We start from the raw sequence: 53,132 nt of genomic DNA on the forward strand, positions 1-53,132 counted from the left end.
AAATTCTTAAGAGCCTGCATTCAGCAAAACAAACAGGTTGACTTTTTTGCCTACCCAACGCATCCGCACAATGTACGCGGCCGCGACCGCCTGCACCTGATGGACAAAATCAGCCAGTATTTCTTCGACTATCTGTAAGGCAAAAACGTATTATTTTTCAGGCAGGCCGGCTAACTCATTAGCTGGCCTGTTTGTTCTTATTTAAACTGCAACGGCTCCGGTTTTCGGGGTTGAAAGCTGTAAAAATCGGTTCCGCCAATTTCGCGCAGGCTAAAGCCCATGAAGCTCGAGTCGCCCGGATGGCCGGGATAAAAGGCCAGGCGTAGCTGAATGGTGCGGAAGATTAAACTCTCGTTTCGCAAACGAATACCACCGCCAACGCCCGTGTAATAATCGCCGCCAAAAACCGGTTTATGAGCCGAACCGACAATGCCAAGATCGGCAAAACCAAAGAAGGCAAAATTGAAATTCAGGATTGATTTGCGCTGAAAAATAACCGTCTCTGCACTTAACACCAGTCGCTGCTGTCCGCGAGGAATATCACTGTAAAAACCGCGAATACCATATCTGTTTTTCAGCGACAGCGTCTCCTGATCGAATCGGTTAAAACCATATACATAGCGGATTTTCAAAAACTGGCGGGCTGTTTGAGCACCTAAGCCAAATTGCCGGCTGATATAATTCCAGTTGAGTTCGAGCTGGCCTTGTTCGGCACGGTTCGAATTGAAAAAGCTACCGATCCCTGCCGACAGAAACATATAGGAGGGTTTATAGCGAATTAGGTTTCCCGACGAAAAATAAAGATGCGAATACCAACGATCTGCCTTTTCATTTTGGTCAAACCCTAAAACAAACTCGTGCAAAAAGCCCTTCGGAATATCTTCGGTGATGCCGTATCCCAGGATGTGATGGTCGCGAATATATTGTCGTTTCGAAAGACTTACACTGCCCAGAAAAAAATTGGAGTTCCCGAAATATTGATTGTTATCGGGCCCCGGATCGGGGCGTTCGTAAAATTGTAAATTCCGGTAGCGGCCAGCCAAAATTAACCGTAAATCTCCGGAAGGATCGTCACTGAGCTTAAAGGAATAACCCGACCACAAATCGAAAGATCGATAGTTTAGCGAATCAACCAGAATCGCTTCATTCTCGTAAAAGCGATCGGTTCGGTAAAGGCGCAGAAAAGTCATACCGCCCCCCCACAGGGTGCTTGAGCGCAAAAATTGCTTCTCGGCGTCAAAAAGAATTCCTTCACGCCGGTAGTTGTCAGCATAGCCTAAAGTCAGGTTTACAAAATGCCCGCGGATGTTATTTATCGAGTAAGAGCCCTCGAAGCCCAGATTTGGCTCTTCGTCCAAGCTGGAAACAGCCATGGCCGAAATTTGGTGCCCGACTCCCCAAATATTTTGATTGTACATCTCCAGCTCTCCCGAATCAACCGAGCGAAAACGAGCCCGCATCCCAAAGGCAAACACATCTTTGGTTACCACCGTGAGGTTTACCATCGAGGTATCCAGCGGATCTGCCTCTGCCATAAAACGCACATCCTTGATGAAGGGTAGCAAACGAATTATCCGCTCATTGTCGTAAACTTTCTCAACATCCAGTTTATCATCAACATCCAAAAGAATGCTTTTTTGGATGATTCGCTCGTTGGTTCGTGTATGCACTTTATTGGCTAGTTTTTCGACTCCCACATCCGAAACCCGGGCTGTATCGTCAAAAGTAGGACCAAAAATATCCAGCTGTTTAATTTTAATCGACTTAATGCGTTTTCCATTCAACTGCTCCAGGTTGTATGCCTTGGCCACTAACTTCGAGGAGTCCTTCTTCTCGCTGACAATCCGATCGTAAACAAAGCGGGTGAGGCCGTTCATACGACCTTCTTTTTTCAATGTATCAGGGAGAGCTTTAGCCGAATCGGCGACCATCACAAGCGAGTCTTGCGGCCACACTTCTGCTAAACCATTCAATTTAAAGAAGATTAAACAGACTATCAATATCGTCGAAAATACTTTCATGAATCAATCCCAATACAAAAACCGGTCACTGGCGCACTTTATTATAAATCCTCACAAAATTATTGTTAATATATCTAATTTCCCTTTTCGAAGAGTTAAATTTCCCTAAGAAAATTGTGGTGCATTATTTTAACTTTGCAGTCCATGCAGCATTTAAAGAGACTATATCGCGAAAATATCAATGGAATCATCGGTACGCTGATTTTCCACATCTTGCTTTTTGCATTTATCATACTAGCCAATGTAAAGGTAAAAAAGGATATGCAGGAAGAAGAAATCATCATCGACTTCAGCCAGGTGGAGGAAACACCCGAGCTTTTGGAAGAACAAGAGAAAGCGGAAGATCAAAACACGCCCGCTACCGAGCGGGATAATCCGTACGTCCAATCCAAAAGCAACCGAGCGGTGAATGATGCCAGCACCAAAGATCCGTTTTTCGATGAGGCCTATCAGCAGGAGATTGCTGAGGCACAAAAGCTGGTTGCCGATGTAAACAAGCAACTCACCAAAGAAATACCGGACATGAAACAGTTTGAAATGCCGGAGCAATCAACCGAAGGCATCGATCCGGAAAAGATATCGAATACAATCTACAGCGGAGAAAGCAACATTCATTATTTCCTGGAAGACCGCTATCATCTTCGCCTGCCAATTCCGGTTTACCTGGCGCGCGGGGGCGGCCAAATAACGGTAACAATTTGGGTTTCGCGCTCGGGAAAGGTTGTTAAAGCCGAGGTGCAGCCCTACGCGAACATTTCGGACCCCATGCTTCCCGACTATGCTTTGCAAGCTGCATTGCGAACGGTATTCAATTCAAAATCAGACGCCCCTAACCCGCAAAAAGGATCAATCACTTACACCTTCGTGGCCCAGTAAAGAAGGGGTTATTGTCAAAAAAAACACTATTTTAACATCAATTAACAGTTTTTATTCGGATTTTACTACTAGAGAGCATATCTTTGCGGTACGTTTTTTTTCATAAGTTTAGGTTTAGTTAGGTTAGTTAGTTTAGTGAGAAAAGGTAGGCCAGAGGGTCTACCTTTTATTTTTTCAGGCTGTTTGCACAGCTTTTTTTCTGCCAAAACTCCTTGACTGCCGCTTCGGAGCCTACTTTTTACAATTACGCCTTTAGCCATTCAGTTTGGTTAGCACGCAAGTTGACGGGAAAATTACTGTTTGAGACAACAACCGGACAGCCGAAAATACTCGACTTTTCATTCTACCAGTGATTTCCGGGAATCATCAGCTTTTTTGCTTCTTCATCTTTGCTTCGAAATGATAAACACCGGAACCGATTTCCAAAACAACGCGTCCCTCCTCCGAGCGAAGTATCTTTATTCCATCCTTTTCATCGATGGTTTTACCGCTCTCCAGCACATCCCTGGCCGTTTCGGCTGGCACATAAACGATTGCTGCGGTATTGGCAGGAATGGTAATATCCCATACAAATTTCTTGTTTTCGCGGATCCAGCGACTTTCAACAAGCCCATAGGGTGTTTCGTGGGACGCATCCACAAAATTGAGCCCGTCGATCATTTCCGGTTTCATCACGAGTTGCTTGAATCCGACCTGTTCGGTACTCGACTTGATCCCGGCCAGGTTTTCGTAATACCAAATTAGCAGGTCTCCCAACATCATCACATGGTTGTAAGAGTTCATCTTGGGAGCCGCCGTATTTCCATTCCAGAGTTCCCAGATTGTGGTGGCGCCATGCTCAACCATATAGCCCCAACTGGGATAAGTACTGTTTGTTGCCAGCTTCCAGGCCAGGTCGGCATGCCCCTCCTTGGTTAAGGTGCGCATAATCCACTGCGTACCGATCACGCCGGTACTTAGGTGTCCTCCGTTGGTATGCTCGATGGTGTTTGCAATTGTTTGAACAACTTGCCTCTTGTTGGGTACTGGCACCAAGTCCATTGCCACCACCAAAATATTTTCAGTCAATTTATTGTCGCCATACCCCTTCTGCTCTGCTTTATAAAATGTTCTTTGAAAAGCCTCCTTTGTCGCTTTTGCTTGTGTTTGATAGAGCTCAATATCAGCTTGGTTACCACTGAGGGCGGCAAAACTTTGCATCAGGTTCAAATAATGGTAATAATAGGCGGTCGAAATAAGCGCACTCGGATATTTTCGGTCGGCACTTTTTCCACGCCCTTCCTCAATTGTGGCCGGTGGTTCGCACCAATCGCCATAACTGTCTCGGGTCATGATGTCCCCTTTCAAATAGCGATCTTCCATATAATTCAACCACTTTTTCATGGCGTGGTAATGCTTCCTAATTGGTTCTGCATCGCCAGTTTGGCGATATAACATATCGGCAACGGTCAGTAAAGTTCCGCACCAGCTCATGTTGTCGCTGTAATAACGCCAGTATGCAGGAGCCACATCGCTGATTGATCCGTCCCACTTTTGCGAAAAAGCAATATCGTCGATCCATTTTTTATACAGTGCGGCATTGTCGAAAATGAAATTCTCGCCATAGCAACCGATTGTTCGGTCTCCCAGCCAAGGCTGCCGTTCATTCCGCTGCGGACAGTCAACAGGCATCCCCTTATAATTGCTCAGAATTCCCCAGTAAGCATTCCGGTAGATCTGGTTAATCAGCTCATTAGATGTATGGAAAGTGCCCCGGACAGCCATATTGTCGGCAACCACTTTACCCACGAAATCATCGACCGTTGGTTTACCTGGCCAACCGGTAATTTCAACATAGCGAAATCCATAGTATACGAACCGGGGCTCCCAGGTTTCGGGTTCTTCACCTTTCAGAATATATTTCGCAGTAGCCCGGGCATCGCGCAAATTGGTGGTAAACAGCTCGCCATCATCCTGCAAAATTTCGCCGAAACGCATCGTAACAGTGTCGCCGGCATGCCCTTTCACGTTCAACTGCAGCCAACCGGCAAAGTTTTGCCCCAAATCCAAAATATAGGTACCGGCACGCTGCTCCCGAATTGAAACCGGATTTAGCTCCTTCAATACTTTCATATTCGGATTTAGCTGAGCTTCATATTTGCCGTCGGGCTGCTCAACATATTCGGGCTGCAGCCAGTTGCTATCGTCGAAACCAACCCGATTCCAGTCCTGCATTTCTTTCCGGGCATCGTATCCTTCACCATCGTACTCGTTGTTCCATCGTATTGGCCCGTCGGCTGTTCCTTTCCAGCTATTATCCGAGCGAATGTATTCTGTTGTTCCGTCGGCATATTTCACAACAAGCTGAAAAAGCAGCTTCGGAAAGCCAAAATTTTTGACTTTATACCCTTTGTAATGCTGGCGCATGGTATGATAACGACCATTTCCGAGTACAACCCCCAGGGCGTTTGCGCCGTGGTTCAACTTATCAGTCAGATCGTAAATGTTGTATTTGATATTTTGATTGTAATCCGTGGGTGAAGGTGCCAAAACCGACTCTCCGACCTTCTGGCCATTTAACGACAGTTCGTACAAGCCAAGTCCAATGATGTAGGCTTTTGCTTCTTTGACCTCCTTTTTAAGGTCAAATTCCTTCCTGAAATAACGTGCCGACAGTCGGGAATGAAACGAATCATCGTCCCAGGGGAATGTTCTGTCAAAGCCGATCCAGCGAGCGCGCCAATCCTTGTAATAGAACAAGCCCATACTCCATTTCGCCGGCTTACTCCATTCACTATCGCCTTTGGTGGTCCAAACCTTCACTTTCCAAAAGCACTCGTCGGAACTGCCAAGCTTTTTCCCGCCATAAGGCAATAATTGCGATTGATCTGTTTCAATTTTTCCCGAGTTCCACAAATCAGCTTCATCTTCGGTCAACGTTTCAGGAGAAGAAGCCACTAGCACCTGACAGGCCGTTTGAAACACTTCTCGTTGGTCACTTTTAATTTTCCAGCCCAGCCGGGGCTGTTGTATTTCAATACCGGATGGATTTTCCAACAACTCGCAAGTCAGTCCGTCAACTTTTATTTGAGCAGATGACCAATATACAAAAAAGAGACACAGAAAAGAGACTAATATCTTCGGATAGTTCATGGTTAATAATCTTCGTTTTTTTGTTTTCGAAAATATTCAAATTAATTGCAGAGCACAACATCCCCCCACAAAACAAAGCGACAGGATTGGCTCAAAAGACTCCCAATACCGAACAAAACGGCTATCCGGAAGCCTGCAAGTGCTGGTTGGTATTTAAAACTTGACGAGGATTTTAAGAAATTTACCGGGTGCTTTGGCCCAGTCCTCCATCGCTCGCGAAGCTTGTTCCGGGGAAACAATACACGAGACGAGCACCTTTTCATCCAAATTAGTTTGTTTCAGGTATTTCATCACAGCTTCAAAATCGGTTGGGTTAGCATTGCGGGATCCCATAATTTCAACCTCCTTCTGCACCCAGAGTTTGGTTGGGAAAGACACCTCGTTGCCGGCGTAGCCAATACAGACAACCCTGCCGGAAAAGGCCACTTCCTCAACGGCAGCTCTGTAAGTTACCGGATTGCCAACGGCCTCAATAACCACTGTTGGACCGTCGCCGCAGGTCACTGTTTGCAGCTGATTGTGCAAGTCTTTGGTTGTTGAATTGATCAGATAGTCTGCACCGAGCTGCCTGGCAACCTCCAACTTCGAATCGTCAACATCAACCGCTATCACGGTTGCCCCCCGCAGCTTTGCGCGAACAATTGCGCCACTGCCGATCATACCGCAGCCCAAAATCATGACCGTGTCCAAATCGGTCACGTTACCGTTGTCCACCGCATGAAAGCCCACGGTCATTGGCTCAACCAAAGCCAACTGCACGTCCGACAAGGCCTCATCTTTTAATACTTTTTGCCATGGCACGGCCATATACTCGGCCATTGCGCCATCGCGTTGCACCCCCAAGGTCTGGTTATAGCGACAAGCATTGAAACGCTTCTGTTTGCACGAGGTACATTGACCACAGTTTGTATAAGGCACCACCGTTACCGCTTGTCCAACAGCAAAAGTTTCGGGAACATCAGCTGCAATATCTTCGATTACAGCCGAAATTTCATGTCCCGGAATCCGGGGGTACTGAACCATTGGATTTTTTCCCAGGTAAGTACTCAAGTCGGATCCACAGAATCCCACATATTTAATTTTCAGAAGAATTTCGCCGGTTCCCATCCGGGGCATGTCCCGCTCAACGAGCTTGATCTCACCTGCCTTAATTATTGCTAGTGCTTTCATTCCAATGGTCAGTTAGAGTTGATATACCCTGCGGGCATTTTTGTATAAAATCAGGTCTTGTTCGTTTGCTGTTAACCGAGCCAGTTTTTTCTTTACCACGCTCAGCCAATCAGCATACTGTGTTGCCACCAAACACACCGGCCAATCAGAACCGTAGAGCAACCGCTTGGGTCCAAAGGCCTCAAGCACAACATCCAGATAGGGTTCCAACTGAGCATCGGTCCATGTTTTATAACGCGCTTCGGTAACCATACCGCTTAATTTGCAGCTCACATTTTCACGTTCCGCCAATTTCCGAATTTCAGAGGCCCACGGTTCCAACTCGCCTTCCCGTATTCGTGGCTTTGCCAGATGATCGAGCACAAACTGTTGGTCCGGGTGCTGATCGACAAAGCGGATGGTATTGGGCAATTGATGGTCAAAAATCAGGATATCGTACACCAAGCTGTAACGATTAAGTAAGTTTACCCCCCTGTTGAATGCTTTACCCAGAACAAATTCGGGATCGGGCTCGCCTTGCACCACATGACGAACGGCCTTTAACCAATTATTTGAACGGTACTTTTCCAACCATTCGTCGATATTTTCAGCCGCTAAGGGCAGCCACCCAACAACGCCCTGTATGAGTTCATTTTCATGAGCCAATTTCAGTAACCAGTCCGTCTCGTCGACGCATTGCCGCGCCTGCACGGTAACCACTGCTTGCACCTCGGTTCCTTTTAAGGTTGCAGCCAAATCGTGCGGCAAAAAGCTTCGCCGGATGGTCGCCATCTTGTCATCAATCCAATCAAATTCAACCGGATTGAAATTCCAAAAGTGATGATGTGTATCAATAATCATATCCGAAAATTTATAAATAGGGATAATCCGGGTCTATCAAACCTTCGTTTTTCAGGGCTTTCCAGAAGCTTATGGGGAGATCCGCATCCAGAAGTGCCTTATTATGGGCCATCCGCGAAGGTTTGCCGGGGTTAAGTGCCACCGCCTGAATCTGCGGAGCGGAAAGAGCAAACTTAAAACAGGCATCACCCGGCGTAATCGCATATCTATCGCAGACCGCAAAAAAACGATCACGCCATTCGAAGAGCGGCTTATCGGCGGGCTTATCGGCACAAACCAGCCGATAATCAAAATATTCCCCTCCCGTTAAAAAACCGGCATTAAAAATTCCGGAATTGATTACGCCAACACCATCTTGCTGCAACTGCCGCAGAAAAGCAATAACTTCCCGGGGATAATGATAAAGGGTGAACGTGTTGGCAAGCATCACCCAGTCGAATTTCACACGGCTATACAACTCCCGGATCACCTGCCAGTCTTTCGCCCCTACTCCCACCGCCTTCACATCGCCTTGCTCCTTAAGTTCGAACAAAGCAGCATACGCATCAACAATATCTTTCAAGCGCTGCTGTCGATCACCGGCATCCAGGGCTGCGGCCAAATATTCGTCGGGATCGTGAACAGAAACAAGCTCCGGCTTGTAAGTATTCCCCAGCAATTCGCATCCTTGCTCCCAGCACTCCAGAATGCCGTCGTAGCTGATTTTTTGCACAGCATCGTATTCCAGCTTTGCCCAAACTCCCGGCTCAAAAGTAGGCGCACTTGCTGCCAGCGGGACCCGATACCAGCCCAGCTTGTTGCTAATGGTTATCTGGTCGGGTGCAACGCCCAACGCTTCCAGTCCCTGGCCAATTACCTCCAGCGCCAATCCTGCTCCATACTTCCCGGCACTGTCAATCATCACCTTACCATCAGCGACCATAAACCACTCTCGGATCAGCGAGAGCTTCTGCTCCCAACTCAACTCGCGGTATAGGTTGCCCAGATAGCTTGTTCCATATATTATCCGCGGGCAATTAACTTCTGTCTGACCTAATTTTTTCATTGTCTGGTCTGGTTTCTTGCAAATTTGCCTGAATTCCCGTCGATTATCAAGCCATGTAAAATGGCTCAATTCATGCAAAGCTTTGCGGAAAGCTTTGCATGAGCAAAAAGATGTTCTATAACATTTGACCACCTCATTCCAGCGCTTACAAGATGTGCAAAAAGCTTAAATTTGTGCATCAACAACGACTAGAATGGGAAAAAGACACGTGTCATTAAAAGATCTGGCCAAGGAGTTGAATGTTTCCATTTCAACGGTTTCCCGAGCCTTAAAAGACCACCCGGACATCAGCAATGCGCTTCGAACGAAAATAAAAAAACTGGCCGCGGAACGCAATTACAGCCCCAACCCACTGGCAATGGGGCTCCTGAAACAAGCCACCCGCATGATCGGCATTATTGTTCCCGATCTTGTCTCGCATTTCTACTCATCCATCATCTCCGGCATTGAATCGGTAGCTGCCGATAAGGGTTACTTTGTCGTTATCGCAAACTCCAACGAGCGCTACGAAAAAGAAAAAGAATCGATTGAAAACCTACTCAAAGCACGAGTTGAAGGACTGATTGTTTGTATGAGTTGCGAAACTTCGGACACCGCACATTTTCGGCAGCTCGTTCAAAAAGGCATTCCCCTTGTAATGTTCGACCGGGTATGCCTGCCGAATCTCATTCCGGCAGTGGTTGCGGACAACGCAGAGGCCTCGCAAAAAATCATTCAACATTTTTATGACAGGGGTTATCGGCGCATCGCCTATGTTTCGGGCCCGGAACAGATGAATATCTCGCAAGAGCGCCTCCTTGGCTACCGCGCCGGATTGAAAGCCTGCTCTTTAGAGCCGGATCCGGCACTTGTTGAATTTTGCGACTTAAGTTTCGAGTCGGCAAAAGCAGCCATGAAGCGATTACTACAGCTTGCGAATCCTCCCGATGCGGTCTATGGCATTAACGACACTGTTGCTTTCGGGCTGATGAATGCGATCAAAGAAGCCGGTCTACGCATACCGGAAGATACCGGTGTTGTAGGGTTTACCGACGAATTTCATTCAACCGTTGTTAGCCCTCCGCTAACCTCAATCACTCATCCTACCTTCGAGATGGGACAAAAGACTGCTGAACTCTTCTTTAAACATCTGAATTCAGACGTGCCGCCGGAAACCATCGTGCTGAAAACTCAGCTGATTGAGCGCCTGTCCTCGTCCAAATAAGTCCTGCCGATCAGCTGACAACACCGGGCGAGCCATCAGGCTATAAGCAGATATACAAGCGTTCGGTTTCGCAAAAAATCGACTGTCGTGCGGCTTAATTGGTAACGAAACGCTATTTTTGGCGGAGTTTGAGCCTGCGTAAAACCGGGACCATTAAATCAATTTGAATGAAACGAAAACTGAAAGACTACTTATTGGTTAGCCTGAAAGGAATTGGCATGGGAGCAGCCGACGTTGTCCCCGGCGTTTCCGGAGGCACCATCGCGTTTATTACCGGCATCTACCAGGAACTGATTGACTCCATCCAATCGATCAACCTGAAAAGCCTGAAACTGTTGTTCGCAGGACATATCAGGGACTTTTGGGAAACGACCAATGCGAACTTCCTGCTAAGCTTGATTGTCGGCATCGGCATTAGTGTACTATCCCTGGCCAAAGGGTTGAAATACCTGCTGGAAAACCACCCGATCCTGGTGTGGTCCTTTTTCTTCGGGTTAATTGTTGCATCAGCCATTTATGTTGCCCGCGAAATTAAAGGTTGGAATATCGGCACTGTCGTATCGCTGTTTGTTGGTACAGTGGTTGCTTACTTCATCACCGTCATTACACCTGCCGAGGCCAATACTTCTTACCCGTTTATTTTCCTCTCGGGAGCCATCGCAATATGCGCAATGATTTTACCCGGTATCTCAGGAAGCTTCATTCTGGTACTTCTGGGCATGTACAAATTCATTCTCGACTCCATATCGGCCTTTAATTTGCCGGTTGTCGGCATATTCCTGGTTGGTGCTGCCGTTGGCATTGTCAGTTTCTCGAACATCCTGTCGTGGTTGCTGAAGAAATACTACAAGCCGACCATTGCCATGCTGGCCGGTTTCATGATTGGCTCGCTGAACAAGGTATGGCCCTGGAAACAAGTGGTTGAAACCTTTGTTGACCGCCATGGACAGGTGAAACCGCTGATTGAGCAGAATGTTTCGCCCGGCTCCTACTTCGAGCTCACGGGGCACAACGCGCAACTGGGAATGGCTATCGGACTGGCGGTGGCCGGATTCGCCCTGATTTTTGTGATTGAAGGGGCATCCAAGACTTTGCAGAAAAGCAGAGCATAAATACTGACTAAACAGAAATTCACGATAATATGAAAACCTACGGATTAATTGGTTACCGATTGGGCTATTCGTTCTCGAAAGGATTTTTTACTGAAAAGTTCCAAAACGAAAAGCTCACAGAACACGAGTATGTAAACTTTGAGTTGGATTCCATCGACGAGTTTCCCGAAATTTTTAAGAAGAATGACCATATCGCAGGCTTAAACTGCACCATTCCTTACAAACAACAAATCATCCCTTACTTGGATGAGATTGACGAAGAAGCGGCCAAAGTCGGGGCTATCAATACGGTAAAAATCATCCGAACCGGCGAAAAGATAAAGCTGAAAGGCTTCAATACGGATATCTATGGTTTCGAAAACTCCCTGAAGCCCATGCTGAATGAAAAGCACAAAAAAGCCTTGATTTTAGGAACCGGCGGCGCCTCGAAGGCCATTAAGTACATCCTCGACAAGCTGGGACTGGAATATCTTTCAGCCTCGATTGAGGATCAACTGTACGATGGCGAAATCCGCTACGAACAAATCGACAAAGCCTTGCTGCAAGAACACCTGGTGGTGATTAATGCAACACCGCTGGGCACCTTCCCAAAAGTAGACAGCTGCGCCAACATCCCCTACCAGCACCTAACCGCAGACCATGTGTTGTTCGACCTGGTTTACAACCCCGAAGAAACACTGTTTATGAAAAAAGGAAAAGAAAAAGGAGCTGCGGTGAAAAACGGACTGGAAATGTTACACGGCCAAGCCATTAAAGCCTGGGAAATCTGGAATAGCTAAGCACAGGCCTGCAAAACAAATAACAAAAGCCGGACAATCTCTCAACTTGTCCGGCTTTCTTGATTTCTTCGTGTAAATGACAGTTACATTCTATAAGGGGAAAAAGTGAATGTCAATCTCTTCGGAATCTTCCTTTTGCTCAATTTCAAATTTTCCGGCAGGCACCAGGGTGAACTCCCGCTTCCGGGCATAAGGCTCCAGTTTTTTCTGCTCAGCCTCAAGCTGCACTTTCCCAAGCTCAGCATTGAAGTACAATTTCAGATGCGATGGTTTTTCATCATCAAACTGAATCAAATAGGCCGTGTGTTCAACAAACACCAAATCTTCGTAAGCATAGCTTACATCAGTTCCGGCTTCTTCCAACATCATCTTCACTTCCGACAGCGGTCTAACAGGAATGATCATATCTATCCGTTTTTGAGGGTTAAAACTTCGGTTTATCTCACTTATTTGCAAGTCGTGGAAGAACAACTACTGCATGTTAATCCACAACCTGCCGGTTCTTCCACCGTGCGAATATTGTGTTCGTGCAACAGGTCATCGCGAAATAAGCGAATATTGACATCCACTTCGTTTCCGTTGGGTTGAAAAACTTTGATGTCGTTATCCTTCAATATCTTAAATGCCATAGGCCGGACATTCGGACTGATAATCGCTTTCACCACATCCTCAGCGCCACCTTTGCGAAGATCGAGTCCAAAACGAAGCATCAGTTCCGATTTGCTGAAAAGCTCGTTTTCGCCTTTCTCAAGGTCGTGTACGCAATAAAAGTTCGCTTTGTAGAAGTCGTCAGCCAAAACATTCTCCAAAGCCGGGTTTTTTCCGATAATGGGCATGCAAATCTTCATAAGGTTCAAATTTTGGGTTACACATAAACTGCCTTTCAACAGCTGTTGTGCCAATGCGGGCGCAAAGTACATGCCCCAAAACGAAAGTTTACTGACAATGAAAAAGATAGCATTTTGCAGCATCGCGATTTCTTACATTTTTGTAGGATCTAAAACTCAAAATTCACAAAAATGTGTTTTCCAGCATATCGCTATTGCCGGGACCGCTAATGGCAGACTTTGCTGAAGATCAAACAAACCGTGCCTGCGCAAGAAATTCAGGCATGCGTACTTTATCGTCAACCTGCTCACACACAAATCAGAGCCTCGCGCTTACGGCCGTCCATCAGAATCGTGAGGTCTTCCTGAAAACGAATATGCTTCACGTATCGTAGTTCTTCGGCAATTTCGCCCTGGTCAAACAGCGCGGTGTTCACCCACGCGTCGCGGCTGTTGCCGGGGATTGAAAAATACCCCACATTCATCGAGGTTACATTATGAAAGAAGTGAGAGCCCAGCGAACCATCCAGCGGAAAGTCGGGCAGGCCAATCTCAACAATGACCCGAGCCTTGCAGATTTGAGCCCAGGTAACGGGAATTCCGGTGAACGGGTCGCGCGTGCCCCACCGGCCGGGGCCAATCAGGATATACTCTTTCCCACTCAGATCCATTTTGCGGTTAAAGCGGCTCACCTCATCGGCAATCTCTTTGGTTTTCATTTTATCGAAGGTCTCACCGTCAACATAAATCACATCCCGGATGCCCTGGACCTGCCCATTGCCCATCCCTTTGCGCGCGAACAGTAAGGCATTTGCCTCGTCCACCTCTCCCAGTTCAATTTCAGCTTCCTGATCATGCCTGATCAAGGGCTTTATTTGAAGAAGATAGAAGGTCGGCAACCCGTTTTCTTCAGCTTCCAGATCGATTGCATATTCCATTTCCACCGGCGAGCCCATGGCCTCGCGAAACAAGCGCAACAAAAAGCGAATAGTTTCGGCCATCGGGAGCATTCCATATTTCAAAAGATTGTCGAAATTAACAACCCGCGGCCCCCGAATTGACAAGTCGGGCACCAGATCGTCGTTCTCGGCGCTGTACACCGATGCGCAATGCTGCAACACACCGTCTTTTTCGGCTTCGCGAATCGACAATTTCAGAATCCCCGCATCCTCACCCACTTTCACCAAATCCGTCTCACTTCGGGTCATGTCCAAAGCGTAGAACTCGCGCTGCGAATCCCGAATCTGATCTTTGAGACTACTGGGATTGATTTGCGGATATCGCGGGCAAAAGCGAAAAGCCGGCTCGCCGCCAACCACGTACATCCCCAACCCGACGGCAGCCACCGCAAAACCATCTTCGGGCTCCATATACGAAACGGGGTAAAAATTATACGATTGAGCCACTCCGCTCACCGAAGGATAAAAACGGCCGTTATGCTCGTGCCCCACCAGCTCCTGAATAACAATGGCCATGCGTTCTTCTTCAATTTTATAATTGACAGCATCGAAATAAGAAATTGCCGAATCGGTAAACACGCTGGCATAAACCAGCTTAACGGCGGTCTCCAACTGCTGGTAACGAACCTGCACGTCCGGATCGTTGTTGGGGAGGATATAGGTGGCATAAACACCGGCAAAAGGCTGCAATAAGGAATCCTCGAACAAGCCAGATGAACGAACCGCCAAAGGCCGGCTCATTTTCGACACATAACGCAATAATTTCTTTTGCAGCGACTCACTCACTGCCGATGCAATAAAAGCAGCTTTTATCCGCTCGTAGTCGGTTGTACTGTATACTTCTTCGTACAAATTATTAATCTCGATAAACTTTTCAAATTCGATGGAGCCGATAATTGCCGTTGCCGGAATACGAATGTTGATATTGGGGATTATCTTTTTAAAGTCGATATTTTCAATAAAGTTGCACATAAAGGCAACACCCCTGCCTTTTCCGCCCAGCAAACCTTTGCCCATGCGTACTACGTAGCGTTCGTTTCCCAGCAGCTGCTGATCGAAATTTATAACCAGCCCCCGAAGTCGTTTAATTTGCATACGCTCAAAAACCTTCAAACAAAAGTTTCGAAGTTCTTCAGCGTTATCAAAATCCTCGAAGCGGTAAGGCAACAACTGTTCAGCAATGTTAATCTCGCCGCGGGCCATTAGCCAGGTCGAAAAAGAGTTCCTCCGGGCGTGATAAGCCAATGCCTCGGCAGGCACCACCCGTAAAATATCCTGAAACTCCTGCAAGTTGTGGGCTACCGAAATCGGGGTACCCGCATTATCTTTAAACACAAAACTACCGAAGCCCAGTCGTTTGAAGATAAAATTATGAATATCCATCGACAGACTCTCCGAGTTTTTGTCGATAAACTCGGCCCCAATTTCGCGGGCACGAACGGCATTGCGAATATCGTGACTTTGCAGCAACAAGGGGATTGGGAAACGTAAAATCTGCTTGGCATATTTCAGTAACTCAATGCCAGAATCTTCATCCTCCTGTCCATTCCGACAAAACTTCACATCCGAAATAACAGCCAGCAAGTAGTCACGATACTGGTTCATCACGGCAACAGCTTCCTCGTAGTTACTCACCAGAATTACCTTCGGCCGGGCCCGCATTTTCAGAATCATGTGCAATTCATCGGCTGTTTCATCCTGCACCAGGTTTTGGGTTTGCGTCATAATATTGGTGTACAACATGGGCAGGTAGCGCGAATAATACTGAATCGAATCCTCAACCATCAAAATCACCCGCACATTACCGGTGCGGGTGTCGGTTTCAATATTCTTCTTGTCCTCGATATATTTAACCATCGCCAGGAACACATTTGAATTTCCGTTCCAGACAAACACGCGGTCAATCGAGTCGAACCTGTCGGCCGTTTCCTGAAAGTAACGCAAATCGCCATTGTTATTAACCAGCAGCAAAACCGGAATACTCTTCTTAAGTCCATGAATACTGTCGGCTATTTTAACCGGTATTTTCTTATCAACCCCAACCATAATAATTACCAGGTCGAAGTCCCTTTCGCGAATCAGCGCCAGAGCCTGTTCCTGCGAGTTTACGCTTGTAAAACGAGGATAAGTATACAAGTTCAACTGAAGAAATTCGCCGAAAATTTTGTCGGTAAACTGTCCCTCGCGCACAATCGTGTAACTATCGTAAAGGGTGGCAACCAACAAAACTTCCTTCACCTTGGTTGGCATCAGCTCCTCAAAAATATCCCGGTCGCTCTTTTTGTATTTGTAAATTGACGAAAGCGTAATATTATCCAGTTGATCCATACGAAACGGCATTTTTTAAACAACCGAACAAGGGCCCAGAATCCCTTGCTCCGTTTTTTCCTTGAAATTAGGAAAATTCCGGCGGTAGCAAACAAAATCCTCTTTTTAGTTGAAACCGAAAGAAACCATACCAGCGACTACCTGAAAAAAACAAGATCAAAACAGTTCGCGAAATAAATAGAAAATGCCCGGTTCGCCCGGTTCATCACTATTCTGAAAACCGACATAATTCCGGGGGAATCACCAACAGGGATGAAAGCTTACTATTTTTCGACGGTGCTGTTGTCGTTGTTTTCAAAAGTTGTCGGGTTGTCGTTCCCCATTTAATCAAAACCAGTTATTGACATTGCGGCTTAGCGTCTCTGGGGGGTAAGACTTTCACAGAACAAGTATTTTTTTCGCCTCGTCTTTGCGACACCACAAACAACTGTTTGCCAAGCCCCTAATAACACCGCGATGAATTAGCCGAAAAAAATCATCAAATAAATCGCTGTTTTTCCCTTCAAGCTCTTGTTTGTTTCTACTAAAAAACGCTATATTTGCACCGCGTTTAAGAAATATGGCTCCGTAGCTTAATGGATAGAGCATCTGACTACGGATCAGAAGGTTGCAGGTTCGAGTCTTGCCGGGGTCACAAAAAAAAGGATTGTCAATTTTGGCAATCCTTTTCTGTTTTTATCCGGGGGGGGGCAAAAAAAGACAGCCCTCGCTGAATCATTGCAATGTGTAACCTGTAATAAAACAGACTACAAAGTGTTTCTCTCTCAAGTAAGTTTAAAAAGGGTACTTTGATTCAATACCAACAAAGTACTACAACAGCCCTTCATCTTTTAATATCTCTTGAATAAGCGCTGCCATCAAGGAAATTGTGATCAGCGTAAACAAACCGACTAATCCGGCCTTTTCATTCCGGCTCCTGGCTTGCAGATCCAACCGGCTCGGCTGGTTGCGGAGGGAGTAAGATTGACCTGGAACCGGTTGGTTATTACAGCTTCGGGCTGTGTCGGCTCAGGCTGGTAATTTTCAGTAATTTCCACTCCCGAAAGCGATTGATTGCTTAATAAACCCAAATAATCACGTATCTTTGTATCAAAGTCCTGAGCATCGTTAATGTCGGAGGCAATTGAAGCCTCGGTTAGATGTTTCAGGATTTTTTGCTTATCCGGTAAATTGATAAGATTATATCAAAGCAAGGCGTGATCTTTGTTTTTAGCCATGGACTTGATAATGGTCTCGCCACTTAAAGACATTTTACCCGACCCGATTGCTCCAACATTCGCAACTCAGATTATTTATCCAGATAATAACCTCGGAGTGAATGAATTTCAACCGTATCATTGGCCTCATTTACGCGATACACGATGCGATGTTCTTTGTTTATCCTCCGCGACCAATATCCGGTCAATTCATACTTCAACGGTTCAGGCTGTCCTCCACCTACGTATGGTGTTCTGCTTATTTCTTTCAGGAGTGTCTGTATTTTCCTTTGTGCCGCCTTATTCCCCGATTGCTTCCAGCACTTCAGGTCGGTAAGCGCCTCAATCTTGAAAATCACTTCCATAGATTATCTAAGTCTACTTTCTCACCAGTCTGTTTTTCGCTTTTTCTTATTTTTCTTACGAACTCTTTGCAATACGGGCTATCCTGCGCCGTTTCAAAAGTGACATAATCGAGTGTTTTTAAAAATTCGATCAGTCGTTTCCCTTTTGCTGATTTGTCATTAATGATCACAGTTGTCATAGCCTCATCTTTTTTTCAAAGGTAGAAAACCATCCCCGTTTGTGCAAGAGATACAAGTCGATAGACTGAGTTAGCTTTCTCTAAAACCAAATTTAAGCGATACTCCATTGATGCGGAGGAACAGAACATACCACACGCGAGCTCACATAGAGGGTTGTCAATCTTGGCAACCCTTTTCTGTTTTTATCCGGGGGCAAAAAGAAAAACACCGTTCATACACCACTTCGTAAAAAGCCGCAGAACAAACGACAGTAAAAGCGCTTCAAACAAACAGCTGCTGATCAAAATCTTACCAAAGCTAATTACTCGGTTTGCTCTCGCCCGACCAGAGGGCCATCAAAAAAAATTAAGCCTGTCGGTTTGTTTTTTATCCATTTTATAGACATATTTATCGAAGAATTTACGAATTTTCGTGCGCTTTATTCCAAAACTTTGTATTGCTTAAAAAAGGGCCTCTAATTTAAAGTCAAGAAAGATTGATATGATAAGCTATACTAACGAAGAACTCCTTCATGGGATTCTTAGAAACGATAACCTGATTCTTCAATATATTTATAAAAATTTCTTTTATAAAATCAACTTCTTTGTGAAGAAGAATAGCGGAGATGACGACGACTCCAACGATGTATTTCAGGAGGCCATTATCATCATATACCGTAAATTAAAGGCCAACGACCTGGTTTTGGATTGCTCTTTCGAAACCTACCTGTACTCGGTCTGCCGCTTTCTGTGGCTGCGGCATCTTGAAAAACGAAAAGCTGAAAAAGAAAAAATTCAGGACAATCATGATTTCAACGCCGACATCTACGATAATGCTTTTGAAGAAACGGCTGACATGAACGAAAAGTACCGGCTTTATCAAAAGCATTTCAAAAACCTGGGAACAGATTGCCAGAAAGTTTTACAGATGTTCTTCGACAAGGTTCCGCTGAAGCAAATTGCGCAGGTGATGGGCTTCCAGAGTGAAAAATATGCCAAGAAAAGAAAGTACAAGTGTAAAGAATACCTGGTAAAAAGCATCAAGCAAGACATCGAATACAAAAAGATCCTGGAGAACAACTTATAACAAACCCCTGCTCGCGTATTGACAAACGCAAGCCGGAGGAAACCGGTATCCACAGGTATTTCCCCTGCCGCGACCGACATAAAAATGCCGGATTGCCATCCGGAGCACGCCCCGGTCCATCAGATTAATTCGCCTCTTTGCATTCGCCAGATTTCCAAGCTGGAATTCACATCCGCCTAGCTAGTCCTGTGTTTTCCGGCGCTTCCGTCGCATCTGATCAACAACAATCAACATCACCAAAACCAGCGCCAGCGCGCCAAGCCAATACATTTCCTTCCCAACATATAGTGGTGAAGTATTGCCAACAGCAACATAGGCCAACCAAAAGTGCGGATGTGCCTTCAACGGATCGGCATTTTCAATATGTGCCAATTTGGCCAGGCGCAGCGCTTCAGCCTTATCTTTCCCCACGGACAGATACTTGTAAAAATCGCGCATGATATTGGCTCCCGACTCATCTTCCACCTCCCACAGCGTCATCACAATCGACGGACAGCCAGCATACAGAAAACCACGCGCCAGGCTCATCACCCCTTCGCCTTTCTGCAACTTACCACTTCCGGTATTACAAGCGCTCAGAACGGCCATACGGGCATTCAGCTGCATATTATAAATCTCACTGGTATTTAGCCAGCCATCCTCGTCGGTATTGGCTGTAGGCTTCGAAAACGCCAATCGCGAGTACATGGGCAAGGTGTCGTTCACAATGGTGTGCATAGCCAGGTGCAATACATCGTAATCGCGGGCATACTTTTTAAATACTGCCTCCTGCGCCAACGAATCCTCATAGAGATCGCCCTGCACATACTCATTGATATACTCCACCTCCTTGTCAACGGCCAGCAAGGGCAATAAGCCGGCCCGGTACTCGGCCACCACCGTATAATCGCGGTCATCTTTCTCGTAACTCGGAGCAAAGGCCAACAAACTCTTCTCAGCTCTTTGCTCCTTATCGAAATAGTCGAACAACAGGGTTGTTGAGTACGTGTAGCTAATCGAATGCTTCTTGATCAAATAAGCCAGATTTCGGAAATTCATCCGGCTTGTATCCGGCTCTTCATAAATCAAGGCATCAAAAGGAATATACGACAACTTGTCGTCGGGAATTACAACCAGCGTCTTACCCTCCAGCTCATCCTGCACGTCGCCCAGTAAATCGTTGTACAAGCAGTACGAAGACCAGGCGTAATCGGCGTACGACTTCTGATCGGTATACTGATAGCTTGAGCTGGTTAAAAACTGATAAACCCCTTCAATTCGATTGGAGAAGGTAGAGTCGATCGGTGTTTTCGAGAAGCTAAATTGCTCATTCGTGATCACAAAACGAAACAAACTCCCGGAATCTTCCTGCTCATCAGGTTCATCGATAAAATACTCCACAATAGCATCGTGATTCCCAATCCGATCACGAATCGCATCCAGGCCGATCACTTCATTGGCATACTTAAAGGCATAATACTTCGGAAACGAATCCTCGAGCAACTGAACCAGCTGGGCATACTTTTCCGAGTAATAAAAGATTTTGGTATTGTACAAGGCCACCTTTTCGGAGTCGGGTTCGGCCTGTTGCTTCTCCTCATACAGCATTTGTTTGTAGTTGGAGATATTTATCTTAAGCACATCCTCCTTATTTAGTAAACTGTCGGGGATCCCGCCAAACTGCTGCGCCCGCGAATCTTTCACCGCCGCCAAAAAACTGGCCGACTTGCTTTTTTCGGTTAGCTCAAAGCCCCGGGCAACATATTCGGGCTTGCCGGTTTGTTGATACAGTTTATAACACAGATTGATGGCTCCAACGAAGGTGGACTGCTGATTTTCGGACAGGAACAGCCGACTCTCCTCACTCACAAAACCGGTCCGGATTTGATGCACCAGCTCAACAGCCAACTCAACAGCCTCCAGCCCGGCCTGATAATGCCTTACCGCCTCCTGCTTCTGACTGCCCGTTTTTAACAGATCGCCCAGCGCAGTATGACACTGCGATTTCTTTTTCAGAATCTCCAGCAACTGAAGCTCCGAAATGGCCTGCTTTATCTCCGGATTTTCAAACGGGTCAGTAGCCGTGAAGGTGCCCGTAGCAGCAATCAATGCCTTTTGGTAATAAGTGAGAGCAAGCTTTAAATCCTCCGCTCTTTTTCGGTTAAAATCGGCCAAATGACTGGCTTCCGACGACCGCGAAGCATAATAGTCGGCATAATTCAACATCACATTGGCATATTGCGTGCTACGCTCGGTAAAATACCGGCGAATGGCCTCACGCGATAATTCGTTGTAGTGTGGAACTTCTTCGTATTTTTTCGCTGATAGCAGAAACTTCACATAATCAACCAATTCCAAACCTAAGTCGTATTGATTCCCTTCGTCCGTGTTCTTAAGTAAATCAAACGTCTCTTTATAATATTTATCCGCTGTTTCGATCTCCCCACGCTTCCAGTAGATCTGAGCAAGCAAACTGAGATTATAAGATCTGATATCCAAATCTGTCTTATTTAAACCTTCTTGACAAATCCGTATTGCTTCATCATATCTTTTTAAGTTGAGTAACGATTCTGCCAAACTACTTCTAGCCTGATCTGCAACTCTCGAATAATGTTTCAGATCTTTAGACAAAAGCCGAAAAGCATTTTGATTATACTCGTAAGCTTTCAGATAATCGCCCCTAATCTTATAAATCGTACTTAAATTACCATATACAAAACCCAGACGCGGATATTCCGACGAATAGTGATTTACATACAAACGCTCGGCTTCCAGATAATTTTCAATGGCCGCATCGTAATTCCCCAGGTTCTTATTCTGAATCCCAATATTAATAATTGAGCTCCCCAGACGATAAGAATCAGATCCGTATTGCCGAATCCGGCAAGCTTTCATCCGCTCAAAATAATCGCGGGCTTTCTCAAAGTCGCCCAATCGAGCAGCGGCAATCCCCTTTCGGTTGTACGCAATGGCCTGAATACTGTCGTTGGCAGTAGGCCGATTCTCGATGGCTCCAACACCTAAAGCCAGAAAGGATTGAAAAAAAACAAAAAAAACACAGCAATATATACTCCTAATAATCGGACAGTTACACACTTCAACAAATCTTTTTTTCATTTTTTTCTCTTTCACTGGGGTTACCTTTTTCCTGTTTTCCGGATAAAAAAGCGAACAAGGATAATTAAGGATTCACAAAGTATTAACCATTAAAATTTAAAAGTAATGAAAACTTTATTTGCCAACAACGAAAAAAACATTTTTGACACATTCGAAGTATTAACAAAAGACGAATTAAACGAAGTCAAGGGTGGAATTAGCCGGGACATGGATCTGTATGTAGAAGATCTCGAGTAAAACCTACGCCTAATCAACCTAGTGTCGTAAACACTGCAATTCACTCAACTTAAAGGACTAACGACTTCAATAAGCAAATCTATAGCTTAACACGAAATCGAAACTAATCCTCTAAAAAAGCGGAAAACCGATAATTACAATAATTATCACAACATTTACTAAAAGTCATTTTGACAGACATTTTATCGAATATACTGTACAAAAACAGCGAGACTTACAATTCATAATAGTCAATACTGTTCATCATTTATAATACAAGATATTCGAACGATTCTAAAAAGTTCTTTGTGTGCTAAAAAGAAAAATCAGAAAGATGATACGCAAATCAGACATAACCCAATACATTGACAGGTACCTCAACCAGGAGTTGACCGACGACGAGTTGACGGACTTCAATGCAGAAATGGCCATCAACCCGGACATTGAAGAGGAGATTGCTCTTCAGCAGGACATTGAAGCAGCCATAAGCGAAACTGACATTACCGCATTACGAGCCAATATGCAAGCTGTTATTGCAGAGGAGTCGGCTCAGCGCGATTTGGTCGACTATTCCGACTACAGTTTCGAGCTATCAGAAGATATGTCATCTTTCAACCAATTTAAGTCATCGGTCAGTATCAGCGACATCGTAGCCTTTGCAGAGAGTTTACCCAAACTTCACTTGGCGCAATACAAAATCGCTGAAAAAGAAAACATTCACCCGTACTACAAAGAACAAATTGAAGAGCAAAATGCTTCCGACGAAGAGTTTCTGCTAAGCCCGGAGGACGAGGCAATATTTGCCGAAGTTGAGCAAGCTATGGCCGAACGCGAGATCTCCGAATTACGCGATAACTTGCAGCACATTGCAGCCAACATGCCGGCGCACGAATACGACTCGAAAGAACTGGACGAGTACATTAACCAGGAAATGGATCCAAACTTCCTGCACGATTTCGAAAGCGAACTGGCAGTCAACGAAGGACTAATGAAAGACGTGGAGCTGTACAGACACGTTGACCAGGCTATTGGTGAAACCGACATTATGGATCTGAGAGCCAGCTTATCGCAAATCCACCAAACCGAATCGTCGACATCGCACAAAATTGAGGAAATTGACCGATATCTTAATTCAGAACTGGACGAGGACGAACGCTCTTCATTTGAGAATGAATTAACGCAAAACCCTGATTTGGCTGCGGAACTGGAGTTACACAAAGAGATTGCTCAGGCTTTGGTTGAAGATGATGTTATGAATCTTCGCGATCAGCTGGACGGAATCAGCGAAAAAGTTCTGCGGGAAAGACGAAAAGAACGGTCATTTGTTGCCCGAATACCACGCTCCCGAATTACTGCCGCCACCATCGCTGCATCGTTAATTCTGCTGATTGGTATCACCAGTCTGCTGAAGCGAAACAGCACCGGAAACGAAGAAAAATTGTACAGTCAATATTTCCGCCCCTACGAAGCAACAGGTATATTCCGCTCGAGTAACAGCGACTTGGACAGTAAAATAAACCTGGCTTTGCATAAGTACAACGCAGCTGAGTATACGGAAGCCATCAACCTATTCGAAGAAGTTTTACAAAGTGACCTGCACAACCCGGTTGGGAATTTTTACCAGGGAATGTCGTTCCAGGAACTTGGCAAGTACGATCGTGCAATCCACTCCTACAACGAAGTCATTAAAGCAAAAAATAACCTCTTTGTCGAACAGGCAGAATGGTACGCAGCACTGTGCTACATGCAAAACGACAATCGCCGAAAAGCCTATAAACAGTTTAAGCAAATAGCTGAAAACAATGGCTACTACAGCGAAAAAGCCTCAGCGATTCTGCGAAAACTGGCCGACTTAGAATAGCATTACAAAACAACTTAATACAGATATCACGATTAATGAGCAAATAAAGATTTCGCGTTCACACTAACAATCCTTATTCCTTTATCCTTAGTTCAATTATCCGTTAGGAACGCAAACAAAATCTTTCGGTATTCAACAACGAAAATCCTTAATTTCCGATCTGTTCAATCGGTACACCGAATACCTTCCTTTTGCAAATAAATGGTTTCAATTATAATGGTTAATTAAAAGCCCGGATTTAAAGTCCGGGCTTTTCTTGTTTTCTCTGAAAGTCTCTTCGGGTGATGCGGTTTCCAAACCGCATCGGGGATACCTTGAATGGTGATTTAGCTTGAAGCTGGAGTCACGGCTCACTTTGTCGCAAACTTGTATTAATGGGCGTTGTTCCAAACCCGACTACTTTTTCTATTTCTACTTTTGATCAAATAGGAACCTTGTCCTACCGGACGGGTTTTCATTTTTGTACTGACACAAAAACGAAACAAAAAGGTCATGGCTGATTTTTATCTGCAACCGCCATCTGCCGAAAAGCTAAGTTCAGCCGGGTGATCTCCGTCTCACGACGGAGCTTCCCGGCTTCTCTAAGCTTTTCGTTTGATTCCGGCTTTGATAAAAATAGGCCACTCGGTCCCAATTCCTCCTCGCTGATCAAAAGATCTCCTTGCTCGTTGACGCTGTTTTGGACAACAACTTGATAACTTTTGAAAACCACGACAACAGCATAGTCGAAAAATAGTAAACTTTCATCCCTGTTGCTGATTCCCCGGAATCATGAAGTTTTTCTTTGAAAGTCCCTTCGGCTGGGGCTATTTCCAAACCGCATCGGGGATGCCGCTGAATTTCGGTTCAGCTTACCCCGGAAGTAAAAACTCATTTTATAGCAAACTTACTGATGGGAGATCCCTCCTGGCCTTTTTTTCAATGCCGAAATTTTGTCCTATCGGAAAGGTTTTCATTTTTGGAGTGACACCAAAACGAAACAAAAAAAAAGGGAACTGCACCCGGGCTAATTCCTGCTCTCTGATTTTATGGAAAAAAACTAGTTCTTTTTCGATCCTTTATACATTTCGTATTTGCGGAAACTGCATTCGAGCGATCCGTTGTACAAAGGTATTTTCACCGCCGGCTTTAAGCCGAGCCATTTCAGACAGGCATTGGTACTGATGATCCAAACCTCGGTATCCTGAAAGCCGTGCTTCAGCTTTTCGCCGATCATCTGATACAAGGCCTCGTCGCCGGTTTGAATGCGCTCACCATAAGGCGGGTTAAAAATCAAAAAGTCGCAGCCGGCTTTCTTCTCAAGCGATTTAAAATCGGCAACCTTAAAGATGACCGAATCATCGACCAGAGCCTTTTCGGCATGCTGAAAGGCCGTATTAATATACCGCCGATCGATGTCGGAGCCATAGATCATAAAGTCGGTCTCGCGATGATTTTTCACAGCCTTTATCCGTTGAAAGAGCTCCGGATCGTAATCCTTCCAGTTTTCGAACGCATAGCTACGCCCCACTTCGCCGGGAAGAACATTCTTGGCCATCATGGCGGCCTCAATCGCAATGGTTCCGGAGCCGCACATCGGGTCAGTCAGCGTGCTTTGCTCGTCCCAGCCACTAAGTTTCAGCATACCGGCGGCCAGCACCTCGCTAATGGGAGCCTCGTGCCGGCCAAGGCGATAACCTCGTTTGTGGAGCGACTCGCCGCTACTATCCAGCGACACCGTACAGGCATTATTGGTAATATGCAAGTTAACCACCACCTGCGGATTACGCGCATCCACCGAGGGGCGCTTCTCGCCCACCTTGCGAAAACGATCGACAATGGCATCCTTCAATTTCAGGGATGCAAACATCGAGTTGTTGAACAGATCGCTGAACACAACACTCTGAACCGCAAACGTTTTGTCGGAATCGAAATATTGTTCCCACTTAATCTTCAGCGCCTGATGATACAAATCATCGACCCGCAGGATCTTAAAATTCCGGATATTGACCAGCACCTTCAGCGCGGTGCGCAGGCTGTAGTTGGCCTTATAAATCATCTCCGTGGTTCCGGAGAAATAAACAGCGCGACGAGCCACCTGTACATCGTCGGCATTCAGTTCGAGCAATTCCTGCGCCAGCACTTCTTCCAGTCCGGCGTAGGTGGTTGCCACCAAGGGATAAGTTTCAATCATGAATATATACGTTAAATTCCGGCTCCATCTTTAAAAGAAGATTCCCGGGCTTTAAATTGAAGGACTCTCGAATTAGGAGCAACATTGTTAGTCACCCAGACGTTACCACCAATCACCGAATCGCGGCCAATGCGGATACGGCCCAGGATGGTTGCCTGCGCATAAATAATCACATTGTCTTCCACAATCGGGTGACGGGGCACGCCTTTGATGGGATTACCATCCTCATCGAGCGGGAAGCTTTTGGCCCCAAGGGTAACCCCCTGATAAAGCTTCACATTACTTCCGATAATACAGGTTGAACCGATCACCACACCGGTTCCGTGATCGATGGTAAACGATTCGCCAATCTCGGCTTTGGGGTGAATATCGATTCCTGTTTCGGAGTGCGCCATTTCGGCAATAATGCGCGGTATTAAAGGCACGCCCAGCTGCAACAGACGGTGTGCAATACGATAGTTTGAAATTGCCCGCACTGCCGGATAACAATAGATCACCTCGCTGCGACTTTTGGCGGCCGGGTCGCCCACGAACGCCGCTTCAACATCGGTCACCAAAATGCGGCGGATCTCGGGCAAAAACGAAATAAAATCGGCTGCCAGGCTTTGCGCATAGCGCTCACGCTCTTTGAAATCGACCTCTTCCTTTCGGTCGCAGGTAAAGCACAGGCCAGCCAGGATTTGTTCCGACAACAAGGCAAACAGCTCGTCGACATAAACCCCCATGTAATGACGCAGGGAATCCTGCCGCAAGGTTGTATTACCGAAATAACCGGGGAACAAAATCTCCCGCACCATATTTACGATCCTGGCCAGCTTCTCGGACGATGGCACCGGTTCGCCTAAACGATGTTCGTGACATACAACCTCGTAGGTTTTCGGGTCTGCCAACTGATCAACCGTATGGTTGATTTTTGAAAGTAAATTATTTTCAGATTGCATTTTTCGAGTCATTAAATAAGGTTGTACTTAAATAGCGTTCGCCGGTATCGCAAACAATCACCACCAGATGTTTGCCTTTATTTTCCGGACGACGGGCAATTTGCAGGGCCGCATATACATTGGCTCCGGACGAAATTCCGCAAAGAATTCCCTCTTCCCGGGCCAGGCGACGGGCGGTTTCGAAAGCATCGTCATCGGCTACCGGCAAGATTTCGTTGTAGGCATTTGTATTTAAAACGGCTGGAATAAATCCGGCGCCAATGCCCTGTATTTTATGCGATCCGGGAGGATTTCCCGAAAGCACCGCCGAGCTGCAGGGCTCTACAACCACCGAATACAGATCTGGCTTCACTTCCTTCAGGGCTTCGGAAACCCCGGTGATGGTTCCACCGGTTCCGGCGCCGGCCACAAAAATATCGACCTTGCCCTCGGTATCGTTCCAGATTTCCTGGGCAGTGGTCAGCCGGTGTATCTCCACATTGGCCGGGTTTTCGAACTGCATGGGGATAAAGGAATTTTCGATCGCGGCAGCCAAATCATTGGCCTTGGCAATGGCTTCCTTCATTCCGCCTTTGGCCGAGGTCAGCACCAGTTCGGCACCATAAGCGTTGAGCAACATGCGCCGCTCGACCGACACACTTTCGGGCATCACAATTTTAAGCTGATAACCGCGAACAGCACACACCATAGCCAAACCGATTCCGGTATTACCGCTTGTGGGTTCAATGATCACCGTTTCGGGGTTGATCAACTGTTTTTGCTCGGCAGCACGAATCATGGCATACGCCAGGCGATCTTTCACCGATCCGCCGGGATTTTGCGATTCGAGCTTCACATACACCTTGGCGCAACAGTCGTGTGCCAGGCGGTTCAGCCGTACCAGCGGTGTGCCGCCAATAAGTTCCAATACATCTGATGCTATTTTCATGATTTCAGTTTTAGTGCTTAACGCGATCATTACAGGCGAACATGCGCCATTTCAGACCAAACAAAAGTCATCTTTTTCGCACTGATTCGCAAATAATTCAACGTTGCAAAAGGCTAAAAGTTGAAGTTCTGAATGGCTTGCACTGCATTTTGGATGCGCGAAGGTCCTTCACCGCCAATCTCGACAAAGGGTAAGTCGAGCTTCTGCAATTCGCGTTTATACTGTTGAAAGAGTTTTTCGCGTTGCTCGCCCCCATTCTCGCGCAGCGGGTCGGGTTCCCAGGGGATATCGGGCCGGCAGAGCAGATACAGGTGAACCGGCCGGTCGTGCAGAGCCTGATCGAGCCACTGCGGGCGACGCCGGTACACCCAGTCGAACCACACTTTGGTAACAAACAGCCAGGTATCCAGGAACGCAAAATCGCCGGCCGAGGCCAGCGCCTGATCATACTGAGCAATCTGCCCGCGGGCAATGGCTTCAACATCCTGGTAGGTGTAATGGCTTGGTTTGCCTTCGAGATAGCTGCGTGCAAATTCCGGGAAGCAGGATCCGCCAAATTGCCGGGCCAGCTCTCGGGTGAGCGTACTTTTCGCGGTCGACTCGGGGCCGGTGAGTACAATAATTTTTGTCATCGGGCAGCCTTTACCGGTTGAACCTGCACATCGTTTAACTCTTTACGCCATTGCCAATAGCCGGCCACGGCCATCACGGTGTACACCGAGAAAAGCACCACCGTTGGCCACAAGCCTTTAAAGGCATAAAGGCCGGTCGACAGGGCATCGACAAAAACCCAAATCAGCCAGTGCTCGATGTATTTGCGCGCCAGCATCCAGGTGGCCACCAGGCTTAGCGCAGTGGTGATGGCATCGCCAACGGGGATGGGCGAATCGGTGTAATGTTGCAGCACAAACTCAATCAACAAAAACGAACCAACAGTGGCCAACAGCAGCCACAGCCATAAATGGCGCGGTGTTCGGCTCACTTCGAGCCGGGCTTGCTGTTGGGTATCGCCTTTCAGCCAAACATACCAGCCGTAAAAGCTCACCACCACATAGTAGCCTTGCAGAGCCATGTCGGCGTAAAATTTACTCACGAAAAACACATAAATGTACAAGGCCGATGTGAGTAATCCCACCGGCCATGTTAAAATGTTTTGCTTTATGGAAAGGAATATATAAACGATTCCTAAAACAGCGGCTGTTGTTTGCACCCAGTTGGCAACCAGCCATGCACTAATCTGATCAATCATTTGTTCGTTGTTCTGCCAATATGTTGTCGTAGGTTGAAGCATTCTCCAGCACCTCGACAGCTTTTTGAATAATTTCGTCGTCCGCATTAACGACCTGGTAATAATACGAAGTTCCGAACAAATCGCGGGCGATCATGGCCTTTGCCTGGCGCTTTATTAACGGTTTGGCAAAAGAGACGCTCTCGTCGGTTCCTTCAATATCGGCTTTCTCGGCTTCGGCCATGATGCCGGCAACAAAATCGTCGTCAACAGCAAAAGCAGCCAGATACTTGTCGAATGCCGGATAGCGTTTCTGCAAGTCCTCGCGATGAACATCCAGGTAACTCAAGATGGATGAGTTCAGGATGTTGCGGCGCACCAGCTGGTTGAAAAAAATGTAATTGGCCGAGGTGTCGAGCGGCACAAAAATATCGGGCATAATACCGCCGCCGCCGTAAACGGTTCGCTTACTGTTTAAGGTAGCGTAGCTTTGGCTTTCGTCAAAATGAATACTGTCGGCCGAGAACAGCTCCCCACTCTCCATGCGGTGCAGGTAGTCACTGCGATATTCTTTCAGCCCCTTGTCGTATGGTTTTTGGATGCAGCGACCGCTGGGCGTGTAGTAATGTGCCGTTGTGAGACGTACGATAGAGCCATCGGTTAGCGGGAAAGGCTGTTGCACCAGGCCTTTGCCAAACGAGCGGCGACCGATAATCAATCCGCGGTCCCAATCCTGGATGGCACCCGAGACGATTTCGCTGGCCGAGGCCGATCCTTCGTCAATGAGCACAATCAGGCGGCCCTGTTCAAAGTCGCCAATGCCCGACGATTTATATTCTTTGCGGCGGTCGTTGGTTCCTTCGGTATACACCACCAGCTCGTCGGCCCCCAGAAACTGATCGGCCAGCCTGATGGCTTCGCGCAGGTAGCCGCCACCATTACCACGCAGGTCGAGCACCAGGTTTTCCGGCTGCCCATCTTTTTTCAATTGTGCAAAAGCCTCGTCGAACTCTTTACCTGTTGTCGCTGCAAAGCGGTTAATTTTGATGTAGCCGGTTTGCTCATTCAGCATATAGGCCGCATCGAGGCTGTAAAGCGGAATTTTATCGCGGATGATGGTGAAGTCCAGCAGCCCCGACTCGGTGCGGCGTTGAATTTTCAGATCGACGCGGGTACCTTTATCGCCGCGCAGCATATCGGTAACGTCGGAGTTTTGCAGCCCCACGCCGGCAATATTTTTGCCATCGACGGCCATAATGCGGTCGCCGGCCATCAGCCCGACTTTTTCCGACGGCCCCCCGGGAATGGTAGTGACCACCATCAGTGTGTCGCGCAAAATGTTGAATGAAATACCGATTCCCTCGAAGCTTCCCACCAGGGGTTCATTCATTTTTTCCACTTCTTCTTTGGAAATATAAACCGAGTGCGGGTCGAGCTTGGCCAGCATCGACACAATGGCATCTTCGGTTAACTGATCCACGTCGGTTGAATCGACATAGTAACTATCGATCAGCCGCAGCAAGCGCCCAAATTTAATCATGTCGCCTTGCACGTCCTGTGCCTGAACGGGTGCTGCCATCATCAGGCCGATTGCCAGCACCAACGTGCTAGTACAAGCTTTCAGGCTCCAAATCCATCTCATAAAATTATCCTCCTCTTTCCGTACCGGCCGATGCCGGCTAATTCATAAAAACGCCACCTTGGTGGCATAAAGCGCCGCCCTTGGTTGCGGACAGCTAAAAATAGAACAATATCGCTTATCCTCAAAACAGCGCGATGGCCGGAAATGTTTCTTCGGAAGGGGCCGGAGATGGCTTCGGTGGCGGGGGATCGTTTTGTATAGAGATTGCCACCACTGCTGCACGATGGGGTCTTGGGATTATTCAATAGAGCAAAGAAGATTTGCGCGGGAACAGAACTCTATTTGATCTTCAAATCTTTTGGATTTTGCCTACAATCCCAGACAGTATGCACAATTATATTGGACGAAGTGACTTCATAAAAAAGAATAAAATCTTCGACAATTAATCCTCTCACTGCCGCAAAATCCGTCTTCATTCCAAGCTCCGGATAGCTATCAACGAGTGCTAATTCCTTGTTGAAGCGCTTATACAGTTTTGTAGAATATCGGGGACTTTTGTTTCGCTTAGTATAAAAAGCAAGAATCTCAAATACTTTGAGCTTTGCTATGTGCGACCAAATTATCTTGCGTTTAGCCATTTTTCAAATTCTTGATCCATCTGCGCCTGGTCTGTATAAAGTCCGTTTGAGATTTGCTTTTGAGACGCGATAATTTCAGCACGTTGTTCATCTGTTAAATTCAACGTACGCGACGGCGATTTTGAATCCAGGATTATTTTGATGGCATTCAAGAATGCTTCATCATCAATCTCTTCAATCCTTTGTTTCAATAGTTTTTTCAGTTCAATTGCGGTCATAACTCAATCTTTCGTTCTACACAAATTTACAAAAATATTCAACCACTGCTGCACAATGGGATCATGGGATTATTCAATAGAGCAGCGGAAGGATTCGCGCGGGCGCAACGCTGCGCCAATTGAAGACGGCCGGTTTATTCCTCCCCAACCGCTTTAATGAATCACAAAACCGCCGCAGCGAATCGTTGCTCCGCTTCAAACAATGGCAAAACCGCGCGGTTCTGGCAAAATTTTGTGCGGTTTTGTCAAAAGCAGCAGCGGTTTTGTGAAAAGTTAATGCGGTTCTATCAAAAGTGACAGCGGTTCTGTCAAAAGTGACAGCGGTTCTGTGAAAAGTAACTGCGTTTTTGTGAAAAAGTTGACTTTCCCTAAAATAACTTGACAGGATTTTTACTTGGTTGTTGAAGTGGATACAAACATCTGATTTATTCCCGATTTGTATTTCACTTGTTTTTAATATTCCTGTTTTCTGTGAAAGTCATAATACGCAGAGGTGCTAAGGCACAATGTCAATAACTGGTTTTGATTAAATGTTGAAACGACAACCCGACAACTTTTGAAAACAACGACAACAGCATCGCCGAAAAATACTAAACTTTCATTTGCTGATTCCCCGGAATCATGTAGGTTTTTTATGGAAAATCCCCTTCAGAGTACGTCTCTCCACTTCTACTTTTGATCAAATAGGAACTTTGTCCTACCGGACAGGTTTTACGCTTTCAGCAATGGCTTTAGCCATTCAATACCGATTAGCTTCAAAAATGTCGCATCCGATCACTTCGTTCCAATGCTCCTTTTTCAGTCTATCGGCATTATACCGTCCTATTCCAAGGCATAAATTAGCCTGGGAAACGGTATCATTTGGGTAGCACCAAAGACAAATCGAAGATTGTCCCGTCCCGTACGGGACGGAATTTTACCCGCGGAAATGCCAAAGCTACCCCAATTGCATCCCTCCGGGATCGCACGAAGCTTTCGGTTCGCCTCTCACCATCGATAAAAACAGGCCAGCCGGATCACAACTTTTTCTCATTGATCAGAAGACCTTCTTGCTGGTTAATGCTTTTGGGGATGACAACCCGACAACTTGTGAAAACAACGACAACAGGATAGTTGAAAGAATCCTAACCTTTCATTCCTGTTGGAAATTCCCCGGAATCATGAGTTTTTTGGGCACTATATTTAACGCCCGGGTAACTCGCAGTCGCCCGATCAACAGAGGGCAACTTAAAACGAAGCCCAGTCGATCCTTTTTTTCAGCAGCTTCAGCGTTTCTTCTTCGCGCGAGTTGGCAGGCGGTTGGTAGTCGTACTCCCACGCGGCCTGGGGCGGCATACTCAGGAAAATCGATTCGGTGCGTCCGTTCGATTCCAGCCCAAACCGGGTACCGCGGTCGTACAGCAGATTAAACTCCACGTAGCGGCCACGGCGCAGGTATTGCCATTGTTTTTCGGCCTCGGTAAAAGCCTTGTGGCGGTTGGCATTCAGCAGCTCGACATAAATTCGGGGATAGGCGTGGGCCAAATCCTTGGTAAAGGCAAACAACTGCTCGAAGGACAGATCGTCGGCTGCCAACTGATGATCGAAGAAAATGCCCCCTACTCCGCGGGTTTCGTCGCGGTGCTTCAGGTAGAAATAATCGTCGGCCCAGGTTTTAAAGTCGGGGTAATAATTGGTGTTGAAACGATCGCAGATGGTTTTCAGCTCGCGATGAAACCAACCGGCTTCTTTCCGGTCGACATAGTGCGGGGTGAGATCAATGCCGCCGCCAAACCAGGCCATACCCGAGCTGAGCTCGAAATAGCGCACATTCGAATGAATGATGGGCACGTGCGGGTTGCGGGGGTGAATGATCGACGATATGCCGCTGGCAAAATAGGCCTCCCCCTGTTCAATCTTCAGGGCCTGGCGCATATTCTCGGTCACGGGGCCCTGCACAGCCGAGAAGTTTACAGCCGCTTTTTCAATGGCATCGCCTTCGCGAAACACCATCGTGTAACCTTGCCCAATGTCGTTGGTCCAGTGGTCGGTTCGAAATCGGGCACCCCCATCGGCTTGCTCCAAAATTTGACAGATGGCTTGTTGCAGGCTGCGATAATCGTTTGCAACGCGTTGTTTTCTCATGGTTGATTTTTAGCTTACTCAATCAATGCAGCCAACTCGCAACCTTGTCTGATGCGGTCGGCCATACCGATACCGTCGCGCAGGTTTCCGGCCAGGTGAAGCCCCGAGAAGCGCTCTTGCAGCTTGGTCACTGCCTCGAGTTTGGCTTCCGACTCCACGCCGTATTGCGGAATTGCATGTTGGTATCGGTTAATCACTAACAAATCGGGATTCCATTTTGTTAGTCCGAGCATCTCTTTTAATTCAGCTTCAACAATACTTTTAATTTCCTCATCGCTCAGTTCCACCATATTGGAACGCCGCACACCCCCTAAAAATGTGGAGATTAAAGCACCGCCTTCGGGTGCGCGGTTTTGCAAAAAGGACGACAAAAACAAGGCGCCCAGTACGCGGCGGTTTTCGCAAAAAGGCACCAATCCGCCAAAAGCCTTCAGCGAAATGCCCTCCCACTTTCGGAAACCCACCGACACCTGCACCACCTTGGCATAAGGCAGCTGGATAATGTCGACCAGCTCTTTCTTGGGCAGAAAGGGTAAAAGCTCGGGCAATGCCCAGGCTCCAACCGTAGAGATCAGCTGATCGAACCTACCGGCCGGCTGATCGTTATAGCTAACCATGTAGCTTTTTCCGGCCAAGGCAACACGCATATTTTCGGCATTCAGGACGATTCGTTCCGGACCAATTCTGTGCACCAGAGCATCAATTAAGGTTGAAAGGCCCCCGCGCAGCGAGAACACCTCGCGGGTGGCTTTCTTGTCGCGCTCGCTTTTGGGTTCCTTCGCCTTTTTGATGGCACCACCAATAAAGCTGCCGTACTTTTGCTCCAGATGGTAAAGCTTGGGCAGTGCATATTTGGTGACCAGCCGCTCGGGATCGCCCGAGTAAATGCCCAGGATGAAGGGATCGACGGCATAGTTCAGGAAGCTCTCCCCCATCCGGCGGCGCACCAGGCTGGCTAGCGATTCGTTGGGATTCGTTCCGGGCTTGCGAAAAGGCTCGCCCAATAAACGCAGTTTATCGGCCAAGCGAAACAGCGGGGTTGTTATTCCGCCCAGCAAGCCCGATGGCAAGGCCACCCAACGGCCACCCTTCCAGATCCAGCGGTATTTGGCATCCTCGTCGGCAATTTCGAGCTTGCATAAATCGCCCAGCTCGGCAATCAGCTCGGCCGCCTCGGGGGTGCCCAACACGCCGGTGCTCGGTCCGTTTTCGTAGGTAAAGCCATCTTTCCGGTACGTTTGAATGACTCCTCCCGGCCGATCGGCCTTCTCGAAAACGGTTACGTCAATGCCTTTTTTTCTCAGATAATAAGCCGTTGTTAACCCTGTCAGGCCGGCTCCGATAACAGCTACTTTTTGCTTCATCAAACTGATTTTGAAAATTTGCGATTCGGGTCGCCAATATGGATGTCGAAAACAGCAGCAATGTTCCGCAACACAAAGCGGCCCAGGTCGCTGATGACGATTTCGTCGTCGTTATACTCCAATAACTTGTCGGCAACAAAAGGCTCCAGCTTCTCGTTGCTGAAATGCAGCAGCGCCTTCAACTGCCCGGGCGTTTGGTTAAACTCGCCACCAATGCGCGACCACGACAAGTACTGGTTGCACATAATCTCGTTAATGATCCGGCGGATGATCTTTTCCGTGTCCGTCAGCCGGTAGCCTTTCACCACCAGGGGGGCTCCCCCATCAATATGCTCGAGGTATTCTTTCACCGTGCGGGCATTCTGCGCGTACACATTTTCCAGCTGGCTGATGCCGGTCACGCCAAAGGCATAAACCTGCCCGGTGGTTTCTCGGGTGCAGTAGCCCTGAAAGTTCCGATGCAGCGTGCGCGATTCCAAGGCCTTGGTCATATCATCCTCGGGCCGGGCGTAGTGGTCGAGGCCAATGGGCACATAGCCGGCAGCTTTCATCTGTAGCCAGGCCGACTCGAACATCTTCACTTTCTCGTCGGCCGATGGCAGGCCATATTCCTCGAGCTTTTGCTGAGCTTTTTTCACCCAGGGCACATGCGCATACGAGAAAGTCACCAACCGATCGGGCGAGATCTCGATCGCCCGGGCCATCGTATCAGCAAACGATTCGGCAGTTTGAAATGGCAAGCCGTAAATAAAGTCCAGGTTGACCGACATGCCCGGGTGCGACTTGATCATGGTCACCAGCTGCTCGATTGGGATGGTGGGCACTTCGCGATGAACCGCATTGAGCACCTCCTCGCGAAAATCCTGCACCCCCATGCTGATGCGGTTAAAACCGAAGGCAGCCAGCCGGGCAATGTATTCTTCGTCGAGGGCGGCGGGGTTGCACTCGATGGCAATCTCAGCTTTGTCGATAAAATCGAACTCCGAGCTCAGAATCTCCATCACTTCGCCAATCCAGGCTGCCGGCAACGCGTTGGGAGTACCGCCGCCCCAGTGTATTTGCGAAACCTTCCGGCTTCGATCCAGCTTGGGGCGGATCATCCGGATTTCCGTCTTCAGCGCATCCACATAACGGCGCATCAACGCGCGGTCTTTGGTGATGTGCGTATTGCAACCACAGTACAAACACAGTTGGGTGCAAAACGGAACATGAATGTAAATGGAGATGTTACTGGCGCCCTCGCTGTTGGATTGCTCAACAGCGGCTAAGTAATCGGCCGTTCCAAAGGTATCTTCAAAAAAGTTCGCTGGCGGATAGCTTGTGTAACGTGGTACCGGAACATTGTATTTTTCAATCAGATCGACTGGTATCTTCATATTTTGTCAACTATTAAAGGCTTTGGGGTTACAGGAACTGTACGGCAAGACGCCTGAAAAGAGGATTTTAAATTCCCGTAACGAAGCTAAAATAGAAAAAATAAAAGAGACCGAAAAAGACTTCGTACTGATAAAAGTTGAGATGAATCAAGCTTTAAGTATTCGGGGCTTAAGTGCAGCAAAATGACAGGCAATCGGCGGGAATGCAAACAGCCTGTTTGTTGTTTCGGGCTTGTTGGCAGGCTATTTTTTAATCAACTCATCAATTTTGATAACCTTAATTTCCTTGGACGACTCACGACGGAATAACAACATCGGGGCCGACACCCCCAAAGCCAGTGCCATTAGTACGAACAGGGCCTTCAAGCCATTATTTACCGTTTCGTGCATTAAGCTGTTAAACACAGCCTGATCCACATCGCCGGTAAGGCGTATCGTCCCTAACATCATGCGGTAAGCAAAAGCACCGGGCACCATGGGAATTACCGATGGAATGGCAAACACATAGGCTGGGGCATGCCTGAAATGAGCGGCATAAATACTCAGGAAACCAACCAACATGGCACCGAAAAAAGAGGCCAGAATAATACTGCCGCCCAGCTTCATGCTTATCAACTTTAAACTTCCGCCTACGGCTCCCAGCAAAAAGATGACCCACAGCGTACGCATGGGCACGTTAAACAAAACCGCAAAACCAACGGCTGCGAAGCCTAACCAAATCCAGTTTTCTAAAAAAGGCATCCAATCCATCGTGCTAAAAATTATAGATTAATATCGTACACAACATTCCCAAGGCAATTGCGAATGCAATCATCAGCCCGTTCATCCCACGTACCAATCCGTTCATAATATTCCCGTCCAGTAAATCCGAAAGCGAGTTGATTAAAGGAATTCCCGGAATCAGGTAAAGCACCGAGGTTGCAAAAGCATGTTCGGGATTGGTTCCAATGTCGAATTTCACAGAACTACCGGCAATTAAACAGGAGGTAAAGGCGGCAAAGTAGATGCACAAATACGCATTAAAGCCTTTCTTCACGGCTTCCTGACGAACAAAAAGCCCGCAAAATGTGGCCACATAACACACCAGCATCTCCATGGCGCCGCCGCCAAACAGCCGGCAAAAGGAAGCGCCCGCCAGCGCCACTGTTGCCAAAATAATCAGGCGCGGGAAGTGCGGCAATGATTTCAAGCGGTTTATCTCGTTCCAGATCTGCGCGAAAGTCCAGTTTTCCTCGACAATATGCCAGCTCATGCGGCTAATACCGCTCAATATCCGAAAATTGGCACCATGCGGCGATGTGCGTTTCAAACTACTCTGATAATAGTTGCTTTCTTCGTCGAAAACCGTCAGCATCAGCGCCCGATGGGTAATCAGCAGCTCGGCATTGTAGCCAAAACCACCGGCTATACGCATGATTGTTGTGCGGATGCGCGCCGAATTAGCTCCTGAGGCCATCAGCAGGGAACCAACCTCGAGCAAAATCTTACTTAACTCCTGAATGGGTTTAATACTTGGGTTTTCCATAAGACGATTTAAGCGTTTGGGTTTGCGAAATAAACGAATTATAAACTTTGTAGTTTCATTTTTTGCCCAACTGAACGCTCAATTTAAACTTATCTTATCGCTGCAAAAGAGATGCAGCAACGGGTTGGTTATTTTACAGGAGGTAGGCTGCCGAAAATTAAAAAACAGCGATGATTCCCGGGATCCAACGGGGATGAAAGTTGCGGGGTATCAATTATCGGTTGTCGGGTTGTCGTCCTAAAACGTCAACGACTCGTTTGGGCGTGCATCGACTTTCCCCAAAATAAAAGAGCCACTAAGCTGTGTTCTCAGCTTAGTGGCTCATATCAGTTCGACAAACGAATCGTCTAGTTGTATCCGTTGTTTTGCCAGAAGCCCTGCCCTTCGGTAGAGCTGGCATTGGTAATGGCATCCATTTGTGCCTGAGGTATCGGACGCAACAGGTGGTAACTTTGAACGTTATCAGAACCTTGAGCATTATAGGCTCTCACGTGGTCGACCAAGGTGCGGGTGCGCTTCAGGTCGAACCAACGTTGTTGTTCGCCGCACAACTCAACAGCCCGTTCTTCCAATACTGTTTCCAGCGTGGCGGCGCCATCCAGGGTATTGTCCATACCGTCCTTTGCCCGTTGCTCACGCAACTGATTGATGGTGGCCATGGCCGCATTTCCGCTTTCGGTATTCAGCTGGCACTCGGCCTTGATCAGGTACATCTCCGGCAAACGAATAACGATGGCATCGCGCGAGGAAATATCGTGCGTGGGATACGCCGGATCGAAGACGTTGTTCAGGAACTTTTTGATTCCCGGGAATGAACCCCATCCACCAATCTTATAGGTATTGTACCGGTCGTCGCCATACACATCCGATACGGGTTTGGCAGCCTCGGTTGGCAATGCCTGCGACACATCAGTTGAAGAATAAACGGGGATGTCGCCGCCAGTCATAAACTGAATCCGATAGCGGTTTTTCGCCCAGGCCTGTTTCGCTTGTCCTTCCGGAGAATCGCCGTCCAAGCCACAATAATAAATTGCAGTATCGGCAATCATCGGATATTTTTTAGCACTTCCTTCCAATCCGGGAGCAATGGTGTAAGCATCCAGCAAAGTAGCTTCTGTGCGTTGGTCGGTTGCACGGTGTTCTTCCAAAAGCTGCCATAAATACATCGATGGCAGGTAGCGGGTAAAACCACGGCTGTATGGTGAATACTTTTCGGCCACATACACTCTTTCGCCGGTAACCGTGTTAGTGATATACTGGGTACTTTCCGACGACAATGCACGAACAAAGATTTCCTTTCCGTTACCTCCCAGGTCGGAAGCACCGTTATTCCAGAAACCAACAAACTGAAGCAGCATGGCACTACCACCACGGCTATAGCCTGTGCGGGTAATCAAGGATGCATAGTCGAGTTTGTCGCCCGATTTATCGGTTTTGTAGCGGTGGGGGATACAATTCACGGTTGAAGTCAGATCGGAGGAATAAGTAACACCGAAAAGCGCCTCGTTATTGGCTGAATAATCCTCATTATTCATGGACCAAACATCGTTGTAATCATCGTAGAATGAAGCGTACGAACCGTCGATAACAGCCTGAGCCTCGGTCTGTGCCAATGAATACAGGTTTTTACCGCTGTATGCCGAATTGGTTGAGATGCTGGTTTCGCCCAACCACGAAGCCGCATACAACAACACCCGGGCTTTCAACGCCCGTGCTGCCCAATAGTTGGCGCGACCGTCGGCTTTGGTCATGTAACCCGCGTCCTCGAATGCAGCGATAGCCAGGTCCAGGTCGGCTAAAATGTTGCTGTACACCTCTTCTTCGGGCATCCGTTCAGGGTCGGTAGAAATACTTGTAACCGGCTCGCTGTTATACGGAATCGGTCCCCAGATATTCACCATGTGAAAGTAATAGAACGCACGCAGGAAATAGGCTTCTCCCATGTACTGACTTCTTGTGGTCTCGTTGATCGCGTCGTTTAGCGGCACATATTTCAGTGCATTATTACACACATCGGTTGCTGCGTAAAACATCTCCCAATAATGGTCCAGACAAGCATTATCGCTACTGTTTCCGTCCAGGCTGATGGGTGTCAAGTTATACGATGTCAGCGACTTTTGCTTATTGTCGTAGCCATAGTAAAACAAGTCGGTTCCCATTTCCGACAGTCCTAAACCAGCCTCTTTACCATACCATCCCCGAGCGTACGAGTAACATGTTGCCACCAGGCCTTCAATACCGGTTTTGGTAGAATATGTCAGATCGGCGGTCTGGCCGGTTTTATTATCTTCCTCTAAAAAGTCCTGGCAAGAACTAACGCCTCCAAGCAAAGATGCTCCTGCCAATAGATATATAACTAATTTCTTTTTCATTTCAATAAACGTTTTGTTAGGTTAAAATTCGATATTGGCTCCAAAAACAACTTGTTTGGCTAAGGGGAAGCTGATAGAACCACCACGTTCGGGGTCGTAATTATCGATACTGCTGAAGGTGATGAAGTTTTTCAACGAACCATACAATTTCACTGAGCCAAGACCAACCTGTCCGATCAATGTTTTAGGCAGATTGTAGGCTAAAGTAATATCCTTTACCTTCACATAATTAGCCTTTTCGTAGAGCAGCGAGCTACTGTAGTTGGTATACAATGCACTGGCAGAACCGGGGTTCGGAAATTTAGCATCGGTATTATCCACAGTCCAGTAATCCAGGTCGGCCCAGTTTGCCGATTCAAAGTTCATCTGGTTGTTAAAGTCGTAAGCAATATATCCTCCTACGCGCGCATAAAGCAAAACAGACAATGAGAAATCTTTAAAGCTCACCGAGTTGTTCATACCGATGATATGCTTGGGACTGCGATTATAGATACGCTTGTCGCTGTCGTCAATCACCCCGTCATCGTTGCGGTCGATCACCTTAATAGTTCCGGGGGTTCCGTAGTCGGAGATATAACCAGCTGTTTCGCCGGTGTGGCGCGTCTGCCAGTCTGCAATGTAATCGTCATATTCACCAACATCCCAGGTACCATCGGCTTCCCAGTCGTAATAAGCAGAAACCGGTTCACCTACAATGTAGGCAATGGTTCCGTTGATGTCTTTATCAACGCCTTCGTACAGGCTCGACACTTCGTCGGTGAATGATGAATACGACCAGTTAATGTCCCAATTCCAATCGCTTGAGCGAACCACCGACGTATTTAGAGCGATTTCAATACCATGTCCTTTCGTCTCACCAATGTTGGAAATCACGGTTGGGAAAACCGATGACGCCGGAGCTGAACGATAGAGCAACAAATCGCTTGTACGGCTGGTAAAGAAGTCGATACTACCAGAGACCCGATTACCCATGAAGCCGAAATCCAAACCGAAGTTTAAGGCATTGGTTGTCTCCCACTTCAAGTCCTGGTTTCCCAACTGATCGGGAATATTACCGGCAACATCTTTGGCTCCCAGGTAATAATAAACCGGATAAGAACTCAGCGCTTGCAAGGTTTGATACGGATCAACTGCTGCGTTACCCGAGATCCCCCAGCTGGCACGCAGCTTCAGGTTATCAAGCACATCAACATCCTGTAAAAACGGTTCTTCGCTCATTCGCCAGGCAACAGCTGTTGAGGGGAAATAGCCCCACTTGTTTCCGTCGGCCAGCGTTGACGAACCGTCGGCACGTACCGAAGCCTGCAATAAGTATTTGTCTCTGAATTTATAGTTTACACGGCTGAAATACGATAAGATCGCCTGTTTAATGTAGGTCGTTTCTGTTGTGGGAGAGCCAATTTTCGACAAATCGTAGAAGGCACTTTGATAATAATGCTCTGCTCCGGCATCGCCAAAAGTAGAAGTCGACTCCGTCACAGATTGATTCATACTGTGCCCCAACAAAACGGTCAAATCATGCTCGTCGCTGTTAAAATCGGTATTGTAAGTCAGCGTATTCTCCCAGGTGTACTTTGTTCCGGTATTCCAAGTCGATGAAATATAAGTTGTTCCCGGCGATTGGTGACGGGCAACACTCTTATAATCCTGATACAATCCATCGCGCGAGTTTGAACGGTCAACGGCAAAGGTTGTTTTAAACACCAGGTCAGCAATCGGCTTCACCTCTAAATAAGCATTGGAAAAAATGCGGGTTGTTTCAATATTCCGCTGATAGTTTCCGGGAATCTCATCCATCAATGGATTCACGTGAGCAGCATAACGCGGGTTTGGATTTTCGTTGATAGTATTGTCGGAAAGATATGGATGCGTGATGGTCGTCATTTTCATGGACTGACCAAACACACTTGAGTTCCGCGAGTCGTGACTCTTATACGTCAGCAATGTGTTCATCCCAACTTTAAACTGGTCGCTGATTTTGTGATCAACAACTGTTTTCACGTTGTAGCGGTCCAGGTTGTCGTTTTTCATCAAGCCTTCTTCGAACATGGTTCCAAGCGAAAGGTTGAAGTTGGTCTTCTCACTACCACCCGACACGCCAAGCTCGTAGTTTTGTGTCAACCCGTTCTGAAGGATAATATCCAACCAATCGGTATACGATCCATCATTATAAATATCCATTTCGGTTGTACCATCATCCAGACTTTCAGTCAAGATATCCTGAACCGTCAAACTGCTGCCCCCCCAGTTTCCGCTGGCTGCATCAGCCTGGTAATTGGCTTTGTCGATCAAGCGCTGTACTTCTTTACGTCCGTACATCACCTTGGGTACGTTGGTTGCCGAGTTAGACGATAAATAAGTGTTCAGGCTGATTTTTGTTTTACCGGCTTTCCCGCGTTTTGTCGTGATGATGATTACACCGTTGGCACCTTTGGTACCGTAGATCGCAGTTGAAGCAGCATCTTTCAACACATCCATCGACTCGATGTCGGAGGGGTTGATATCCAGGGTTGATCCATATTCGATACCATCGACCAGGATCAGCGGACTGTTAGACGCAGAGATTGACCGGTTACCGCGCAGGTTAATATTCAACTTAGAGCCGGCCTCGCCGCTATTTTGCTGAATATCCAAACCGGGCACCTGTGCCTGCATCGCTTGCATGGCATTGCTGGATGATGTCCGGGCAATATCTTCGGCCTTCACCGAGGCAACCGAACCGGTTAAGTCAGCTTTTTTAACAACGCCATAACCTACAGCCACAACCTCTTCAATACCAATAGTCTGCTCTTCGAGTGTTACGGAAATATTGGTTTTACCAGCCACAGGCATCTCCAGTGTCTGCATTCCGACAAACGAAAATACCAGCACCGCATCGGCAGGAACAGCCGACAGAGCGTATTTCCCGTCGAAATCGGTAATGGTACCATTGGTTGTACCTTTTACAACCACCGTAACCCCGGGCAATGCCACACCGGCGGCATCTTTAACAACACCCGATATGGACTGCTGCTGGGCCGTTGCCTGTGTGATTTGGGTAAGCACAATTTGGCGGCCTTCGAAGCGATAGTTAATATTAGAGCCTTCGAACAGTTGATTCAGGGCCTCTTCGACATTCACCCCATCAACTTTAAAATCAACTTTTCGGCTTAAGTCAATAACACTTCTACTATAAAGGAAATAGTAATCTGATTCTTCTTCGATATTTTGAAGAACATTTTCCATCGTTGTATTTTTCAAATCGACGGAAATTTGAGTGTTTTGTCCCGCAGTATCAATCGCGAAGGATTGGAAAACAGCCAACAAAACCAACAAACAGGTAAGTTTCATAAGTAATAGCATTTTCCTTATCCAGAGAGATCGCTCCCCCTGAAAAATGGGTTTACATTCTTTTTTCATAAATTTGATTCGTTTTATAGTTTATAAACACCTTAGCTTGGCGTGAATGTGCGAGATTCTCGTCAAGCTTTTTCTCATTGTTTCGTCAGGATAATTCGTTTATGTTCATCAATCAGCTCTATGTGGTATCGAACGGGCAAGACGTTCGCGATCAGGCTCATGCACTGGTCCATCTTTTCATTTTCGAGCGTGCAGGTTAGTTCATAGTTATTCAGGTTTTTGTCGGCCACAACAATCTCAACATTGTACCAACGGCTAATTTTTTTCAAAGCGGCATCGAGCCGTTCATTCTGAATGATCAACCGACCATCGATCCAGCCAATAGCGTTTTTACTTTTCACTTTTTTCTGCACCATCGTTTTGGCCTCCATATTCAGTTGCAATTGCTCGCCAGGGGTCAACTCCACATTTCCGGATTTGCCCTCCAGCGCAATATGTCCTTCCAGCAAGGTGGCTTCAAAAAACTTATCGGCGGCATAAGCATTAATATTGAAATGTGTTCCGGTAACCAGTGTATTCATCATGGGGTTGTTAACAATAAATGGATGCTGCTTGTCGGCTTTCACCTCGAAATATGCTTCTCCATCAACAAACACCTCGCGTTTAGGACCGGCAAACACTTCCGGATAACGCAGGGTTGTTCCATCGTTCAACCACACCATGGTTCCATCGGCTAGCTGAAAGTGCAATTTTGTGCCCGGCTTGGTATAAACTTCGCGGTACTGAGAAACGTCAATTGCGCTCGTTGCAGCCTGCTGGACAGGATAAGTGAAATAAAGGTAAGCGGTAAAAGCGATTATGGGAAAAATTAAGATGGCTGCTGCTTTGGAGAAGGCCCGGCCCAAACGCGCCCTCCTTGATGAAGCACGCAGACTACCTACGGACTGTTCTTCCGGCCTCATCCGGAATTTGGTTTTCCACAACATCTGTTCGAAATCAGGTTTGGCCGATCGCAGTTTAATCTCCGAATTCGTCCACAGATCGCCCAAAACAGCCCGGGCTACAGCTTCATTCTGCGGATTGGCAAGCCATTGCTTCACCTGCTCCGATTCTGAAGGGGCGGCCTTGCCCTCCAAATAGCGTTTAATATCGTTCGGTGTAATCTTCATTGGTTCTTTTAACACGAGTATTACGAAATGAACCGAAGCTTACCCCTATCCGAAGCAAAAAAAAAATTTAATGAGTCGTCAAAAAATAAAATAATATTGAGCAAAGCTGGCTTTCGCCCAATTTTTCGCGGATGGTCTTCAAGGTTGCTGAGATCTGATTTTCAACGGTTTTCACCGACAGCCCAAGCTTATCGGCAATCTCCCTGTACGAATAGCCTTGTTCGCGACTAAGAATAAAAATTTCGCGGCGTCTGGCTGGCAAACCGGCAATAATTTCGCTAGTCAATAGCTCCAGATTATTAAATTCAACCGTGTAATCCGTTTCGGTGGTCTCGAATGAAGCGACTTCTCCCCAGCGATTAACCTTCTTTTTTTCGGCCGTTTCTTTTCGTAACAACGAGATTGTTTCCGAATAGGTGACTGAGAAGAGAAAGGACTTAAAAGAAAAATACTCCTCAATCTGATGGCGCTTCTCCCAGATTTTGAGGAAAACCTGCTGTGTAATTTCTTCTGCAATATAGGGTTCGCGTGCTATACTCAATGCAAAAGCATACAAACGCTCCGAGTATTTGCCGAACAACGCTGAAAAAGCACTGATATCCCCCTTTTTCAGCAACAATACGTTTTCAAGATCTTCATTTCTAACCATCAATAACAAACAGATTATCCAACTACAAAACTATAAAATTATATATCGTAAATCATCGACAATGCACAAAGTACTCCAAACATGCAATTATTTTTCGAGAAAACGAGCACATAAAGCGTCCTGTTACGGGCTCGTATGCCGAACAACAGCAGCTGCCAGGACCCGAATTGTAGCGACGCTGACAGCCTTGTTGTCGTTGGCCCGCCTAAAGTACAGGCTTAAGTATTTCACCTCAATCCTGCAACAAAGACACCACCGCAGGCATAAGATCTGCATTACCAAAACAAACACAAATCTATTCTGTTACTGTTTTTTAGATGGTGTTTTAAGCAAATAATGTTAGGTTTGCAGCAAATTTGGAGACCACTCCTACTTCAGGGGAGATACAACAGAATAGAAGGATGATTTGGACTGTAAAAAAGACTTTTGAGATTTCGGCAAGCCACCAGTTGGACTTGCCCTACGAGAGCAAATGCAACAACCTGCATGGCCACAACTGGATTGTGGATATATACGTGGCCAGCCACGAATTGGAAAACGGAATGGTGGTAGATTTCAATTACCTGAAAGAAACAATTTTTCAGCAACTTGACCACAAACACCTGAACGATATCATACCGGTTCCCACGGTCGAAAATATGGCGCTTTGGATTGCCAATACCATTGGCACCAAGGAGGCTGGCAAACGTTTTTGGTGTACAAAAGTTGTAATTCAGGAAAGCCAGGGGAATGTCTGTGAACTTAACTGTTAACGAAATATTTTACTCGCTGCAGGGAGAAGGATCCCGGGCCGGGACTCCGAATATCTTTATTCGCCTGTCGAACTGTAATTTGAATTGCTGGTTTTGCGATACCGAATTCGAATCCGGCGAAAGCTACTCACTGCAACAATTGCTGGAAGAAATCAGCCAATTTCCCTGTAAAAACATCATCTGGACCGGCGGCGAACCTGCCTTGCAATTAACCGACGAAATTGTTGCTTTTTTCAAGGAGCACGGCTACTACCAGGCCATTGAAACAAACGGCACCAAGCCACTGCCCTCGAAGCTGGATTTTATCAGCTGCTCGCCCAAACAGGTTACAGCGGCCCGACTGCGAGAGAACTTTCCGGACGGAGTATCGGAGATAAAATGTCTTTTTCAACAGGCACCGGACTACGACCTGCATGAGCTGCCCAAAGCTGAGCATTACTTATTGAGCCCGATTTTTCTGGGCAAGGAAAAAGAACGGATGGAACTCGACCGGGAGATCCTGCAGCGCTGCATTGACTACATACTTAAAAATCCAGACTGGCAGCTTTCCATTCAGCAGCACAAAGTGTGGAATATCCGCTAGTTTTTTTCTCTGTTTTTGAACTGATTTGTTCGCCACTTCGATTTCCCTCATTCGGAGGAAATCTCCAACAGGGATGAAAGTGGCACGCTTTACAATAGCTCACCAGCGGGGTGCAGAATAGTAGAGGTGCTTTTCCGAATCGTCATACAGATTATGACTAATTCATCGCCTAATCACCATAACACTTCTATGTTTATCAGCATAAAATAGGGGACATTAGGTCCGAAAGAGCCAATCATGAACAAATGGAAACAGCTTGTTCTTTTTGAGAGGTCGTTTCCATGCGTGTTTGCCCTGACCGACCGTCCGGGAAGCAATTTCCATCGGTGCTTCAGTTTCGAGCTGAACCGCAATTCAAAGCATCTTCGGTGCGGTTTGGAAACCCGGCCTACCGCAGGCAGGCGCATCACCAGAATCGGCTTTCACCAAAAAAGCCACCAGCTGGCTGAAAGCTGATGGCTCGGGATTCTTAAAAAAAAGATGCTATTTGATATTAAAATATTGCTGTTCCCGGTTGTAACCATCGACAGCTAATTTCCGGTTTAAATTGTCTCTCAAAAACTCCCTTCTTTCCAGAGCTATGATCTGACAGTTTTGGGCTTTTATCTAAATTACTTTTCTCTTATTCTTCGATTAAATACAGGGACCGAGGCCCCTGTATTATCCATTCTCACTAATCTAACCCAAACAAAATATGCGTAGAACGGATCGTCAAACATGTCCAGTCAAACCCAAAAAAGACAACATGTTTAAGGTTGGCAACAGCTTTCGGTACTTGCCATCGTCAGGGCCGGAAAAACCTTGAGCAACTGCTCACCGATTCCGATTTTATAGCCCGAGGAGAACATGTAAACCTGTCCGCTGGCATCGGTTAAAATAACCAGGGGCAACGTACCTTTCACATCGTCACCAAAATTTTTCATCAAGGCTTCAAGCACCTTATTATCCTTATCGTAGCCACTAATGTAATTTTCAGGCAAATGGTAGCTATCCAACACGGGGCCCAATTGCGGCTGGTCTTCGGAAGCAATAAATACAAATTCGCCCGACCAGGCGTTGAAATGGTCCAGATAATCGCCTAAGTCATTCAAAATATGTTTTGATGTTTCTTTGTTTGGATCAAGCAAGGCCAGCACCATATTCTTGCCGTTTGCGATTTGATCCAATGAAACAAGCTTCTTATCATTCAATGTCTGAATGTTCAGCGCTTTAAAATCGAGCTGAGCGACAGCCTTAGGTGCATCAACCGACTGCCGCAGGCTAACGGTCAGTTGTGTGGTTTTGCCAGCATCAATGGTGAAGAAATCACAGGTACTTAACACCGAACCATCTTCCAGGCGGTTGCCGGTAACCAGGTAATATTTTCCAACTTCCAGGTCGAGCGCATCAAATGTTGTTACCTTTTTGGTAAACGGATACTGCAAGGTTTGGTAGTTGCCATCAATCAATTTACCAATGGTAAAATGAATCATATACTGCGGTTCAATCGGATTATCGCCGTTCTGTAAAACCAGCTTACCGGTTTGGGGAACAGCAGGCGTATCGTCCGTGAAGGCTGCACGAACCCACGCTCCGTTTTGATAAAACTCGGGGATCTCTGTTGCCGGATTCAACCGTGCAGGGATTCCCAAAGCACGACATACTGCAACATAAAAGAAATCGCGCGAGTGCGAATCGGACAGACGAAGCTTGTACACAGCCATCGGGCTCAACTCGGTGCGCGAGTGTTTATTCGCCATATCGTCGATGCTGATGTTTTGTTTCATCCAGGCTTTGAGCTCTTGCGGGTCTTTCACAAAAGCTTCTTTCTGATCCGCAAAAGCCGCTTGCAGGAATTGTCGCCAGCTGCGTAGCATTTCGTTAGTAACCCGCGGTGCCAGAACACAATCGACAAAAATTGCTTCGGATACCTCGTCGCGGTGAATTGCGTTTTTCAAATGGCTGGTTAAGATGGCGGCTTTGGTGTCGCTAAAGTCCTTATCGGAGATCCCTTTCAACAAATCGAGCACGTGTTTGTCGCCGGCATTATCGCGCAGGTATTTCTCAATTTCAGCCCAATTGCCGTAACTCAGGTGGATGGCACGTACAACGGTTGCTTCATCAAGTTTCAGTTCGTTGGCTAATGCCTTACTCCACTCCTCGCTCTTGAAAGTTGCCGTGTAGCTTGTACGGATTGAATCCTCCTCGGCCAGTCGCTTTTCGTTCAGCGCCTTTTCGGCATCCGTAATCTGCATGGTATCCTTAATCAGATGCGGCGGCACAAAGTCGAAATCGAAATGCGCACCATCGAGCTGCTTATCGACCAAAGTCAACCGAACCGTATCGGCTTGGGAAACTGATATTTTTTCAAAATTGAATTGACTGCCTTTACTAGCCCAAACGATAACTTCGCCTAAGCCCATGGCAATTGAGGCCATACCGTTTTGGTCGGTCAACTGCTTGGCAATCGGGTAATATTCGGCGTAGTTATAAAGTTGAAATTCTACATTCGCCTGTGTTGCCGGACTACCGTCGGCATTTTTCACTTCCACAAAAATTCGTTTTACAGCTGCATAGTTGGTGGTGAGGTTCAACTCCGAAAAACGATCTTCTTTAGCCACCACATCTTCCGGTCCAAAGTACTTTCCATACACGCGGGTATGTTCCAGCAAGGCACGCTTAGCGGGCTCGCTAAACCAGCCCATATTCAGGCGCGCATCGGGTTCGCAGGCGCCCATGAATTTCCAAACACCATCTACCCACACTTCAACCCAGGCATGGTTGTCGTCCGAGTGTGCCCAGCGAGGTGTGTATACCTGGCGAGCCGGAATACCTGCAGCACGCAGGGCCGACACTGTAAAAGTCGACATCTCGCCGCAACGGCCAAAAGCTTTGCGAATGGTACTCAGCGGTGCCGAAGTACGAATATCGGTTCCCCGATACACCACTTTTTCGTGGCACCAGTGGTTAATTTCCAGGGCAGCTTCTTCAATCTTCATTCCCTGCACTCGCGCCTTTAGCTCATCGTACATCACAATCCGGAACGAGTCCAGGTTTTCGTTATTGATGCGTACCGGCAGTACAAAATGCAGAAATAACTCTTCGGGGATCGACTTTCCCCAGCTCATATCTTCGCGCGTTTGCAAACTCTTACGCACATTGGCCAAAAAGAAATCGGCTGAGTAATCGCCTAAATCGCTCAACGGCATATAAGCATACATAAACTCCATGGCTTGGCGCTCATCGTCGGTCAGCGGCTGATCGAAGATATCCCATACTGCAATGTTGCTGTTGGCTGTAAGATGTTTTTGTACCTCGAGCATCTGCTTAATGTCGTTCAGCTGCTCGGGCTTGCTGATCAATTGCTCCTTCTGATTACAGGATGCAAAGATCAAAACGAATAAAAAGAGTATCGTTGAATTTCTGAAATTCATTTTTTTGGGTTGGTTAATGTTTTAAGTTGTCTTCTGATATTTCGCTTAATTGTCCGTCGTCGCCTTGTTTAAACTGAAGCTTCAACGAATACCCACCACCTGCATCAAAATAAGCAAGCTTCAGGGGGTGATAACCTTGTTTGAGGGCAACTTGTCCGTATTTTACGGTTGGCCCGTGATATCCGTCGTGATCCACAACCAGCCGATCGCCTACTGATAGCTGGCTGCCATCGTCCGATGTCAATGCAAAGGTGTAAACCGCTGTTTGCGGAGCATAAAAATATCCGGATAGCGTCAAGGCAAACTTGGGCTCCTGAACAAAGCCGGGCAACTGAATTTGATTTACGACGCCCGTACTGTCGGGTTTCAATTCGGCCATCCCGCCTACGCTGCTAAGCGACTTTTTATAGTACGCATAATTCAGGCCCGGTTGCAATTTCTCCACTGCGACATCCGTTGCATCAATCGGATCGGCTTTCTCGAACAGGGCTGTTTTTACCGGCCCACGGCGGCCTGTTTTGATAAAGATGGCGGCCTTCAATGTTGTTGTTTCCGACACCTTCAACGGTTGTTTATAAACCGGTGAGTCAAGCGTTGGCTCGCTGCCGTCCAGCGTATAATGCAAGGCTGCAAAAGGCCATGGATTAACCAATTCAACTTTAGCCTCATCCATAAAAATCATCTGGCTGAAAATGCCCTGTGGCGTCGGGATGTGAAAATTATAAGCACGCTCCGAGAGCCAGTCAAGAAAGGGCTCCAGGCGACTGATAAAATCCGGTTCGTCGCGCAATTCTTTCGGCGACCACAACACTTCGCTTAAGGCAGTCATCCGCGGCAAAGCGCGATACTCCGCGATTTCGTTACTTGGCATCCATTCGGTCCACATATTTCCCTGAGCACCCAACACATATCGGGCTTCGTCTGCGGTCAACCCAGCTGGGACAGGCTCGTAATTATACACTTTACTCAAAGTCACCAAGCCATTAAAGGCAAGCGGCTCCAGGTATTTATCCGGATTTTGATAGTAATCGAAGTAACAGTAGTCCCCGGGAGTCATGATGACATCGTGCCCCATCTGGGCCGACTTAATCCCACCGGACTCGCCTCGCCACGACATCACTGTTGCATTTTCGGCCAAGCCACCTTCCAAAATCTCATCCCAGCCAATCATGGCGCGGCCGTGAGACACCAGAAAATCGTCCAGCTGTTGAATGAAATAGCTTTGCAGGCCATGTTCATCCTTCAGTTTTTTCTGTTTAATCCGTTTCTGACAAAGAGGGCATTTCTCCCACTCCTCTTTCCAGGCTTCGTCGCCTCCGATATGAATGTATTTTGAAGGAAACAGATCCATCACCTCGGTAAGCACATTCTTATAAAATTCGATCACCGAATCCTTTCCTCCGCAAACAATGCTGATTTCGGCTTGCCCGCCTGAGGCTACACCAATTTTGGCATTTCGGCACGAAAGTTCGGGATAGGAAGCAATGGCGGCAGCCGAGTGCCCGGGAATATCAATTTCGGGAATGATGTTAACACCACGCTCCGCTGCGTAGGCAACAATATCTTTAATTTGCTCCTGCGTGTAAAAACCGCCGTAACTCGCCGTTTCTCCGGGTTTCTGAGCCGGTCGTCCGTTCCAGGGCAAATCTTCGTGATCAACACGCCAGGCACCAACTTCAGTCAGCTTCGGGTATTTCTTAATTTCGATACGCCAGCCCTGATCGTCGGTAAGATGCCAGTGAAAAGTATTCATTTTGTGCATCGCAATCAGGTCGATATACTTTTTCACAAACTCCGCATCGAAGAAATGACGACTTACATCCAGATGCATTCCCCGATAAGCAAAGCGGGGATAATCGGTGATGCTCAGCTGAGGAACAACGAGTCCTTGCTCACTCTCCTCCGCTTGTTGCAAAATCTGCAATAACGTTTGAATACCATGAATGATCCCATTCGCCGTTTTGCCTTTAAGCAAAATTTGTTCACCAAGCACAAGCTTATAGCCTTCGCTTTGCTCAATTCCGGCATCGAGAGCTATAAAAATTTGCACACCTGCCGGATTATCGCTCAACCACTTTGCTTGCGGCAAAGCAAGCATCTGCGCTTGTAAATAACTAACCGACGACACAAGTTCTGCGTCGGGCGATGTCACCCTCACCCCCTGATTAATCAGGAGCGATTTGCCTGTTTGGTTTAAACTTACCGGCTTGGGTATAATCTGAACTTCTTTCAGATTGCTCGCAGGCTGGCATGCTGCAAAAAGCAGCATGACCAACGCGAGTAATATTGGGTATTTATTCATGATTTTATTCAATGGAGCATAATCGGGTTGAAACAATTTCCGCTTACTTCAAAAACGATTCTTCATCGTCGAAGGGATAGCGAACGAAAGCTTCAATCGCTTCATATTCGGTCAGACCAAGTTGATCGTAGATTTGTGCTGTTGTGCGGTTACGCTCTTCGGCACGTTGCCAAAATTCGCGTTT

At 47.0% G+C, this 53,132-nt stretch carries 40 protein-coding genes and 1 tRNA gene (1 of these 41 only partly in view); 11 read left to right on the forward strand and 30 right to left on the reverse strand.

Features of this window, described 5'->3' with window-relative positions:
* On the forward strand, nucleotides 1-138 hold the 3' portion of the coding sequence (locus tag C8N47_RS12870) for a S9 family peptidase (RefSeq protein ID WP_170111388.1). The gene continues 1,992 nt to the left of window position 1, outside the view; the window shows 138 of its 2,130 coding nt (coding positions 1,993-2,130); the start codon falls outside the window, past its left edge; it ends in the stop codon at nucleotides 136-138.
* A 59-nt stretch (nucleotides 139-197) separates the two neighbouring features.
* On the opposite strand, the gene C8N47_RS12875 is transcribed toward C8N47_RS12870, so the two are convergent.
* Nucleotides 198-1,973 carry a BamA/TamA family outer membrane protein gene (locus C8N47_RS12875; protein ID WP_107822981.1) on the reverse strand — a complete coding sequence of 592 codons (1,776 nt, stop codon included), beginning with the start codon at nucleotides 1,971-1,973 and terminating at the stop codon, nucleotides 198-200.
* A gap of 192 nt (nucleotides 1,974-2,165) precedes the next feature.
* On the opposite strand from C8N47_RS12875, the gene C8N47_RS12880 reads away from it, so the two are divergent.
* Entirely contained in the window at nucleotides 2,166-2,897 is a 732-nt protein-coding gene (locus tag C8N47_RS12880) for an energy transducer TonB (protein WP_107822982.1), read from the forward strand.
* A gap of 366 nt (nucleotides 2,898-3,263) precedes the next feature.
* Here the strand turns inward: C8N47_RS12880 and C8N47_RS12890 are convergent, their stop codons facing one another.
* From C8N47_RS12890 to C8N47_RS12905, 4 genes are all read right to left on the reverse strand, one after another.
* Complete coding sequence (locus C8N47_RS12890; RefSeq protein ID WP_107822984.1) at nucleotides 3,264-6,029, reverse strand: alpha-L-rhamnosidase; 2,766 nt, start codon at nucleotides 6,027-6,029, stop codon at nucleotides 3,264-3,266.
* 153 nt (nucleotides 6,030-6,182) lie between these two features.
* Nucleotides 6,183-7,199: a zinc-binding alcohol dehydrogenase family protein gene (locus tag C8N47_RS12895; RefSeq protein WP_107822985.1), complete on the reverse strand. Its 1,017-nt coding sequence runs from the start codon at nucleotides 7,197-7,199 to the stop codon at nucleotides 6,183-6,185.
* A 12-nt stretch (nucleotides 7,200-7,211) separates the two neighbouring features.
* A complete protein-coding gene (locus C8N47_RS12900) occupies nucleotides 7,212-8,039 on the reverse strand; it encodes an amidohydrolase family protein (protein ID WP_107822986.1) in 828 nt (275 codons plus the stop codon).
* A gap of 10 nt (nucleotides 8,040-8,049) precedes the next feature.
* Nucleotides 8,050-9,084: an aldo/keto reductase gene (locus tag C8N47_RS12905; RefSeq protein WP_107822987.1), complete on the reverse strand. Its 1,035-nt coding sequence runs from the start codon at nucleotides 9,082-9,084 to the stop codon at nucleotides 8,050-8,052.
* Between the two features lie 193 nt (nucleotides 9,085-9,277).
* Between C8N47_RS12905 and C8N47_RS12910 the strand changes: the two genes are divergently transcribed.
* From C8N47_RS12910 to C8N47_RS12920, 3 genes are all read left to right on the forward strand, one after another.
* Entirely contained in the window at nucleotides 9,278-10,288 is a 1,011-nt protein-coding gene (locus tag C8N47_RS12910) for a LacI family DNA-binding transcriptional regulator (protein ID WP_107822988.1), read from the forward strand.
* Nucleotides 10,289-10,455: 167 nt separating this feature from the next.
* Nucleotides 10,456-11,400 (forward strand): polyprenyl-phosphate transporter, encoded by a 945-nt coding sequence (locus tag C8N47_RS12915; protein ID WP_107822989.1) that lies wholly within the window; start codon nucleotides 10,456-10,458, stop codon nucleotides 11,398-11,400.
* A 29-nt stretch (nucleotides 11,401-11,429) separates the two neighbouring features.
* On the forward strand, nucleotides 11,430-12,179 hold the full coding sequence (locus C8N47_RS12920; protein ID WP_107822990.1) for a shikimate dehydrogenase family protein: 750 nt from the start codon (nucleotides 11,430-11,432) through the stop codon (nucleotides 12,177-12,179).
* A 90-nt stretch (nucleotides 12,180-12,269) separates the two neighbouring features.
* On the opposite strand, the gene C8N47_RS12925 is transcribed toward C8N47_RS12920, so the two are convergent.
* From C8N47_RS12925 to C8N47_RS12935, 3 genes are all read right to left on the reverse strand, one after another.
* A complete protein-coding gene (locus tag C8N47_RS12925; protein WP_107822991.1) occupies nucleotides 12,270-12,584 on the reverse strand; it encodes a hypothetical protein in 315 nt (104 codons plus the stop codon).
* Nucleotides 12,585-12,625: 41 nt separating this feature from the next.
* Nucleotides 12,626-13,027 carry a NifB/NifX family molybdenum-iron cluster-binding protein gene (locus tag C8N47_RS12930; protein WP_146161526.1) on the reverse strand — a complete coding sequence of 134 codons (402 nt, stop codon included), beginning with the start codon at nucleotides 13,025-13,027 and terminating at the stop codon, nucleotides 12,626-12,628.
* Between the two features lie 287 nt (nucleotides 13,028-13,314).
* Nucleotides 13,315-16,293, reverse strand: coding sequence for a PEP/pyruvate-binding domain-containing protein (locus tag C8N47_RS12935; RefSeq protein ID WP_107822993.1), 2,979 nt, complete (start codon nucleotides 16,291-16,293; stop codon nucleotides 13,315-13,317).
* Between the two features lie 561 nt (nucleotides 16,294-16,854).
* On the opposite strand from C8N47_RS12935, the gene C8N47_RS12945 reads away from it, so the two are divergent.
* A tRNA-Arg gene (locus tag C8N47_RS12945) sits at nucleotides 16,855-16,927 on the forward strand.
* Nucleotides 16,928-17,581: 654 nt separating this feature from the next.
* Here C8N47_RS12945 and C8N47_RS12950 read toward each other — a convergent pair.
* Complete coding sequence (locus C8N47_RS12950) at nucleotides 17,582-17,854, reverse strand: Txe/YoeB family addiction module toxin (protein ID WP_107822995.1); 273 nt, start codon at nucleotides 17,852-17,854, stop codon at nucleotides 17,582-17,584.
* Nucleotides 17,845-18,033, reverse strand: coding sequence for a DUF2683 family protein (locus tag C8N47_RS12955; protein ID WP_107822996.1), 189 nt, complete (start codon nucleotides 18,031-18,033; stop codon nucleotides 17,845-17,847). The genes C8N47_RS12950 and C8N47_RS12955 overlap by 10 nt, the downstream gene beginning before the upstream one ends.
* 481 nt (nucleotides 18,034-18,514) lie before the next feature.
* Between C8N47_RS12955 and C8N47_RS12960 the strand changes: the two genes are divergently transcribed.
* Entirely contained in the window at nucleotides 18,515-19,099 is a 585-nt protein-coding gene (locus C8N47_RS12960; protein WP_107822997.1) for an RNA polymerase sigma factor, read from the forward strand.
* A 180-nt stretch (nucleotides 19,100-19,279) separates the two neighbouring features.
* Here C8N47_RS12960 and C8N47_RS12965 read toward each other — a convergent pair whose 3' ends face one another.
* Nucleotides 19,280-22,195: a CHAT domain-containing protein gene (locus tag C8N47_RS12965; RefSeq protein WP_146161527.1), complete on the reverse strand. Its 2,916-nt coding sequence runs from the start codon at nucleotides 22,193-22,195 to the stop codon at nucleotides 19,280-19,282.
* A 105-nt stretch (nucleotides 22,196-22,300) separates the two neighbouring features.
* Between C8N47_RS12965 and C8N47_RS12970 the strand changes: the two genes are divergently transcribed.
* Nucleotides 22,301-22,432: a bacteriocin gene (locus C8N47_RS12970; RefSeq protein ID WP_107822999.1), complete on the forward strand. Its 132-nt coding sequence runs from the start codon at nucleotides 22,301-22,303 to the stop codon at nucleotides 22,430-22,432.
* A 313-nt stretch (nucleotides 22,433-22,745) separates the two neighbouring features.
* Complete coding sequence (locus tag C8N47_RS12975; protein ID WP_107823000.1) at nucleotides 22,746-24,272, forward strand: tetratricopeptide repeat protein; 1,527 nt, start codon at nucleotides 22,746-22,748, stop codon at nucleotides 24,270-24,272.
* A 1,039-nt stretch (nucleotides 24,273-25,311) separates the two neighbouring features.
* Here C8N47_RS12975 and C8N47_RS12985 read toward each other — a convergent pair.
* The 17 genes from C8N47_RS12985 to C8N47_RS13065 form a co-directional block, all read right to left on the reverse strand.
* Nucleotides 25,312-26,445: a THUMP domain-containing class I SAM-dependent RNA methyltransferase gene (locus tag C8N47_RS12985; RefSeq protein ID WP_107823002.1), complete on the reverse strand. Its 1,134-nt coding sequence runs from the start codon at nucleotides 26,443-26,445 to the stop codon at nucleotides 25,312-25,314.
* An 11-nt stretch (nucleotides 26,446-26,456) separates the two neighbouring features.
* The gene (locus C8N47_RS12990; protein WP_107823003.1) at nucleotides 26,457-27,386 is read right to left on the reverse strand and encodes a serine O-acetyltransferase; all 930 of its coding nucleotides are present in this window, start codon (nucleotides 27,384-27,386) and stop codon (nucleotides 26,457-26,459) included.
* A complete protein-coding gene (gene cysK / locus C8N47_RS12995; protein ID WP_107823021.1) occupies nucleotides 27,376-28,314 on the reverse strand; it encodes a cysteine synthase A in 939 nt (312 codons plus the stop codon). The genes C8N47_RS12990 and cysK overlap by 11 nt, the downstream gene beginning before the upstream one ends.
* A 113-nt stretch (nucleotides 28,315-28,427) precedes the next feature.
* Nucleotides 28,428-28,946 (reverse strand): AAA family ATPase, encoded by a 519-nt coding sequence (locus C8N47_RS13000; RefSeq protein WP_107823004.1) that lies wholly within the window; start codon nucleotides 28,944-28,946, stop codon nucleotides 28,428-28,430.
* On the reverse strand, nucleotides 28,943-29,563 hold the full coding sequence (gene pnuC / locus C8N47_RS13005) for a nicotinamide riboside transporter PnuC (RefSeq protein ID WP_170111389.1): 621 nt from the start codon (nucleotides 29,561-29,563) through the stop codon (nucleotides 28,943-28,945). The genes C8N47_RS13000 and pnuC overlap by 4 nt, the downstream gene beginning before the upstream one ends.
* The gene (locus C8N47_RS13010) at nucleotides 29,556-31,184 is read right to left on the reverse strand and encodes a S41 family peptidase (protein WP_107823006.1); all 1,629 of its coding nucleotides are present in this window, start codon (nucleotides 31,182-31,184) and stop codon (nucleotides 29,556-29,558) included. Before C8N47_RS13010 ends, pnuC begins: the two co-directional genes overlap by 8 nt.
* Before the next feature lie 278 nt (nucleotides 31,185-31,462).
* Entirely contained in the window at nucleotides 31,463-31,762 is a 300-nt protein-coding gene (locus tag C8N47_RS13015) for a type II toxin-antitoxin system RelE/ParE family toxin (protein ID WP_107823007.1), read from the reverse strand.
* Complete coding sequence (locus tag C8N47_RS13020; protein WP_107823008.1) at nucleotides 31,744-31,980, reverse strand: hypothetical protein; 237 nt, start codon at nucleotides 31,978-31,980, stop codon at nucleotides 31,744-31,746. The genes C8N47_RS13015 and C8N47_RS13020 overlap by 19 nt, the downstream gene beginning before the upstream one ends.
* A gap of 1,227 nt (nucleotides 31,981-33,207) precedes the next feature.
* A complete protein-coding gene (gene hemF / locus C8N47_RS13025; protein ID WP_107823009.1) occupies nucleotides 33,208-34,104 on the reverse strand; it encodes an oxygen-dependent coproporphyrinogen oxidase in 897 nt (298 codons plus the stop codon).
* A gap of 14 nt (nucleotides 34,105-34,118) precedes the next feature.
* Nucleotides 34,119-35,468: a protoporphyrinogen oxidase gene (hemG, locus tag C8N47_RS13030; RefSeq protein WP_211316133.1), complete on the reverse strand. Its 1,350-nt coding sequence runs from the start codon at nucleotides 35,466-35,468 to the stop codon at nucleotides 34,119-34,121.
* Nucleotides 35,468-36,844 carry an oxygen-independent coproporphyrinogen III oxidase gene (hemN, locus tag C8N47_RS13035; RefSeq protein ID WP_107823011.1) on the reverse strand — a complete coding sequence of 459 codons (1,377 nt, stop codon included), beginning with the start codon at nucleotides 36,842-36,844 and terminating at the stop codon, nucleotides 35,468-35,470. Before hemN ends, hemG begins: the two co-directional genes overlap by 1 nt.
* Nucleotides 36,845-37,087: 243 nt before the next feature.
* Nucleotides 37,088-37,594 (reverse strand): threonine/serine exporter family protein, encoded by a 507-nt coding sequence (locus tag C8N47_RS13040; RefSeq protein ID WP_107823012.1) that lies wholly within the window; start codon nucleotides 37,592-37,594, stop codon nucleotides 37,088-37,090.
* A 4-nt stretch (nucleotides 37,595-37,598) separates the two neighbouring features.
* Nucleotides 37,599-38,369, reverse strand: a complete 771-nt coding sequence (locus tag C8N47_RS13045) for a threonine/serine exporter family protein (protein WP_107823013.1) — start codon at nucleotides 38,367-38,369, stop codon at nucleotides 37,599-37,601.
* A 347-nt stretch (nucleotides 38,370-38,716) separates the two neighbouring features.
* Entirely contained in the window at nucleotides 38,717-40,741 is a 2,025-nt protein-coding gene (locus tag C8N47_RS13050; RefSeq protein ID WP_107823014.1) for a RagB/SusD family nutrient uptake outer membrane protein, read from the reverse strand.
* A gap of 21 nt (nucleotides 40,742-40,762) precedes the next feature.
* Entirely contained in the window at nucleotides 40,763-43,966 is a 3,204-nt protein-coding gene (locus C8N47_RS13055; protein WP_170111390.1) for a TonB-dependent receptor, read from the reverse strand.
* 248 nt (nucleotides 43,967-44,214) lie between these two features.
* A complete protein-coding gene (locus tag C8N47_RS13060; protein WP_107823015.1) occupies nucleotides 44,215-45,249 on the reverse strand; it encodes a FecR family protein in 1,035 nt (344 codons plus the stop codon).
* 67 nt (nucleotides 45,250-45,316) lie between these two features.
* Nucleotides 45,317-45,898 (reverse strand): RNA polymerase sigma-70 factor, encoded by a 582-nt coding sequence (locus C8N47_RS13065; RefSeq protein WP_107823016.1) that lies wholly within the window; start codon nucleotides 45,896-45,898, stop codon nucleotides 45,317-45,319.
* A gap of 401 nt (nucleotides 45,899-46,299) precedes the next feature.
* Between C8N47_RS13065 and C8N47_RS13070 the strand changes: the two genes are divergently transcribed.
* Both C8N47_RS13070 and C8N47_RS13075 read left to right on the forward strand, forming a co-directional pair.
* Nucleotides 46,300-46,650 (forward strand): 6-pyruvoyl trahydropterin synthase family protein, encoded by a 351-nt coding sequence (locus tag C8N47_RS13070; protein WP_245915714.1) that lies wholly within the window; start codon nucleotides 46,300-46,302, stop codon nucleotides 46,648-46,650.
* The gene (locus C8N47_RS13075; RefSeq protein ID WP_211316134.1) at nucleotides 46,628-47,233 is read left to right on the forward strand and encodes a 7-carboxy-7-deazaguanine synthase QueE; all 606 of its coding nucleotides are present in this window, start codon (nucleotides 46,628-46,630) and stop codon (nucleotides 47,231-47,233) included. Before C8N47_RS13070 ends, C8N47_RS13075 begins: the two co-directional genes overlap by 23 nt.
* A gap of 749 nt (nucleotides 47,234-47,982) precedes the next feature.
* Here the strand turns inward: C8N47_RS13075 and C8N47_RS13080 are convergent.
* Both C8N47_RS13080 and C8N47_RS13085 read right to left on the reverse strand, forming a co-directional pair.
* The gene (locus tag C8N47_RS13080; RefSeq protein WP_107823018.1) at nucleotides 47,983-50,646 is read right to left on the reverse strand and encodes a transglutaminase family protein; all 2,664 of its coding nucleotides are present in this window, start codon (nucleotides 50,644-50,646) and stop codon (nucleotides 47,983-47,985) included.
* A 13-nt stretch (nucleotides 50,647-50,659) separates the two neighbouring features.
* Nucleotides 50,660-52,948, reverse strand: a complete 2,289-nt coding sequence (locus C8N47_RS13085; protein ID WP_146161529.1) for a family 20 glycosylhydrolase — start codon at nucleotides 52,946-52,948, stop codon at nucleotides 50,660-50,662.
* Between the last annotated feature and the right edge of the window lie 184 nt (nucleotides 52,949-53,132).

Source organism: Mangrovibacterium marinum, from assembly GCF_003046625.1.
In the GTDB taxonomy this organism is placed as follows: Bacteria; Bacteroidota; Bacteroidia; order Bacteroidales; family Prolixibacteraceae; genus Mangrovibacterium; species Mangrovibacterium marinum.

Coding starts and splice junctions, on each gene's coding strand:
- C8N47_RS13075 (WP_211316134.1), top strand. CDS start 46,628: ATGTCTGTGAACTTAACTGTTAACGAAATATTTTACTCGCTGCAGGGA.
- C8N47_RS12905 (WP_107822987.1), bottom strand. CDS start 9,084: ATGAAAAAATTAGGTCAGACAGAAGTTAATTGCCCGCGGATAATATAT.
- C8N47_RS12990 (WP_107823003.1), bottom strand. CDS start 27,386: ATGCAATCTGAAAATAATTTACTTTCAAAAATCAACCATACGGTTGAT.
- C8N47_RS12955 (WP_107822996.1), bottom strand. CDS start 18,033: ATGACAACTGTGATCATTAATGACAAATCAGCAAAAGGGAAACGACTG.
- C8N47_RS12965 (WP_146161527.1), bottom strand. CDS start 22,195: ATGAAAAAAAGATTTGTTGAAGTGTGTAACTGTCCGATTATTAGGAGT.
- C8N47_RS12960 (WP_107822997.1), top strand. CDS start 18,515: ATGATAAGCTATACTAACGAAGAACTCCTTCATGGGATTCTTAGAAAC.
- C8N47_RS12975 (WP_107823000.1), top strand. CDS start 22,746: ATGATACGCAAATCAGACATAACCCAATACATTGACAGGTACCTCAAC.
- C8N47_RS13015 (WP_107823007.1), bottom strand. CDS start 31,762: ATGGCTAAACGCAAGATAATTTGGTCGCACATAGCAAAGCTCAAAGTA.
- C8N47_RS12925 (WP_107822991.1), bottom strand. CDS start 12,584: ATGATCATTCCTGTTAGACCGCTGTCGGAAGTGAAGATGATGTTGGAA.
- C8N47_RS12920 (WP_107822990.1), top strand. CDS start 11,430: ATGAAAACCTACGGATTAATTGGTTACCGATTGGGCTATTCGTTCTCG.
- hemF (WP_107823009.1), bottom strand. CDS start 34,104: ATGAGAAAACAACGCGTTGCAAACGATTATCGCAGCCTGCAACAAGCC.
- hemN (WP_107823011.1), bottom strand. CDS start 36,844: ATGAAGATACCAGTCGATCTGATTGAAAAATACAATGTTCCGGTACCA.
- C8N47_RS13010 (WP_107823006.1), bottom strand. CDS start 31,184: ATGAGATGGATTTGGAGCCTGAAAGCTTGTACTAGCACGTTGGTGCTG.
- C8N47_RS12915 (WP_107822989.1), top strand. CDS start 10,456: ATGAAACGAAAACTGAAAGACTACTTATTGGTTAGCCTGAAAGGAATT.
- C8N47_RS12985 (WP_107823002.1), bottom strand. CDS start 26,445: ATGATTGAAACTTATCCCTTGGTGGCAACCACCTACGCCGGACTGGAA.
- C8N47_RS12890 (WP_107822984.1), bottom strand. CDS start 6,029: ATGAACTATCCGAAGATATTAGTCTCTTTTCTGTGTCTCTTTTTTGTA.
- C8N47_RS12880 (WP_107822982.1), top strand. CDS start 2,166: ATGCAGCATTTAAAGAGACTATATCGCGAAAATATCAATGGAATCATC.
- C8N47_RS12935 (WP_107822993.1), bottom strand. CDS start 16,293: ATGGATCAACTGGATAATATTACGCTTTCGTCAATTTACAAATACAAA.
- C8N47_RS13040 (WP_107823012.1), bottom strand. CDS start 37,594: ATGGATTGGATGCCTTTTTTAGAAAACTGGATTTGGTTAGGCTTCGCA.
- C8N47_RS13070 (WP_245915714.1), top strand. CDS start 46,300: ATGATTTGGACTGTAAAAAAGACTTTTGAGATTTCGGCAAGCCACCAG.
- C8N47_RS13020 (WP_107823008.1), bottom strand. CDS start 31,980: ATGACCGCAATTGAACTGAAAAAACTATTGAAACAAAGGATTGAAGAG.
- C8N47_RS13060 (WP_107823015.1), bottom strand. CDS start 45,249: ATGAAGATTACACCGAACGATATTAAACGCTATTTGGAGGGCAAGGCC.
- C8N47_RS12910 (WP_107822988.1), top strand. CDS start 9,278: ATGGGAAAAAGACACGTGTCATTAAAAGATCTGGCCAAGGAGTTGAAT.
- C8N47_RS13045 (WP_107823013.1), bottom strand. CDS start 38,369: ATGGAAAACCCAAGTATTAAACCCATTCAGGAGTTAAGTAAGATTTTG.
- pnuC (WP_170111389.1), bottom strand. CDS start 29,563: ATGATTGATCAGATTAGTGCATGGCTGGTTGCCAACTGGGTGCAAACA.
- C8N47_RS13000 (WP_107823004.1), bottom strand. CDS start 28,946: ATGACAAAAATTATTGTACTCACCGGCCCCGAGTCGACCGCGAAAAGT.
- C8N47_RS13065 (WP_107823016.1), bottom strand. CDS start 45,898: ATGGTTAGAAATGAAGATCTTGAAAACGTATTGTTGCTGAAAAAGGGG.
- C8N47_RS12970 (WP_107822999.1), top strand. CDS start 22,301: ATGAAAACTTTATTTGCCAACAACGAAAAAAACATTTTTGACACATTC.
- C8N47_RS13085 (WP_146161529.1), bottom strand. CDS start 52,948: ATGAATAAATACCCAATATTACTCGCGTTGGTCATGCTGCTTTTTGCA.
- C8N47_RS12895 (WP_107822985.1), bottom strand. CDS start 7,199: ATGAAAGCACTAGCAATAATTAAGGCAGGTGAGATCAAGCTCGTTGAG.
- C8N47_RS13055 (WP_170111390.1), bottom strand. CDS start 43,966: ATGGAAAATGTTCTTCAAAATATCGAAGAAGAATCAGATTACTATTTC.
- C8N47_RS13080 (WP_107823018.1), bottom strand. CDS start 50,646: ATGAATTTCAGAAATTCAACGATACTCTTTTTATTCGTTTTGATCTTT.
- C8N47_RS13050 (WP_107823014.1), bottom strand. CDS start 40,741: ATGAAAAAGAAATTAGTTATATATCTATTGGCAGGAGCATCTTTGCTT.
- C8N47_RS12930 (WP_146161526.1), bottom strand. CDS start 13,027: ATGAAGATTTGCATGCCCATTATCGGAAAAAACCCGGCTTTGGAGAAT.
- cysK (WP_107823021.1), bottom strand. CDS start 28,314: ATGAAAATAGCATCAGATGTATTGGAACTTATTGGCGGCACACCGCTG.
- C8N47_RS12900 (WP_107822986.1), bottom strand. CDS start 8,039: ATGATTATTGATACACATCATCACTTTTGGAATTTCAATCCGGTTGAA.
- hemG (WP_211316133.1), bottom strand. CDS start 35,468: ATGAAGCAAAAAGTAGCTGTTATCGGAGCCGGCCTGACAGGGTTAACA.
- C8N47_RS12950 (WP_107822995.1), bottom strand. CDS start 17,854: ATGGAAGTGATTTTCAAGATTGAGGCGCTTACCGACCTGAAGTGCTGG.